Source organism: Pseudomonas sp. R151218B TE3479, from assembly GCF_053629195.1.
In genome coordinates this window covers 4582789-4639453 of the sequence record NZ_JBRJHV010000001.1, presented here as the reverse complement: position 1 = coordinate 4639453, position 56665 = coordinate 4582789, and the positions used below count along the sequence as shown (strand labels likewise).

General features: G+C 62.1%; 53 protein-coding genes (2 of these 53 running past the window's edge). 29 read left to right on the top strand and 24 right to left on the bottom strand.

Annotated elements, in window-relative coordinates; translation table 11 throughout:
* The 4 genes in view from ubiU to AB7M32_RS19880 are tightly spaced (at most 11 nt apart) and all read left to right on the top strand, a layout consistent with a single transcriptional unit that may run on beyond the window.
* Positions 1–6, top strand: partial view of a ubiquinone anaerobic biosynthesis protein UbiU gene (gene ubiU, locus AB7M32_RS19895; protein ID WP_060742089.1) — the final stretch only. It extends 990 nt beyond the left edge of the window; 6 of the gene's 996 nt are visible here — the last part of the coding sequence; its start codon lies beyond the left edge, outside the window; the stop codon is at positions 4–6.
* Between the two features lie 11 nt (positions 7–17).
* Positions 18–908 carry a U32 family peptidase gene (locus AB7M32_RS19890; RefSeq protein WP_454251070.1) on the top strand — a complete coding sequence of 297 codons (891 nt, stop codon included), beginning with the start codon at positions 18–20 and terminating at the stop codon, positions 906–908.
* The gene (gene ubiT, locus AB7M32_RS19885; protein WP_454251069.1) at positions 902–1372 is read left to right on the top strand and encodes a ubiquinone anaerobic biosynthesis accessory factor UbiT; all 471 of its coding nucleotides are present in this window, start codon (positions 902–904) and stop codon (positions 1370–1372) included. The genes AB7M32_RS19890 and ubiT overlap by 7 nt, the downstream gene beginning before the upstream one ends.
* Complete coding sequence (locus AB7M32_RS19880) at positions 1372–1761, top strand: putative zinc-binding protein (RefSeq protein WP_454251068.1); 390 nt, start codon at positions 1372–1374, stop codon at positions 1759–1761. The genes ubiT and AB7M32_RS19880 overlap by 1 nt, the downstream gene beginning before the upstream one ends.
* A 171-nt stretch (positions 1762–1932) precedes the next feature.
* On the opposite strand, the gene AB7M32_RS19875 is transcribed toward AB7M32_RS19880, so the two are convergent.
* The 3 genes from AB7M32_RS19875 to AB7M32_RS19865 form a co-directional block, all read right to left on the bottom strand.
* Entirely contained in the window at positions 1933–2610 is a 678-nt protein-coding gene (locus tag AB7M32_RS19875; RefSeq protein ID WP_454251067.1) for a Crp/Fnr family transcriptional regulator, read from the bottom strand.
* Between the two features lie 218 nt (positions 2611–2828).
* Positions 2829–3476, bottom strand: a complete 648-nt coding sequence (gene narL, locus AB7M32_RS19870) for a two-component system response regulator NarL (protein ID WP_454251066.1) — start codon at positions 3474–3476, stop codon at positions 2829–2831.
* Entirely contained in the window at positions 3473–5272 is a 1800-nt protein-coding gene (locus tag AB7M32_RS19865; protein WP_454251065.1) for a HAMP domain-containing protein, read from the bottom strand. The genes narL and AB7M32_RS19865 overlap by 4 nt, the downstream gene beginning before the upstream one ends.
* Positions 5273–5582: 310 nt before the next feature.
* Here AB7M32_RS19865 and AB7M32_RS19860 point away from each other — a divergent pair, with 310 nt between their 5' ends.
* The 11 genes from AB7M32_RS19860 (at position 5583) to AB7M32_RS19810 (ending at position 20775) form a co-directional block, all read left to right on the top strand.
* Complete coding sequence (locus tag AB7M32_RS19860) at positions 5583–6884, top strand: MFS transporter (RefSeq protein WP_219734580.1); 1302 nt, start codon at positions 5583–5585, stop codon at positions 6882–6884.
* Positions 6862–8259: a NarK family nitrate/nitrite MFS transporter gene (locus AB7M32_RS19855; protein ID WP_072404316.1), complete on the top strand. Its 1398-nt coding sequence runs from the start codon at positions 6862–6864 to the stop codon at positions 8257–8259. Before AB7M32_RS19860 ends, AB7M32_RS19855 begins: the two co-directional genes overlap by 23 nt.
* 65 nt (positions 8260–8324) lie before the next feature.
* A complete protein-coding gene (locus AB7M32_RS19850; protein ID WP_454251064.1) occupies positions 8325–12098 on the top strand; it encodes a nitrate reductase subunit alpha in 3774 nt (1257 codons plus the stop codon).
* Between the two features lies 1 nt (position 12099).
* Positions 12100–13638, top strand: a complete 1539-nt coding sequence (gene narH, locus AB7M32_RS19845; protein ID WP_060742099.1) for a nitrate reductase subunit beta — start codon at positions 12100–12102, stop codon at positions 13636–13638.
* A gap of 2 nt (positions 13639–13640) precedes the next feature.
* Positions 13641–14396 (top strand): nitrate reductase molybdenum cofactor assembly chaperone, encoded by a 756-nt coding sequence (narJ, locus tag AB7M32_RS19840; protein WP_158456000.1) that lies wholly within the window; start codon positions 13641–13643, stop codon positions 14394–14396.
* Entirely contained in the window at positions 14389–15069 is a 681-nt protein-coding gene (gene narI, locus AB7M32_RS19835; RefSeq protein WP_060742101.1) for a respiratory nitrate reductase subunit gamma, read from the top strand. Before narJ ends, narI begins: the two co-directional genes overlap by 8 nt.
* 10 nt (positions 15070–15079) lie before the next feature.
* The gene (locus tag AB7M32_RS19830) at positions 15080–16033 is read left to right on the top strand and encodes a peptidylprolyl isomerase (RefSeq protein WP_454251063.1); all 954 of its coding nucleotides are present in this window, start codon (positions 15080–15082) and stop codon (positions 16031–16033) included.
* 25 nt (positions 16034–16058) lie between these two features.
* A complete protein-coding gene (gene moaA / locus AB7M32_RS19825) occupies positions 16059–17051 on the top strand; it encodes a GTP 3',8-cyclase MoaA (RefSeq protein WP_454251062.1) in 993 nt (330 codons plus the stop codon).
* Positions 17052–17874: 823 nt separating this feature from the next.
* Positions 17875–19890, top strand: a complete 2016-nt coding sequence (locus AB7M32_RS19820) for a ribonucleoside triphosphate reductase (RefSeq protein WP_454251061.1) — start codon at positions 17875–17877, stop codon at positions 19888–19890.
* A 31-nt stretch (positions 19891–19921) separates the two neighbouring features.
* Positions 19922–20083, top strand: coding sequence for an anaerobic ribonucleoside-triphosphate reductase (gene nrdD, locus AB7M32_RS19815; RefSeq protein WP_092174522.1), 162 nt, complete (start codon positions 19922–19924; stop codon positions 20081–20083).
* Positions 20080–20775, top strand: coding sequence for an anaerobic ribonucleoside-triphosphate reductase activating protein (locus AB7M32_RS19810; protein WP_454251060.1), 696 nt, complete (start codon positions 20080–20082; stop codon positions 20773–20775). Before nrdD ends, AB7M32_RS19810 begins: the two co-directional genes overlap by 4 nt.
* 185 nt (positions 20776–20960) lie before the next feature.
* On the opposite strand, the gene AB7M32_RS19805 is transcribed toward AB7M32_RS19810, so the two are convergent.
* The 4 genes from AB7M32_RS19805 to AB7M32_RS19790 are packed head-to-tail and all read right to left on the bottom strand — an operon-like array spanning position 20961 to position 24070.
* Positions 20961–22328, bottom strand: a complete 1368-nt coding sequence (locus AB7M32_RS19805) for a 4Fe-4S binding protein (RefSeq protein ID WP_454251059.1) — start codon at positions 22326–22328, stop codon at positions 20961–20963.
* Positions 22316–23170: an FTR1 family iron permease gene (locus AB7M32_RS19800; RefSeq protein ID WP_454251058.1), complete on the bottom strand. Its 855-nt coding sequence runs from the start codon at positions 23168–23170 to the stop codon at positions 22316–22318. The genes AB7M32_RS19805 and AB7M32_RS19800 overlap by 13 nt, the downstream gene beginning before the upstream one ends.
* 22 nt (positions 23171–23192) lie before the next feature.
* Positions 23193–23537, bottom strand: a complete 345-nt coding sequence (locus AB7M32_RS19795) for a cupredoxin domain-containing protein (RefSeq protein ID WP_454251057.1) — start codon at positions 23535–23537, stop codon at positions 23193–23195.
* 2 nt (positions 23538–23539) lie between these two features.
* The gene (locus AB7M32_RS19790) at positions 23540–24070 is read right to left on the bottom strand and encodes an iron transporter (RefSeq protein ID WP_060742109.1); all 531 of its coding nucleotides are present in this window, start codon (positions 24068–24070) and stop codon (positions 23540–23542) included.
* Positions 24071–24274: 204 nt separating this feature from the next.
* Between AB7M32_RS19790 and AB7M32_RS19785 the strand changes: the two genes are divergently transcribed.
* Positions 24275–24502, top strand: a complete 228-nt coding sequence (locus AB7M32_RS19785; protein ID WP_060742110.1) for a DUF3079 domain-containing protein — start codon at positions 24275–24277, stop codon at positions 24500–24502.
* Positions 24503–24663: 161 nt separating this feature from the next.
* Here AB7M32_RS19785 and AB7M32_RS19780 read toward each other — a convergent pair whose 3' ends face one another.
* The 3 genes from AB7M32_RS19780 to AB7M32_RS19770 form a co-directional block, all read right to left on the bottom strand.
* The gene (locus AB7M32_RS19780; RefSeq protein ID WP_454251056.1) at positions 24664–26403 is read right to left on the bottom strand and encodes a dipeptidase; all 1740 of its coding nucleotides are present in this window, start codon (positions 26401–26403) and stop codon (positions 24664–24666) included.
* A 322-nt stretch (positions 26404–26725) separates the two neighbouring features.
* Entirely contained in the window at positions 26726–28726 is a 2001-nt protein-coding gene (locus AB7M32_RS19775) for a peptidase U32 family protein (protein WP_454251055.1), read from the bottom strand.
* 117 nt (positions 28727–28843) lie between these two features.
* On the bottom strand, positions 28844–30412 hold the full coding sequence (locus tag AB7M32_RS19770) for a sensor domain-containing diguanylate cyclase (protein ID WP_454251054.1): 1569 nt from the start codon (positions 30410–30412) through the stop codon (positions 28844–28846).
* 127 nt (positions 30413–30539) lie between these two features.
* Here AB7M32_RS19770 and AB7M32_RS19765 point away from each other — a divergent pair, with 127 nt between their 5' ends.
* Complete coding sequence (locus tag AB7M32_RS19765) at positions 30540–30998, top strand: metallophosphoesterase family protein (RefSeq protein ID WP_454251053.1); 459 nt, start codon at positions 30540–30542, stop codon at positions 30996–30998.
* A 122-nt stretch (positions 30999–31120) separates the two neighbouring features.
* Here the strand turns inward: AB7M32_RS19765 and AB7M32_RS19760 are convergent, their stop codons facing one another.
* Both AB7M32_RS19760 and AB7M32_RS19755 read right to left on the bottom strand, forming a co-directional pair.
* Positions 31121–32209, bottom strand: coding sequence for an alkene reductase (locus AB7M32_RS19760; protein ID WP_454251052.1), 1089 nt, complete (start codon positions 32207–32209; stop codon positions 31121–31123).
* Positions 32210–32258: 49 nt separating this feature from the next.
* Positions 32259–33098 carry a pirin family protein gene (locus AB7M32_RS19755; RefSeq protein ID WP_454251051.1) on the bottom strand — a complete coding sequence of 280 codons (840 nt, stop codon included), beginning with the start codon at positions 33096–33098 and terminating at the stop codon, positions 32259–32261.
* A 123-nt stretch (positions 33099–33221) separates the two neighbouring features.
* Between AB7M32_RS19755 and AB7M32_RS19750 the strand changes: the two genes are divergently transcribed.
* On the top strand, positions 33222–34136 hold the full coding sequence (locus tag AB7M32_RS19750; protein ID WP_454251050.1) for a LysR family transcriptional regulator: 915 nt from the start codon (positions 33222–33224) through the stop codon (positions 34134–34136).
* A gap of 45 nt (positions 34137–34181) precedes the next feature.
* On the opposite strand, the gene AB7M32_RS19745 is transcribed toward AB7M32_RS19750, so the two are convergent.
* The 4 genes from AB7M32_RS19745 to AB7M32_RS19730 are packed head-to-tail and all read right to left on the bottom strand — an operon-like array spanning position 34182 to position 37358.
* Positions 34182–35396: a pyridoxal phosphate-dependent aminotransferase gene (locus tag AB7M32_RS19745; protein ID WP_454251049.1), complete on the bottom strand. Its 1215-nt coding sequence runs from the start codon at positions 35394–35396 to the stop codon at positions 34182–34184.
* The gene (locus AB7M32_RS19740; RefSeq protein WP_454251048.1) at positions 35393–36031 is read right to left on the bottom strand and encodes an RraA family protein; all 639 of its coding nucleotides are present in this window, start codon (positions 36029–36031) and stop codon (positions 35393–35395) included. Before AB7M32_RS19740 ends, AB7M32_RS19745 begins: the two co-directional genes overlap by 4 nt.
* Positions 36031–36693, bottom strand: coding sequence for an RraA family protein (locus AB7M32_RS19735; protein WP_454251047.1), 663 nt, complete (start codon positions 36691–36693; stop codon positions 36031–36033). The genes AB7M32_RS19740 and AB7M32_RS19735 overlap by 1 nt, the downstream gene beginning before the upstream one ends.
* Positions 36693–37358, bottom strand: coding sequence for an RraA family protein (locus tag AB7M32_RS19730; protein WP_454251046.1), 666 nt, complete (start codon positions 37356–37358; stop codon positions 36693–36695). Before AB7M32_RS19730 ends, AB7M32_RS19735 begins: the two co-directional genes overlap by 1 nt.
* 105 nt (positions 37359–37463) lie before the next feature.
* Between AB7M32_RS19730 and AB7M32_RS19725 the strand changes: the two genes are divergently transcribed.
* The 7 genes from AB7M32_RS19725 to AB7M32_RS19695 all read left to right on the top strand — a co-directional run bounded on the left by AB7M32_RS19725 (position 37464) and on the right by AB7M32_RS19695 (position 44508).
* Positions 37464–38369: a LysR family transcriptional regulator gene (locus AB7M32_RS19725; RefSeq protein ID WP_454251045.1), complete on the top strand. Its 906-nt coding sequence runs from the start codon at positions 37464–37466 to the stop codon at positions 38367–38369.
* A 144-nt stretch (positions 38370–38513) separates the two neighbouring features.
* On the top strand, positions 38514–39317 hold the full coding sequence (locus AB7M32_RS19720; protein WP_454252177.1) for an alpha/beta fold hydrolase: 804 nt from the start codon (positions 38514–38516) through the stop codon (positions 39315–39317).
* A gap of 386 nt (positions 39318–39703) precedes the next feature.
* Entirely contained in the window at positions 39704–41029 is a 1326-nt protein-coding gene (locus tag AB7M32_RS19715; protein WP_454251044.1) for a flavin-containing monooxygenase, read from the top strand.
* Entirely contained in the window at positions 41029–41439 is a 411-nt protein-coding gene (locus AB7M32_RS19710) for a RidA family protein (RefSeq protein ID WP_003201555.1), read from the top strand. Before AB7M32_RS19715 ends, AB7M32_RS19710 begins: the two co-directional genes overlap by 1 nt.
* A 10-nt stretch (positions 41440–41449) precedes the next feature.
* Positions 41450–42124, top strand: coding sequence for a DUF1028 domain-containing protein (locus tag AB7M32_RS19705; RefSeq protein ID WP_454251043.1), 675 nt, complete (start codon positions 41450–41452; stop codon positions 42122–42124).
* On the top strand, positions 42117–43286 hold the full coding sequence (gene argE / locus AB7M32_RS19700) for an acetylornithine deacetylase (RefSeq protein ID WP_454251042.1): 1170 nt from the start codon (positions 42117–42119) through the stop codon (positions 43284–43286). Before AB7M32_RS19705 ends, argE begins: the two co-directional genes overlap by 8 nt.
* A 181-nt stretch (positions 43287–43467) precedes the next feature.
* Positions 43468–44508, top strand: a complete 1041-nt coding sequence (locus AB7M32_RS19695) for an ABC transporter substrate-binding protein (RefSeq protein ID WP_454251041.1) — start codon at positions 43468–43470, stop codon at positions 44506–44508.
* A gap of 172 nt (positions 44509–44680) precedes the next feature.
* On the opposite strand, the gene AB7M32_RS19690 is transcribed toward AB7M32_RS19695, so the two are convergent.
* The 7 genes from AB7M32_RS19690 to AB7M32_RS19660 all read right to left on the bottom strand — a co-directional run bounded on the left by AB7M32_RS19690 (position 44681) and on the right by AB7M32_RS19660 (position 51340).
* Complete coding sequence (locus AB7M32_RS19690; protein ID WP_454251040.1) at positions 44681–45592, bottom strand: LysR family transcriptional regulator; 912 nt, start codon at positions 45590–45592, stop codon at positions 44681–44683.
* A 211-nt stretch (positions 45593–45803) separates the two neighbouring features.
* Positions 45804–47006: an NAD(P)/FAD-dependent oxidoreductase gene (locus AB7M32_RS19685; protein WP_454251039.1), complete on the bottom strand. Its 1203-nt coding sequence runs from the start codon at positions 47004–47006 to the stop codon at positions 45804–45806.
* A 236-nt stretch (positions 47007–47242) separates the two neighbouring features.
* Positions 47243–47617, bottom strand: coding sequence for a response regulator transcription factor (locus AB7M32_RS19680; RefSeq protein ID WP_072404250.1), 375 nt, complete (start codon positions 47615–47617; stop codon positions 47243–47245).
* Between the two features lie 149 nt (positions 47618–47766).
* A complete protein-coding gene (locus AB7M32_RS19675; RefSeq protein ID WP_454251038.1) occupies positions 47767–48585 on the bottom strand; it encodes a helix-turn-helix transcriptional regulator in 819 nt (272 codons plus the stop codon).
* A gap of 5 nt (positions 48586–48590) precedes the next feature.
* Positions 48591–49130 carry a kinase inhibitor gene (locus AB7M32_RS19670; RefSeq protein WP_454251037.1) on the bottom strand — a complete coding sequence of 180 codons (540 nt, stop codon included), beginning with the start codon at positions 49128–49130 and terminating at the stop codon, positions 48591–48593.
* Between the two features lie 102 nt (positions 49131–49232).
* Positions 49233–49892, bottom strand: a complete 660-nt coding sequence (locus AB7M32_RS19665) for a response regulator transcription factor (protein ID WP_072404244.1) — start codon at positions 49890–49892, stop codon at positions 49233–49235.
* Complete coding sequence (locus AB7M32_RS19660) at positions 49889–51340, bottom strand: sensor histidine kinase (protein ID WP_072404242.1); 1452 nt, start codon at positions 51338–51340, stop codon at positions 49889–49891. The genes AB7M32_RS19665 and AB7M32_RS19660 overlap by 4 nt, the downstream gene beginning before the upstream one ends.
* 414 nt (positions 51341–51754) lie before the next feature.
* Between AB7M32_RS19660 and AB7M32_RS19655 the strand changes: the two genes are divergently transcribed.
* On the top strand, positions 51755–52696 hold the full coding sequence (locus tag AB7M32_RS19655) for a LysR family transcriptional regulator (RefSeq protein ID WP_454251036.1): 942 nt from the start codon (positions 51755–51757) through the stop codon (positions 52694–52696).
* A 26-nt stretch (positions 52697–52722) separates the two neighbouring features.
* Here AB7M32_RS19655 and AB7M32_RS19650 read toward each other — a convergent pair whose 3' ends face one another.
* Positions 52723–53742 carry a GlxA family transcriptional regulator gene (locus tag AB7M32_RS19650; protein ID WP_454251035.1) on the bottom strand — a complete coding sequence of 340 codons (1020 nt, stop codon included), beginning with the start codon at positions 53740–53742 and terminating at the stop codon, positions 52723–52725.
* A 197-nt stretch (positions 53743–53939) separates the two neighbouring features.
* Here AB7M32_RS19650 and AB7M32_RS19645 point away from each other — a divergent pair, with 197 nt between their 5' ends.
* The 3 genes from AB7M32_RS19645 to AB7M32_RS19635 all read left to right on the top strand — a co-directional run.
* On the top strand, positions 53940–54947 hold the full coding sequence (locus AB7M32_RS19645) for an ABC transporter substrate-binding protein (RefSeq protein WP_454251034.1): 1008 nt from the start codon (positions 53940–53942) through the stop codon (positions 54945–54947).
* Between the two features lie 111 nt (positions 54948–55058).
* Positions 55059–56051 (top strand): helix-turn-helix domain-containing protein, encoded by a 993-nt coding sequence (locus tag AB7M32_RS19640; RefSeq protein WP_454251033.1) that lies wholly within the window; start codon positions 55059–55061, stop codon positions 56049–56051.
* A 69-nt stretch (positions 56052–56120) separates the two neighbouring features.
* Positions 56121–56665, top strand: partial view of a SphA family protein gene (locus AB7M32_RS19635; protein ID WP_454251032.1) — the 5' portion only. Its footprint extends 388 nt past the window's final position; 545 of the gene's 933 nt are visible here — the first part of the coding sequence; the start codon lies at positions 56121–56123; the stop codon falls past the right edge of the window.

Below are 56665 nucleotides of genomic sequence, written 5' to 3'. Positions count from 1 at the left end.
CAATGAGAGGAGGCCAGATGAAACTCAGCCTGGGACCGGTCCTGTTTTACTGGGACAAAGCGCAACTGGGGAATTTCTATGCCGAGATGTCGGCCTTGCCGCTGGACGTGATTTACCTGGGGGAAACCGTGTGCTCGAAGCGCCGGGCGTTTTCCCTGGATCAATGGCTGGGCCTGGGGCGCGAGCTGCAAACGTGTAGCCAGGCGCAGATTGTGTTGTCGAGCCTGACGTTGATCGAGGCGGCTTCGGAGCTGTCTTCGCTGCGACGCCTGTGTGACAACGGCCAATTGTTGGTGGAAGCCAACGACATGGGTGCGGTGCAGTTCCTGGCCGAACGCAAGCTGCCCTTCGTGGGCGGCCCGGCGCTGAACCTGTACAACGGCCATGCCCTGGGGCAATTGCTCGACAGCGGCATGATCCGCTGGGTGCCACCGGTGGAGTGCTCGGCGGCGCTGATCGGCGACGTGCTGGAGCAGGTGCGGGAGATAGACCGCGAGGTGCCTGAAGTGGAGATTTTTTCCTATGGTCATCTGCCCTTGGCGTACTCGGCGCGCTGCTTTACCGCCCGGGCCGAAAACCGACCCAAGGACGACTGTCAGTTCTGTTGCATCAACTACCCCGATGGCCTGGCGTTGAGCAGTCAGGAAGGCCAACAGTTGTTCACCCTCAACGGCATCCAGACGATGTCCGGCGAGGTGACCAACCTGCTGGCCGATTACCAAGCGCTGCTGGCCTGCGGTGCCGACCTGCTGCGGCTGAGCCCGCGCGCCCAGGGCATGGCCGAGGTGGTCGCGGCCTTCGACAAGGTTCGCCAGGGCGAGGCACCGCCGCTGTTCGTCGAAGGGTGCAACGGTTACTGGCACGGCCATGCCGGCATGTTGAAGGTAGAGGAGGCAGGCCTGTGTTGAGTCCGAAGAAGTGGGTGTTCAAGGGCGCTGACCGCTTGCTGCCCCTGATGGGCAAGGTGCCGTTCGTGGTGCAGCGCTTGGCGTTGCAGCAGGCGCTCAATCGCTGCCTGGCCGAGCCGCTGCGCGATGGCGGGTTCGATGTGCTACGCGGGCGCTGGTTGTGCCTGCGGGTGCCCGACTTGAAGCTGTGCTGGTACCTGACCCTGGCGCGGGATGGATTGCGCATCGCCGAGCGCGCCGAAGCCCAGGTCACCATCAGCGGCAACTGGCGCGAATTTCTGTTGCTGGCCAGCCGTCAGGAGGATCCCGACACGCTGTTCTTCCGGCGGCGGCTGGTGATCGAGGGCGACACCGAACTGGGGTTGGCGCTGAAGAACCTGATCGACAGCCTCGATCCAGACGTATTGCCGCCGTGGTTATGGCGCAATCTGGAACGGGCGGGCAAGGGGTTGGCAGCAGTGTGATGAAAGCCCCAAGCGTATTGCCCCTGGTGTATTCCTGTTCCGGTTGTTCCAACGTGGCGCAACTGGCCAACACCGTCGCCCTGCGCCTGGACCGCGCCGGGTTGGCCGAGATGTCCTGCATTGTTGGCGTGGGCGGGCATGTGGCGGCGTTGGTGAACAAGGCGCGCTCGGGGCGGCCGATCATTGCCCTGGACGGTTGCCCGTTGCAGTGCGTGCAGGCGTGTTTGCAGCAGCATGACCTGGAGGCGGATGTGCATGTGATTTTGAGTCAGTTGGGCTGGCGCAAGCGTTTTGGGGTCGATTGCTCGCAAGAGGAGGGCGATGCATTGTTCGAGCGGTTGATAGCGATGATAGGGGGTGATGAAATCGATAGGCCGAATGGCGAATAAAGGCTCCACACACCCCTGTGGCGAGGGGATTTATCCCCGTTGGGCTGCGAAGCAGCCCCAAAGCCTGAGCTCGCGGTGTGTCAGGCAGTTGAAGGGGGGCGCTGCGCGCCCCAGCGGGGATAAATCCCCTCGCCACAGGGGGATGGGCTGACCGCCATGGAGGATTCGCAGCTATTGCTGGTAAGCCTCCAGCGCCTCTTCGGCCAGGATGCGAATGTTGCGCCGCTCCATGGCGATCAGGCCGCCGTCCACCAGACGATGAAGAATCCGCGAAAAGGTTTCCGGCTGGATCCCCAGCTTGGAGGCCACCAGGCGTTTGGAAACTTGCAACACCAACTGACCGTCGCAAGGATCGCGTTCCTGCAGCAGGAAATTGATGACCCGCCGGCTGGCGCTGGCCAGGGTCAGGTTATCGATGTCCTTGAGGCGCTGGTGCAGGTGGATGCTCATGCTCGCCAGGATCGCCAGGCAGACCTTGGGCTGGTCCTCCAGGACCTTGCGGTAATGGGTGCCTTCGATACTCACCAGCACACTGTCCTTGATCGCCGATGCGCTGACCGGGTAGCAACGGGCCTGGCTGAACAGCAGGGCCTCGGCGAAAGTCTGCCCGGGCTGGATGATTTCCACCAGGTTCTCCTGGCCCTCGCCAGTGACCCGAAACAGCTTGATCTGGCCACTGACCAGCAAGAAAAACCGCTTGGCCGGGTCGCCCTGGTGCATGAGCGTGCTGTTGCAGGCCAGGCGCTTGAGGACGGCCAGGCTGCAAACCTCTTCGAACACCCGCTCGGGCAATTGGCTGAACAGGTGATGACGACGCAACAGTAAAACGATGGAAGGGTGGGTCAGCATGGCGTACCTCCGCGTGCCGTCATGGTAGTGCCCAAGTCGCCGCCGGCCTATGCCTCCGCAGGCCTACCTCGGAAGAGGGAGGACCGCTCGATCAAGACACAAACCCTGTGGGAGCGAGCTTGCTCGCGATGACGGCTGCACAGCCGACATCGCCGCAGGCAGATCCACCGCTTTCGCGAGCAAGCTCGCTCCCACAGGGGAAAATGTGTTGAATTGATCTAACCCGCCCCGCGCAAATGTTCCATCGCCCACACAGCCGCCTCCACCCGCGAACGCAGGCCGAGCTTGTGCAGCAGGTTCTTCACATGGACCTTGACCGTGCCTTCGGTGATGCCCAGCTTGTGGCCGATGACCTTGTTGCTGTAGCCGCCGGCGATGGTCTTGAGCACCTGGCGTTCGCGTTCGGTCAGTTCCACATCGGCCTGGCGCGGCGGCGAGCGCAGGGCCTGGGCCATGACGCGGGTCAGGCCGGGGCTGATCACCAAGGCACCGTTGAGGGCGTCGCGGATGTACTGGATCAGCAGTTCCGGCTCCATATCCTTGAGCAGGTAACCATTGGCGTCCAGGCGCAGGGCATCGCGGATGTCGTCCTCGGCATCGGAGACAGTGAACAACAGCACCTTGCCGGTGTAGTGCATGGCGCGCAGCCGGCGCAGGGTCTCGATGCCGTTCATCTGCGGCATGTTGTTGTCCAGCAACACCAGGTTGGGTTGGAGCGGTTCGATCAGGGTCAGGGCTTCTTCGCCGTGGCTGGCTTCGCCAACGATCTGCAAATCGTCTTCGAGCTCGAGCATCTGGCGGATCCCGCGACGCATCATCGGGTGATCGTCGACCAGTAGCAGGGTGTGACGCAGGGGGGCGTTCATGTTGCGATGCCTTCAGTGGGTTGGCCCAGGAACTCCGGCTGGAAATGCACCTGGATACGGGTGCCCTGGGGTGTACGGGAGTGAATCTGCAGTTGGCCGTGCAGGCTGCGGGCCCGCTCGTTCATGATGTTCAGGCCATGGTGTTCGCGCTGGTCGACCTCGCCACTGAAGCCCCGGCCATCGTCTTCGATCGACAGGTGTACGGTCTCGCCTTCCTGGCGCAGTTCGAGCCAGGCGTTTTGTGCATGGGCATGGCGCAGGCAGTTGGACAGGGCTTCGCGGGTGATCTGCAGGATGTGGATTTGCTCGCTGGCCGACAGCTCGAAGGCCAGGGTGTCGACGAACAGGTGCACCTGGAAGTCCCCGCGGTTGGAGAACTCTTCGGCGGTGTCCTTGAGTTCCTCGACCAGGCCGTCGTCGTGGATTTGCAGGCGGAAGGTGGTGAGCAGTTCACGCAGTTGCCGATAGGCATTGTTCAGTCCCTCGCGCAGCTCGCCGGTGACGGTCTCCAGGGTGTGCACCGGTTCGCCCCGGCGCATCAGGGTCTGCATGCGGCTGACTTGTAGCTTCATGTACGACAAGGCCTGGGCCAGGGAGTCGTGCAGCTCGCGGGCAATGATCGTGCGTTCGTCGAGCAGCAGCAGGCGATGGTCCTGTTCGCGCTGACGCTTGAGGGACAGCGACGTGCCGATCAGGTTGGCCAGGGCCTGGATCAATGCGGTTTCCCAGGGTTGTGCCGCGTGACCGTCGACGAAATGCGCTTTGAGCTCACCCAGTTCGGTGCCCTGGTTACTGATGCTGAAGGCCTGCGGGCGAGCGGCGTTATGCCGGTGGCAACTGGCGCAATCGCTGCTGGCGCAGACCTGGCGGCTGGCGGCGCCATGCAGGGCCAGCAGGTGCCTGGCCGGAGCCTGCAATTGCCCCTGCAGGCACAGCGTCAGGCGCAACCCCGGCAAGCGCTGCTGGAATCGGCGGATAAGCTCATCCAGGCCTTCGGCATTGGCCTGTCGCGTCGCCAGGCTGCGACTGCTCTGGTACAGCAGTTCGAGGGCGGCGTTGGCCTGTTGCAGGTTCAAGGTCTTTTGCTGGACCTGGTTTTCCAGGGTGCGGTGGGATTGCTCGATGGTCTCGGCCATGGTGTTGAAACTGGTCGCCAACTGCCCCAGTTCGTCCTCGGACTGATGGTTGACCCGCACCTGGAATTCGCCACGGCGAAAGCGCTGGGTGGCGTCCACCAGTTCCTGCAAGGGCGTGACCACGCCGTACTGCAATTCATACAGGCCGATCAGCAGGATGATCATGGTGCTGAACAGCGCCATGCCCTGGATCGTCTGTTGCCAGCCTTGTTTGTGTTCGCTCTGGCGTTGCAGCAGGGTGACGAACTGGTCCAGTTGCTCAACGAAAGAAGGAGCGCTGCTTTGGAAAAACGCCGAATCGCCTCGCTCAATGGACGGGCGCAAGGTCTGGCTCCAGCGCTGGATGAGGTCGCGATAGCTCTTGTGCAGGGAGGTTTCCGGCCCATCTTCCAGCACGGCGCGCAGGGCCGGGCTGTCGAGGCGTTGTTGCAGGCTGTCGATGATCGCCGGGATGTCCTCGTTGGCCCCTGCCGCCAGTTTCCAGCTCAGGTGGTAGGTCTCCATGCGCACGGAACCGGCGGTATTGATGGCCGCGGCGTCGCCCTGGCTGAACCAGGCGATCAGCCCGGCGCTCAAGGAACTGGCCAGGGCCAGGATGGCGATCAGGATCACCGCCAGCCCGGCGCGAGCGGGCAGGGAACTGCGCAGCCAACCCATCATCGACGTAGGCCGGGAAGGCAAAACGGTGAACCGCACATAGGGGGGCGCCCTGGACCTGGGGGTGTAGCAGCCGATCCTGGGCGCACTACCTCTAAAGAGTTGCTGGCCGTTCCGTTTCCATAAAAGCCTCGGCCAACTGGATCAAAATATTGATAAACAAAGGGTTTCATCAATATCCAGGTCTACCTCCTTGGAGGTAGACGGGCCAAGCATAGGCCTGTACCGCCCCGAGGCACGTTGACCCAGGTCAAGTTTTCGCGGGGTTCCTGTCACTAGGCTGCGCTCAATCGAACTGACGGAGTGCATCGTGATGCGAGCGCAAGTGCAACAAGGGCTGGTACTAGGGATGAGTACCCTGGCCTTCACCGTGTGCTTCATGGTCTGGATGATGTTTGCCGTGCTCGGCGTTCCGATCAAGGAGCTGCTGGCTCTCAATGAGACCCAGTTCGGCCTGTTGGCGGCCACGCCGGTGCTGACCGGTTCGTTGGTGCGCTTGCCCTTGGGACTTCTGACCGACCGCTTTGGCGGACGGATCGTGTTCTTCCTGCTGATGCTGGCCTGCGTGTTGCCGCTGTACCTGATCACCCTCGCCACGGCCTTCTGGCAATTCCTGGTGCTGGGCCTGTTCGTCGGCCTGGCCGGCGGCTCGTTCTCGGTGGGCATCGCCTACGTCGCCAAGTGGTTCGACAAGCAGAACCAGGGCTTCGCCATGGGCGTCTTCGGTGCCGGCAACGCTGGTGCGGCGGTGACCAAGTTCCTCGCCCCGGCGCTGATCGCGTTTGGCTCCTGGCACCTGGTGCCCAAGGTGTTCAGCGCCATCCTGTTCATCACCGCGCTGCTGTTCTGGTTTCTCACCACCGAGAAAAAGGAACACAGCGGCACCGGCGGCGCCACGTTGCGCGAGCAGTTGAAAACCCTGAAAGAGCCGGCCGTGTGGCGCTACTGCCAGTACTACTCCATCGTGTTCGGCGGCTACGTGGCCCTGGCCTTGTGGATGACCAAATACTACGTGCAGGAATACGGCTTCAGCCTGCAAAGCGCAGCGCTGTTGGCGGCGTGTTTCTCCCTGCCTGGCGGTGTGCTGCGGGCCGTCGGTGGCTGGATGTCCGACCGCTGGGGCGCCCAGAGCGTGACCTGGTGGGTGTTGTGGGTGAGCTGGATCTGCCTGTTCCTGCTGTCCTACCCCCAGACCCAACTGCAAGTGCAAACCGTCAACGGCATCGTCGACTTCCATATCGGCCTCAACGCCACGCTGTTCACCGTGCTGCTGTTCGTGATGGGCATCGCCTTCGCGTTCGGCAAGGCCTCGGTCTTCAAGTACATCGCCAACGACTATCCGAAAAACATGGGCGCGGTGTCCGGCATCGTCGGCCTCGCCGGCGGCCTGGGCGGGTTCGTGCTGCCGATCATGTTCGGCGCCCTGGTGGACCTCACCGGCGTGCGCTCGTCCTGCTTCATGTTGATGTACGGCGTGGTCTGGGTCTCCCTGACCTGGATGTACTTCAGCGAAATGCGCAAGCGCCCGCTGCTGGGTAAACAGTCGCCGGCTAGCCAATCCCCGTTTTCCAGCATTGCCCAAGGAGAAGAACATGTCCGTTCTGCAAACGCCTGAAAAAGGCCCGGTCATTCATGACTGGCGTCCGGAAGACCCTGCTTTCTGGGGCAAGAGCGGCAAACTGACCGCCCGGCGCAACCTGTGGATCTCCATTCCAGCGCTGCTCTTGGCCTTCGCGGTCTGGATGGTCTGGAGCACGGTGATCGTGCGCCTCAACGCCATTGGCTTCAGCTTCACCACTGACCAATTGTTCTGGCTGGCGGCGTTGCCGGGGTTGTCCGGCGCGACCTTGCGCATCTTCTATTCGTTCATGGTGCCGATCTTCGGTGGCCGTCGCTGGACGGCCCTGAGCACCGCGTCGCTGCTGCTGCCGGCGCTATGGATGGGCTTCGCGGTGCAGAATCCGGCCACGCCCTACAGCGTGTTCGTGCTGATCGCGCTGCTCTGCGGTTTTGGCGGCGGCAACTTCGCCTCGAGCATGTCCAACATCAGCTTCTTCTACCCCAAGTCCCAACAGGGCACCGCCCTGGGCCTGAACGCCGGGCTGGGTAACCTGGGCGTGTCGGTGATGCAGTTCAGCGTGCCGCTGGTGATCTCCTTCGGTGTGTTCGGCTTCATGGGCGGCCAGCCTCAGGTGCTGGCCGATGGCAGCTCGCTGTGGCTGCAGAACGCCGGTTTCATCTGGGTGCCGTTCATCCTCGCCGTAACCTTGATTGCCTGGTTCGGCATGAACGATTTGTCCAGCGCCCGCGCATCGTTCAGCGAGCAGGCGGTGATCTTCAAGCGCAAGCACAACTGGCTGATGTGCTGGTTGTACCTGGCGACCTTCGGCTCGTTCATTGGTTTCTCCGCCGCGTTCCCGCTGCTGATCAAGACCTCGTTCCCGGAAGTCATTGCGCTTAAATTCGCCTTCCTCGGCCCGCTGGTCGGTGCGCTTGTGCGGCCGTTGGGTGGTTGGCTGGCGGACAAGCTTGGTGGCGCGAAGGTCACCCTGTGGAACTTCGTGCTGATGATCGTGATGGTGTTCGGCGTCTTGCACTTCCTGCCACAAGGCGGCCAGGGCGGCAGCTTCTACGGCTTCCTGGGCATGTTCATGTTGCTGTTCATCACCACCGGCGTGGGCAACGGTTCCACATTCCGCATGATCCCGGTGATCTTCCGCACCCTGCATGAAAAAGCCGCCCTGGGGAAAAAGCCCGAGGTGCGCGAGCAAGCGCTCAAGAACGCCGGCAAGGAGTCGGCGGCGGTGCTGGGTTTCAGCTCGGCCATGGGCGCCTTCGGTGCGTTCTTCATTCCTAAATCATTCGGCTCTTCGATGGCCCTGACCGGCGGCCCGGAGATGGCCTTCTACATGTTCGTCGGCTTCTACCTGAGCTGCATCGTGGTGACCTGGTGGTGGTACGCCCGCAAAGGCGCGGCGACACCCTGCTAAGACGAATTCAACTATTGCGTGGGCGGGGCGCAGACCCCGCGGAGCAAGCCTGAGAGGAAGACACTGTGAGTCATTTACTGGATCAACTGCGGTTCTTCAACCGCAAGCAAGGCGAGTTTTCAGACGGCCATGGCGAGACCCGCAAGGAGTCCCGCGACTGGGAAAACGTCTACCGTTCGCGCTGGCAGTACGACAAGATCGTACGTTCCACCCATGGGGTGAACTGCACCGGTTCGTGCTCGTGGAAAATCTACGTCAAGAACGGCCTGATTACCTGGGAAACCCAGCAGACCGACTACCCGCGCACCCGCAATGACCTGCCCAACCACGAACCACGGGGCTGCCCGCGTGGCGCGAGCTACAGCTGGTACATCTACAGCGCCAACCGGCTCAAGTACCCGAAGATCCGCAAGCCGTTGCTCAAGCTGTGGCGCGAAGCCCGGCAGACCCTGCCGCCTGTCGAAGCCTGGGCCAGCATCGTCGAGAACAAGGCCAAGGCCGACTCGTACAAGAGCAAGCGCGGCATGGGCGGCTTCATCCGCTCCAACTGGGAAGAAGTCAACGAGATCATTGCCGCCGCCAACGTCTACACCGTCAAGACGCACGGCCCGGACCGGGTGGTGGGTTTCTCGCCGATCCCGGCCATGTCGATGGTCAGTTATGCCGCCGGCTCGCGTTACCTGTCGCTGATCGGTGGTGTGTGCCTGAGCTTCTATGACTGGTACTGCGACTTGCCGCCCGCTTCGCCAATGGTGTGGGGCGAGCAGACCGACGTGCCGGAGTCGGCCGACTGGTACAACTCCAACTACATCATCGCCTGGGGCTCCAACGTCCCGCAAACCCGTACCCCTGATGCCCACTTCTTCACCGAGGTGCGCTACAAGGGCACCAAGACCGTGGCGATCACCCCGGACTACTCGGAAGTCGCCAAGCTCACCGACCTGTGGCTCAACCCCAAGCAGGGCACCGACGCTGCCCTGGCCCAGGCCTTCAACCATGTGATCTTCAAAGAATTTCACCTGGACAAGCCCAGCGTCTATTTCACCGAGTATGCCAAGCGCTACACCGACCTGCCGGTGCTGGTGATGCTCAAGCCGATGCTTGGCGCAGCGCCGGGCGCGGGTTACCAGCCGGACCGTTTCCTGCGGGCCAGTGACTTGACTGACAACCTCGGCCAAGAGAACAACCCGGAATGGAAAACCATCGCCCTGGATGCCTGCGGCGAACTGGTTTCACCCCAAGGCTCCATCGGCTATCGCTGGGGCGAGAAGGGCAAGTGGAACATCCTTCCCCGTGAAGGCGGCGAGGGCCGTGAGATCGACCTCAAGCTGAGCCTGATCGGCGGCGACGTCGCTGAGGTGGCGTTCCCGTACTTCGCCGGCGAAGCCCAGGAGTACTTCCAGCATGTGGCCGGTGACGCAGTGCAGTTCCGGCGGGTGCCGGTGCACAGCGTGGTGCTGGCCGACGGCAGCGTGGCGAAAGTCGCCACCGTGTTCGACCTGTCGGCCGCCAACCTGGCCATCGACCGTGGCCTGGGTGGCGCCAACGTCGCCAAGGACTACGACGATGCCTCGGTGCCCGGTACGCCGGCCTGGCAGGAGCAAATCACCGGTGTGAGCCGCGAGAAGGCGATCCAGATCGCCCGCGAGTTCGCCGACAACGCCGACAAGACCCGTGGACGCTCGATGATCATCGTCGGTGCGGCGATGAACCACTGGTACCACATGGACATGAACTACCGCGGGCTGATCAACATGCTCATGCTCTGCGGTTGCGTCGGCCAGACCGGCGGCGGCTGGGCCCACTATGTGGGCCAGGAAAAACTCCGTCCGCAATGCGGCTGGCTGCCCCTGGCCTTCGGCCTGGACTGGAGCCGCCCGCCACGGCAGATGAACGGCACTAGCTTCTTCTATGGCCACAGCTCGCAATGGCGTCACGAGAAGATGAGCATGCACGACGTGCTCTCGCCCCTGGCCGACAAGTCGCAGTTCCCCGAGCACGCCCTGGACTACAACATCCGCGCCGAACGGGCCGGCTGGTTGCCCAGCGCGCCGCAACTCAACACCAACCCGCTGCACATCTGCCGCGATGCCGCCGCCGCGGGCCTGGAGCCCAAGGACTATGTGGTCAAGTCGCTGCAGGACGGTTCCCTGCGCTTTGCCTGCGAACAGCCTGACAGCCCGGTGAACTTCCCGCGCAACATGTTCATCTGGCGTTCCAACCTGCTGGGCTCCTCGGGCAAGGGCCACGAGTACATGCTCAAGTACCTGCTGGGCACCAAGAACGGCGTGATGAACGAAGACATCGGTCATAGCACCGAGTGCAAGCCCACCGAAGCCGAATGGGTCGACGAGGGCGCCATTGGCAAGCTCGACCTGGTGACCACCCTGGACTTCCGCATGTCCTCGACCTGCGTGTATTCCGACATCGTCTTGCCGACCGCGACCTGGTACGAAAAAGACGACATGAACACCTCGGACATGCACCCGTTCATCCACCCGCTGTCGGCCGCCATCGATCCGGCCTGGGAGTCGCGTTCGGACTGGGAGATCTACAAGGGCATCGCCAAGGCGTTTTCCGCCATGTCGGTCGGCCACCTGGGTGTGGAAAAAGACCTGGTCACCGTACCGTTGATGCATGACAGCGTCGGCGAGCTGGCCCAACCCTTTGGCGGCACCGACTGGAAAAGCGCCGGTGTGGCGCCGGTCCCGGGCAAGAACGCACCGAACCTGCAAGTAGTGGAGCGCGACTACCCGAACATCTACAAGCAGTTCACGTCCCTGGGCCCGATGCTCGAGAAGCTCGGCAATGGTGGCAAGGGCATCAACTGGAACACCGAGACTGAAGTGAAATTCCTCGGCGAACTGAACCACAAGGAAGTCGAGGCCGGCATCAGCCAAGGGCGGCCGAAGATCGACAGCGCCATCGACGCCGCCGAAGTGATCCTGTCCCTGGCGCCGGAAACCAACGGCCATGTCGCGGTGAAAGCCTGGGCGGCGCTGTCGGAATTCACCGGCATCGACCACAGCCACCTGGCCGTCTCCAAGGAACACGAAGCCATTCGTTTCCGCGACATCCAGGCCCAGCCACGCAAGATCATTTCCAGCCCGACCTGGTCTGGCCTGGAAGACGATCACGTGAGCTACAACGCCGGCTACACCAACGTTCACGAGGCGATTCCATGGCGCACCATCACCGGTCGCCAGCAGTTCTACCAGGATCACCCGTGGATGCAGGCGTTCGGCGAGCAACTGATGAGTTACCGGCCGCCGGTCAACACCCGCACCATCGAAGGCGTGAAGGGCAAGCGCAGCAATGGCGAGACCGAGATCGTCCTGAACTGGATCACCCCGCACCAGAAGTGGGGCATCCACAGCACCTACAGCGACAACCTATTGATGCTGACCTTGAGCCGTGGCGGACCGATTGTCTGGCTTTCGGAAATCGACGCCAAGCGCGCCGGTATCGAGGACAACGACTGGATCGAGTGCTTCAACGTCAACGGCGCGCTAACCGCTCGTGCGGTGGTCAGCCAGCGGGTCAAGGAAGGCATGGTGATGATGTACCACGCCCAGGAACGGATCGTGAACGTACCCGGTTCGGAAACCACCAAGACCCGTGGCGGCCACCACAACTCGGTGACCCGCGTGGTGCTCAAGCCCACCCACATGATCGGTGGCTACGCCCAACAGGCCTACGGCTTCAACTATTACGGCACGGTCGGATGCAACCGCGACGAGTTCGTCGTGGTGCGCAAGATGTCCAAGGTCGATTGGCTCGACGGTTCCAGTGGCGATGATCTGCCGCGTCCACTGCCGACTGATATCGAGGAGAACTGAGATGAAGATTCGCTCACAAATCGGCATGGTCCTGAACCTGGACAAATGCATCGGCTGCCACACCTGCTCGATCACCTGCAAGAACGTCTGGACCAGCCGCGAAGGCATGGAATACGCCTGGTTCAACAACGTTGAATCCAAGCCGGGCATCGGCTACCCCAAGGAGTGGGAAAACCAGGACAAGTGGAAGGGCGGCTGGGTCCGTAACGCCGACGGTTCGATCAACCCGCGCATCGGCGGCAAGTTCCGCGTGTTGGCGAACATCTTCGCCAACCCGGACCTGCCCAGCCTGGACGATTACTACGAACCGTTCGACTTCGACTATCAGCACCTGCACACCGCGCCACTGGGCGAGCATCAACCCACCGCCCGCCCGCGTTCGCTGGTGTCTGGCAAGCGCATGCAGAAAATCGAATGGGGCCCGAACTGGGAGGAAATCCTCGGTACCGAGTTCGCCAAGCGGCGCAAGGACAAGAACTTCGACAAGATCCAGGCAGACATCTACGGCGAGTACGAAAACACTTTCATGATGTACCTGCCGCGCCTGTGCGAGCACTGCCTGAACCCGGCGTGCGCCGCATCGTGCCCCAGCGGCGCGATCTACAAGCGCGAAGAGGACGGCATCGTCCTGATCGACCAGGAGAAATGCCGTGGCTGGCGCATGTGCATCAGTGGCTGCCCGTACAAGAAGATCTATTTCAACTGGAAGAGCGGCAAGTCGGAAAAATGCATCTTCTGCTACCCGCGTATCGAAGCCGGGATGCCGACCGTTTGCGCTGAAACCTGCGTCGGCCGCATCCGTTATCTCGGCGTGCTGCTGTATGACGCCGACCGCATCAGCGAAGTGGCGAGCACCGCCGATGAGAAGGACCTGTACGAGAAGCAACTGGAGATTTTCCTCGACCCCAACGACCCGGCAGTGATTCGCCAGGCCCTGGCCGATGGCGTGCCACAGTCGGTGATCGATTCGGCGCAACGTTCGCCGGTCTACAAAATGGCCGTGGATTGGAAACTTGCGCTGCCGCTGCACCCGGAATACCGCACCTTGCCAATGGTCTGGTACGTGCCGCCACTGTCACCGATCCAGAACGCGGCCGCCGCCGGTACCGTGGGCATGAACGGGGTGATCCCGGATGTCGACAGCCTGCGCATTCCGCTGCGTTACCTGGCGAACATGCTCACCGCCGGCGATGAAAAACCGGTCAAGCGCGCCCTCAAGCGTCTGCTGGCGATGCGGGCCTACAAGCGCTCCGAACAGGTCGACGGCGTGCAGGACTTGCAAGTGCTGGCCGACGTCGGCTTGAGCGTGAACCAGGTGGAAGAGATGTACCGCTACCTGGCCATCGCCAACTACGAAGACCGTTTCGTCGTACCGAGCGCCCACCGTGAAGACGCCATGAGCGATGCGTTCGCCGAACGCTCCGGTTGTGGTTTCAGCTTCGGCAGCGGCTGCAGCGGCAGCTCTGACACCAACATGTTCGGCGGCAAGAAGGCCAATCGTCGCGACGTGATCAAAACCGTGCAGTTGTGGGAGGAATGAACATGCGCATTCTCAAGGTGATTTCGTTGCTGCTCGATTATCCGACCGAGACCCTGGTGGCCGGTCGCGACGAGCTGGAGCAGGCCATTGCGCAGGCGCGGGAAATCAGTCCCCAGCAGCGCGCCGGGCTGTTCGAATTGCTGGAAGTGATCTGCGGCAAGGACTTGATGGACGGCCAGGAACACTACGGCGCGCTGTTCGGCCGGGGCCGTTCGCTGTCGCTGCTGTTGTTCGAACATGTCCATGGCGAGTCCCGCGACCGGGGCCAGGCCATGGTGGACATGATGGCGCAGTACGAAGAGGCCGGTTTCGCCATCGGCGTCAAAGAGTTGCCTGACTACATCCCGCTGTACCTGGAGTTTCTTTCTACCCGCGAAGACATCGAGGCCCGCGAGGGCCTGGCGGATGTGGCGCATCTGCTGGCCTTGCTCGCGGCGCGCCTGGACGAGCGTGAAAGCGTCTACGCCAGTTGCTTCCGGGCGTTGTTGCAAATCGCCGGGGCCGAACCCCAGGTGGCGGTGGCCGAGTTGCGTGAGCAAGTGAAGGCCGAGCCTCGGGACGACTCCCTCGAAGCCCTGGACAAGATCTGGGAAGAAGAGCAGGTGGATTTCATGAAGGCCGAACAGCAGGATCGTTGCAGTTCACTGCCCAGCGCGCCAGGCAAGGCGCGGGACGAAAGCGCGGTGCCGTTGCACTGGGTGGATTTTCAGCATGAAGGGCGGGCCGCAGCGCCAGCCGGGGAGGTGGGCAATGTCTAAATGGGATCTGTTGTTGTTCGGGGTCTACCCCTATGTCGCTTTGGCGATTTGCCTGCTCGGCAGCTGGGCACGGTTTGACCTGTCCCAGTACACCTGGAAGGCCGGTTCCAGCCAGATGCTGAACAAGCGTGGCATGCGCGTGGCGAGCAACCTGTTTCACGTTGGCGTGCTGTTCGTGTTGGCCGGGCACTTCGTCGGCCTGCTGACGCCGGCGGCGATCTATCACCATGTGCTGAGCACTGAGAACAAGCAGTTGCTGGCGATGGTTTCCGGTGGGTTCTTCGGCGTGCTGGGCCTGATCGGCCTGGTGATGCTGCTCAACCGCCGCTTGACCGACCCACGGGTGCGCGCCACCTCCAATGTCTCGGACATCCTCGTGCTGGTGGTGTTGCTGGTGCAACTGGTGCTGGGGCTGATGACCATCGTCGCATCCACCGCCCATATGGACGGCTCGGTGATGGTGATGCTGGCCGACTGGGCCCAGAACACTGTGCTGTTGCGGCCGGTGGAAGCCGCTACCGCGATAGCGCCGGTGGGCCTGGTCTACAAGCTCCACGTGGTGCTGGGCTTGACCCTGTTCGTGCTGTTCCCGTTCACCCGTCTGGTTCACATCGTCAGTGCGCCGGTCTGGTACCTGGGGCGTCGTTATCAAATCGTTCGGCAGAAGTTCTGAGGAGAAGATCATGGCGAGTGGATGCGGATGTGGCGGTGGTAGCGGTGGCGGTGGTTGCGGTTCCTCGGCAAAAGTGCCGCCGGTGGTGGATGTGGAGCCCGTAGGGGCGGTGCAGTTCGAGCCGGCCCAGGCCGGGTCGGTGGTGGAAGATCAAGCGCCAGAATTGATCGCCAGCAGTGAGCAGGAGTGGCCGATCATCAGCGTCAACGGGGTGTCGATCACCCCCCAGGCGATGGCCCTGGAGCTGCAATATCACCCGGCCGATAGTCGCGAGAACGCGGTGTACCAGGCCGCTCGGGCCCTGGTGATTCGCCAATTGCTCCAGCAGCGTATCGCCGAGCTGGGTCTGGCGTTGCAGGTCGGTGCCGGTGAAAACGAAGAAGAGGCCGCCACGCGGCTGTTGCTCGAACGCGAGGTGCAGGTGCCGCAGTGTGACGAGGCCACCTGCCTGCGTTACTACGAAAGCAACCGGGCGCGCTTTCACAGCGCGCCGTTGCTGGCGGTGCGGCACATCCTGCTCGAATGCGCGCCGGACGATGCCGAGGCCCGTAGCCTGGCCCATGTCCAGGCCGAGTTGCTGCTGGAGCGGCTGGACCAGTTCCCGGGCAGCTTCGCCGAGTTGGCGCTGAAATATTCGGCGTGTCCATCCAAGGCGCAGGGCGGCTCGCTGGGGCAGATCAGCAAGGGCCAGACCGTGCCTGAACTGGAGCGCCAATTGTTCACCCTGCCGGCGGGCCTTGCGGGCAAGCCGCTGGAAAGTCGCTACGGCTGGCATGTGATCAGCATCGACCAGCGCATCGATGGCCAGCCGTTGCCGTATGAGGCCGTGGCGACAGCGATTCATACGCAGTTGCAGCAGGGCGTTTGGCAAAAGGCGCTGGTGCAATACCTGCAAACCCTGATCGGTGCGGCGGATATTCGCGGCATTCACCTTCAGGGCGCCGACTCGCCGCTGGTGCAGTGAGCACAGATTCAATCGGGAGATCTTCATGAACGCGGTGTTGCAGGACGGATTTGGGCGCCAGATCGATTATTTGCGGATGTCGGTGACCGATCGTTGTGATTTTCGTTGTGTGTATTGCATGGCGAAAAACATGATCTTCCTGCCGCGTCAGCAAGTCTTGACCCTGGAAGAGTTGCAGCGCCTGGCACGGCTGTTCGTCGGCCTGGGGGTGAAGAAAATTCGCCTGACTGGTGGCGAGCCGCTGATCCGCCCGGGCATCGTCGGGTTGTGTCGCGACATCGCGGCACTGCCCGGCTTGCGAGAGCTGGTAATGACCAGCAATGGCTCGCAGTTGGGGCGATTGGCCCAGCCGCTGGTCGAGGCTGGGGTCAAGCGCATGAACATCAGCCTCGACAGCCTCGACGGTGAGCGTTTCCGGGCGATCACCCGTAACGGCAACCTCGATCAGGTGCTGGCAGGGATTGAAGCGGCGAAGGTGGCCGGGTTCAAGCGGATCAAGCTCAACTGTGTGGTGATGAAAGGGCGCAACTTCGATGAGGTCCCGGCGCTTGTGCAGTACGCCATCGAGCAACACATCGATATCAGTTTTATCGAGGAAATGCCGTTGGGGGAGGTGGGGCGTTCCCGGGGGGAATCGTTTTGTTCCAGCGATGAGGTCCGGGCCGAGATCGCTCGCCATCACCGGCTGCTGGACAGTACCGAAAACAGCGGCGGGCCGGCGCGTTATGTGCGTTTGGAACAGCATCCGGATACCCGGATCGGTTTCATTTCCCCCAACACCCACAACTTTTGCGCCAGTTGCAATCGGGTGCGTATGACGGTCGAGGGGCGCCTGTTGTTGTGCCTGGGGCAGGAGGACTCTCTCGATTTGCGTGGTTTGCTGCGGCGTTATCCGCTGGATGACCAGCCGGTTATCCAGGCGGTGCAGCAGGCGTTGCGCGGCAAGCCATTGCGGCATGACTTCAACCCGGGTGGGGAGGTGCAGATTGTGCGATTCATGAATATGAGTGGGGGTTAAGGGGTTACGCGGGCACTGTGGCGAGGGCGCTTGCTCCCGCTGGGCTGCGTAGCCGTCCTGTTCTGGGTGCTGGGGTGCTGGGGTGCTGGTGTGCTGGGGACATATCCGTTTCTGCGGTAACGGCGGCTGGCGGTTCCGCTCTTACAGCGGGTCACTTTTGGAAGAGCGCCAAAAGTAACCAAAAACGCTTTGCCCCACCACTCGGCACCTCGCCTAGGCTCGGTGTGCCCTCTCTCCGGCATTGCTCCGTGGGCCGCCGCGAAGGGCCATCCATGGCCCAGCGCGGCTACCTCGGCATCCATGCCGAGGTGCCCACTACGCAATGCCTGCGTTCGGCCATCGTGGTTAACGGGGCCCCCCAGATCAAAAGCCAGCGCGAGGCGGCCTGCCAGCCGACCTGGCTCTGACGGTCATAGCCCGATCCAACTGTGGGAGCGAGCCTGCTCGCGAAGGCGGCCTTATAGCCGACCTGATTCTCACGGTCATAGCCCGATCCAACTGTGGGAGCGAGCTCGCTCGCGAAGGCGGCCTTATAGCCAACCTGATTCTCACGGTCATACCCCGATCCAACTGTGGGAGCGAGCTTGCTCGCGAAGGCGGCCTTATAGCCGACCTGATTCTCACGGTCATACCCCGATCCAACTGTGGGAGCGGGCTTGCTCGCGAAGGCGGCCTGCCAGGCGCATTGCTCCCCTCCAAGCAGGTTGGTCGTCGCCCCGGTTCTTGATATCGATCAATTGCAACTCGAACATTTAGCCGTACTCTCCACTGCATGTTGTGTTTTTAAATATTAAAAAGCCTATATGTAGTGTCTGGAGCCAAAATGCAGAGCACGTTGATCTCAGTAGGGTGTAACCGCTTGCACAAGCGCGATGGCAGTGTGGTCGCCTTTGATGCGGACAAGATCCGCCAGGCGCTGATCGCCGCCGGCAAGGCCACTGGTGAGTACGCCGAAGCCGAGGCCGAAGGGTTGCTTCAGGCGGTATTGGCGCGGCTGGAAGGGCAGACGCGGTTGAACGTCGAGCAGATCCAGGACCGCGTCGAGCGCGTTCTGATGGACGCCGGGTATTTCCTGTCCATGCGCGCCTACATTGTCTATCGCGAGCAACACGGACGCCTGCGTCGGAATCGCCGTACGCTGGTGGAAGTCGCCACTTCGATGAACGAATACCTGGATCGCGAAGACTGGCGCGTGCAGGCCAACGCCAACCAGGGCTATTCCCTCGGCGGGCTGATCCTCAACGTATCGGGCAAGGTCACCGCCAATTACTGGCTCGACGAAGTCTACAGCCAGGCCATCGGCGAGGCGCATCGCGAGGCGGACCTGCATATCCACGACCTGGACATGCTCGCCGGCTACTGTGCCGGCTGGTCCTTGCGCACCCTCTTGCATGAAGGCCTCAACGGCGTGCCAGGGCGGGTCGAGGCTGGGCCGCCCAAGCACCTGAGCAGCGCCCTGGGACAGATGGTGAATTTCCTCGGTACCCTGCAAAACGAATGGGCCGGCGCCCAGGCGTTCAGCTCGTTCGACACCTATCTGGCGCCCTATGTGCGCAAGGACCGGCTCAGCTACGACCAGGTTCGCCAGTCGTTGCAGGAGTTCATCTACAACCTCAACGTGCCGTCACGCTGGGGCACGCAAACCCCGTTCACCAACCTGACGTTCGACTGGGTCTGCCCCCAGGACCTGCGCGAACAGATCCCGGTCATCGGCGGTGAAGAAATGCCGTTCGCCTACGGTGACCTGCAAGCGGAAATGGAGCTGATCAACCGCGCCTACATCGAGGTGATGCAGGCCGGCGATGCGAAAGGCCGGGTCTTCACCTTCCCGATCCCGACCTACAACATCACCCATGACTTCCCGTGGGACAGCGAGAACGCCGACCGGCTGTTCGAAATGACCGCCCGCTACGGCTTGCCGTATTTCCAGAACTTCCTCAACTCGGACATGCAACCCAACCAAGTGCGGTCGATGTGCTGCCGCCTGCAACTGGACGTGCGCGAGCTGCTCAAGCGCGGCGGCGGCCTGTTCGGCTCGGCGGAACAGACCGGTTCCCTGGGCGTGGTGACGATCAACTGCGCGCGCCTGGGCTACCTGTACAAAGGCAACACCAGCGGGTTACTGCAACGCATCGATACCCTGATGGAACTGGCGAAAGAGAGCCTGGAGGTCAAGCGCAAGGTCATCCAGCATCACATGGATGCCGGTTTGTACCCCTACACCAAGCGCTACCTCGGCACGTTGCGCAACCACTTCTCCACCATCGGCGTGAACGGCCTGCATGAAATGCTGCGCAATTTCACCGATGACCAGCAAGGCCTGCACACCGAGCAGGGCCGGGCATTCGCTCTGAAACTGCTGGACCACGTGCGGGCCACGTTGCTGCGTTTCCAGGAGGAAACCGGCCACCTCTACAACCTCGAAGCCACGCCCGCCGAAGGCACCACGTACCGCTTCGCCAAGGAAGACCTCAAGCGCTACCCGGATATCCTGCAGGCTGGCAGCCCGGTCGCGCCGTACTACACCAACTCGTCGCAACTGCCGGTGGGCTTCACCGACGATCCGTTCGAAGCCCTGGAGCTGCAAGACGAACTGCAATGCAAATACACCGGCGGGACCGTGTTGCACCTGTACATGGCCGAGCAGATTTCCTCGACCCAGGCCTGCAAGCAACTGGTGCGCAAAGCCCTGGGCCGTTTCCGCCTGCCGTACCTGACCATCACGCCGACCTTTTCCATCTGCCCGGTGCACGGCTACCTGGCCGGCGAACACGAGTTTTGCCCCAAATGCGACGAGGCCTTGCTGCTGCAACAGCAGTTGGCAGGCAGCGTTCACTGATCCGATCCATCGACCGCAAGGAGCTTCACCTATGAATGCATCACAAAGCCTTCCACCCGCACAGCGTCAACGTTGCGAAGTCTGGACCCGGGTGATGGGGTATCACCGCCCGGTGGCGGCCTTCAACCCCGGTAAGCAATCCGAGCATCGTGAGCGGGTGCACTTCACCGAACGTGCGGCCGGGCGTCCATGAGTCGAGTGTTACGGGTCGGGGGCATGGTGCCCCTGACCACCCTCGATTATCCGGGCCAACTGGCCTGTGTGCTGTTTTGCCAGGGGTGTGCCTGGCGTTGTCGTTATTGCCATAACCCGCAACTGATCCCGCCACGCGGCAGCGAGGAGGTGGAGTGGTGCCGGGTATTGGCGTTCCTGCAACGCCGTCAGGACCTGCTCGACGCCGTGGTGTTCAGCGGCGGTGAGCCGACCTTGCAGGACGGCCTGGCGCCGGCCATGGAGCAAGTGCGGCAGATGGGTTTTCGCATCGGCCTGCACAGCGCCGGCATCAAGCCGGCGGCCTTCGCCAAAGTGGTCGGGCTTGCCGACTGGGTGGGGTTCGACATCAAGGCCTTGCCTGAAGATGCCCTGGAGGTGACCCGGGTCGAAGGCAGCGGTGCCGCCAATTGGCGCAGCCTCGACCACCTGCTGGACAGCGGCGTCGATTATGAATGTCGCACGACGGTGCACTGGCATCTGTTCGACCCGGAGCGGTTGCTGACCCTGGCCCGACGCCTGAGCGAGCGCGGCGTCACCCGGTTTGCCGTGCAACTGGTGCGCACTGCGCGGATGCTCGACCCCCATCTCTCCAGCGTCTCGGCGCAGGCCTTGCAGCCCGAATTATGGGCCGCCATGCGCGAGCTGTTTCCCTCGTTTGTATTACGCAGTTGAACGCACGCTGGGTTGAGTGATTGCCCGCCACCCCCCCCTGTGGGAGCGGGCTTGCTCGCGAAAGCGGTGGGTCAGCTTGCGATGATGTTGGATGTACCAACGCCTTCGCGAGCAAGCCCGCTCCCACAAGGATTTTGTGTTGAGCCCAGATATTGAGAGCACCCGCTCCCACAGGATTTAGTGTGTCACCACCCCCAAAACTGCAACCACCACCCATAACCCACCAGACCGTTGGCCACTATCAGGCAGGCCATGGCGGGCAGTCGCTGAACGGGCGATGCAGACGTCTGTTCCAGGCGTTTCCAACCCAGCCACAGGCTCCAGGCTATCGCCGTCACCAACAATCCGGCTCGAGCCGGCTGCACCCATTCCAGCAACAGCCCTTCATAGCGCAGCAACTTGACGGTGGTGGCCGACAGGCCTAGGAACAGTCCCGCACCGCCAAGGGGCGTCAGGGTGACGGCTAAGGGCAAATACTCTGCGCAATCGCCCGCAAGTCGTGCCGCCAGGCGCATCAGCAGCATCAGCGAAGTCCCCAGCAACAGGGCGCTCATGCCCAAATAGGCGACGATGCAAAAGCCATCGAGCCAACTGAAGCTGTCGTTGAGTTGCGGATAGTGCGTCAGCAGCCACCAGGGCGCGTTGTCTTGCAGCGGCCAGAACAGGTCGTGTGCCACCAGCCATTGCGCCAGTGCCTGCTTCAGGGTGATGAACCAGGGGCTGACGGTCCATTGAAAGGCCCCCATGGCCAGGCCGATGACGCCGAACAACAGCAAGCGCACATCCCAGGGCGAGAGCGTGGTGGGCGTTGACTGAAGGATTTCCTGGTTGCTGGAGCGGGCGATCAGGCGCACCGCATCGCGCTGGCCGCTGCAGCGACCGCAGGCGTGGCAATCAGCGGCGCCGCGCATTCGGCGGATGTCCAGCAAGGGCGCGCAGTTGGGTGCGGGGCGACGCGGCGCAGGGTTTTCCAGCCAGCGTTGTTCGTCTACTTGAAAGTGCATCGGTGCCAGGCGGGCGAGGAGGGCGAAGACGCCACTGACCGGGCACAGATAACGGCACCACACTCGCTTGCCACGGGCGAACAGCAGGCCAACGATCACTGCCGCAACGGTCGAGCCACCCAGGATCAGCAGCGCCGCCTGGGCGTAGTCGTAGACGCTGATGAGTTGGCCATAAATCGTCGTCAGGCAGAACGCCAGGGTCGGCCAGCCGGCCCAGCGCACGCTTCTCGGCACACCCAGGCCCTTGCCGTAGCGACTGGCCCATTCACTCAAGGCGCCTTCGGGGCACAGCACGCCGCACCAGAGCCGACCGAACAGCACGATCGAGAGCAATACGAACGGCCACCACAGACCCCAGAACAAAAACTGCGCCAGCAGCGTGAGGTTGTCGAACAGGTGCGCCTGACTGCCGGGCAATGGCAACAGGGCGGGTATCACCAGCAGCACCGCGTAGAACAGCACCACCGCCCATTGCACGGCACGAATGGTTGCGCCGTGGCGCCGCATGCCGTCGCCCAGGCGCTGGAGCCAGGGGGTCAGGTGGGGCATGGCAGATTTTCCGCCTTGGGTGTCCGCAACCATCCTGCGACGGCCAGCCAATAGCCAAGCCATACGAGCAAGGTCAGCGCGCTGGGACTGGCGCGATACCCGGCGAAGTCGGCGAGGAATCCGCCCAGGCCATGGCCGTCGTCCAGTATCGCGCGACTGTTCCACAGTGCATCGCCAATGCCACGGTACATCGGCTCGGGCCAATCCATCGCGAGCAATTGCCCGCCGATCCGCTCGATGCCGCTGACCAGCAACGCCGCACCCAACAGCAGCAGGATCGCTTCGCTGATGGCGAAGAAACGCGGCCAGGAGATGAACCGACGACTGCCGTGGAGCAAGGAAACGGTCAACAGCGCCAGCACCAGGCCAGCGATTGCACCCACGGCGAACAGGCCCAGTGACGGCCCTTGCAAGCGGGCGCCGGCGCCGTACAGGAAGACCACGGTTTCACTGCCTTCGCGGCTGACCGCCAGTAACGCCAGCACCATCAGGCCCAGGCCACCCTGGCGGTTCAGGCGCTGGTCGGCTTGGCGCGACAGGTCCTGCTTCAGTGTCCCCGCGTTGCGATGCATCCAGCCGACCATTTGCACGATCAACAGACTCGCGATCAACGCCAGCGAAGCCTGGAACCATTCATTGGCGCTGCCGCTCATGGCTTCGCCGGCCAGCAGGATCAAACCGGCCAATACGCCCGACAACAGCAAGCCGAGCAGTGCGCCGCTCCATAGGTACCGCAACAGATGGCTGGCCTGTTGTTGCCGGCTGACCCAGGCCTGGAGGATACCGATCACCAACAACGCCTCGACGCTTTCGCGCCAGACAATAAACATCGATTGAGTCATGCAAATGCCTCCTGCAGGCCGATCATTGGGCGAGAATCCCGCCCTCGGGCAGTTGCGGGTTGAATTCATCGAAAAACGGATAGTGCCCGGGGCGCAGCGGATGGATGACCACGAAGGTCGTGACGCCGGGCGAGAGCACTTTTTCGACGCGCAATGGCGTGCTTTCGAATTCCGCCGGGCCCTGGCCGACATTTTTCAGCACGATCTTGAAGCGTTGCCCGGCCGGCACTTCCAGCTGCAGCGGCGTGAAATGCCCGTCGCGCATGCTCAACTCATAGGTGGGCAGTTCGGCCTGGGCGATTGACGGCAGCAGCAGACCGGCCAGCATCAGCCAGGCCAGGCATGACGGCCAGGATCGGCGGCGCATGTTCAGTACCCGCCTTTTTTACCGATCCCGGCGTAGACGAATTCGTAATGCAGCTCGCAGCGTTCGAACCACGGCGCCACGCCGGTTTCCTTGTCGGTATGACGACCGAGGGACCCGTGGCCACCCGGTGGCAGGACGGTGAAGGTCAATTGGTATTTGCCAGGGCCGAGCAACTTGACGTTGTCGCCGTAGTGCGGCCCGTCATTGGCGACCATGGCGTGGAAGTCGCCCTTGAGCTCGGTGTCGTTGCCTTGTTTTTTCAGCTGGAACGACACGTTGAGATAGGGTACGAAACTGCCTTCCTGAAAGCCTTGCTGGTTGTCCGCCGTGGCGCGGATGTCGGCTTCCAGGTGCACATCCGAATCTGCGGTGGCGCGCATCATGCCGGCGGGGGCCATTTCGATCGGTTGCAGGTACACCGCACCGACTTCCAGCCCCGGGCACAGTTGCGGTTCGCCGATGGGGTATTCCTTGGCCTGGGCCAGCGGTGCGAGTAACAGCAGGGCGAGGGACAACGGAGCAACGGGGCGCATGATGACTTCCTGGTTGGCTAAATGATGGCGCCGAGTCTAGGAAGCTTCGCTGCGAATAATAATGATTCTTGTCAATTTTCAGCGCGAAATTTTGCTCGGGGAGCATCTGTTCGCTCCCGCGCGGTTGTTCTTGATCGGGATCAAGGGTGGCGGTGTCCCGACGGGGTAGGGTACGGGCACACCCATCTGTTATGCGGGGTCGCCATGGCAAAGCCTTTTCCCATCAGTCCCAAACATCCCGAGCGCATTTGCTGGGGCTGTGATCGTTACTGTCCGACCACTGCGTTGGCCTGTGGGAATGGTGCCGATCGAACCATGCACCCGGCCGAGATGATCGGAGATGACTGGTACTTGCATGGTGATTGGGGGCTGGAGCTGGTCGACATTACCGCCAAGGTCATCGATCCCAGCGCCACTCACATGAAGGAATGAAGCAACCCTGTGGCGAGGGAGCTTGCTCCCGCTCGGGTGCGCAGCGCCCGCAAAATCTTGGGGCCGCTGCGCGACCCAGCGGGAGCAAGCTCCCTCGCCACAGGAACCAAGCAAGCCTCAGGGGCAAGCAAGCTTCAAAGTGAACGGTGTGGCTCGGACAATCACAACTTCGGCAACTGCCCGATCCGCCCCATCATCTCGGTCACGATCTGCAAGTCCAACAGGAACTGCTCCACCGTCTTGAACTCGTTGTCGTTGTGGCCGGTGTACTTGACGTCGGGCATCGCCAGGCCGAATTGCACGCCGTTGGGCAAGTCATGGACCGAGGTGGCGCCGGCGGAGGTGCCGTATTTGTGTTCCATGCCCAGGTTTTCACTGGCCACGGCCAACAGCGCCTTGACCCATTCACCCTCGGGGTTGCGGTACATCGGCTCGTCGATGGAGTAATCGAAGGCCACGGCGACCTTGGATTTCTTGCTCCAGGCGGCCAATTTATCGGCAATGTCAGTCTTGATCGCTTCGGTGGGCTTGCCGACCGGTACCCGCAGGTTGACCGCAAGCTTGAAGGTCTTCTCATCCATCCCGACGAACGTCAGGGACGCGGTCAGCGGGCCCATGAAGGCATCGGAAAAACCAATGCCCAGTTTGCTGCCCAGATAGTCCAGGCCCCAGTTGTCGGCGGCGTAGCGGGCGGCGTCGGTGATGTGGTTGTGTTTGAGCGCGACCTTACCGTCCAGGCCATTGATGAAGTCCAGCATCCGCGCGACCGGGTTGATGCCTGACTCGGGCTCGGAGGAGTGGGCGGATACGCCGGTGAAGGTCAGTTGCACGTCCTTGCCGACGACCTGGGTGCCCACTTCGAAATTGCCACCGTTGCGCTTGGCATAGTCGGTAGCGGCCTTGAGCAGGTCGGCGGCCAGTTTGGCAGGCTTGTCGCCGGTAAAGGTGGCCACGGAGGTCGACGGAATCTGATTGGTCGCCAGGCCGCCGGTCAATGCGGTGATTTGCGCACCCTTGCCCTGTGCGGTACGCCGAGCGAAGTTCGCCATGACGGTGCCGTAGCCTTTCTCGGCTATCACCACCGGGTAGCCGCCATCCAGCGCCAGGTTGTAGTTGGGCGTCGGGTTGCGTTCGAAATAATAGGGAATGGCGTCGCCGGTGGTTTCCTCGGTGGTGTCGACCAGCAGCTTGAAGTTGCGCGCCAGTGGCAGTTTTTCTTCCTTGATGATCTTCATGGCGTAGAGCGCCACGACGATGCCGTTCTTGTCGTCCTCGGTGCCCCGGCCATACATGCGGTCGCCCACCAGGGTGACCTTGAACGGGTCGAGGCGGGTGCCGTCTTTCAACACCCAGTTTTGCGGCGTGACCGGCACCACGTCGGCATGGGCATGGATACCGACGACTTCGTCACCGCTGCCTTCGAGGGAAATCTCATAGACGCGGTTGTCGATGTTGCGGAAGTTCAGCTTGAACGCCTCGGCCAGGCTTTTGATCTTGTCGGCGATCTTGAGGAATTCCGGATTCTCGTGCTGGGCTACACCGTCCTTGCGAAAGGTCGGGATGGCGACCAGTTCCTTCAGCGTCTCGGTGGCGGCTGTGCCGTATTTCACTCGGGCGTAGAGGCCCAGCAGGCGATGGATTTCGTTCTGTTGTTCAGCCGACAGGGTTTTGTTGTCCTGGAAGGCGCTGATGGCCGGGCCGAGGTTCGCGGTTTTGGCGAGGTCGCTTTTGGCTACTTCTGCGAGGAACTGCCGGAAATCGGTGACGGAGGTGTCGGAGAAGGTTTTGACGAGGGTCGCGCTTTGTTGTGCAGTGATATTGGCGTTGGCCGACATTGCGAATGACGACAGGCTGGACAGTATGAGGGTGGCAACGGCAAGACGCTTGAACGGGAAGTTCATGGTGGCAGGCATTCCTTTGCAGGGGAGAAGTGTCGTTTGAAGAAACAATCACTTACAACCTAACACCATGAACCCGCGGCGGGGGAGCCCTTGAACAGAATTTGTCGCCCGGAAAAGCGAAAACGGCGCAGAAATGAAAAGTCCATACCAACCACCCGGCACTCAGTGTGGGAGCGAGCTTGCTCGCGATAGCGATGGGTCAGCTTGCATCCCTGCTGATCCTGTTGACGTCATCGCGAGCAAGCTCGCTCCCACAGGGTATCTGTGTGGGACACACATGTTGGGAACACCCACGCCCACAGGGGAAGCGGGTGGGTATCGTTTAATGCGGTGCGCGTGGAATGGTCTTGAGCAGGTCTTCAGGGCTGATATGACCCACCACGGGTTGCGCCGAGCTGCCGGGCAATGGCAGGTCAAGGATGTGCCCCTTGATCTTGCCGACCACATGCATCTCGCAGGGTTTGCAGTCGAATTTCAACGTCAGCACTTCATCGCCATGTATCAGTTGCATCGGCGCGACCTTGGTGCGCACGCCGGTGACACCCTTGGCCTGCTTGGGGCAGAGGTTGAACGAGAAGCGCAGGCAGTGCTTGGTGATCATCACCGGCACTTCACCGGTTTCCTCGTGGGCCTCGAACGCCGCATCGATCAGCTTGACCCCGTGGCGATGATAGAAGTCCCGGGCTTTCTGGTTGTAGACGTTGGCCAGGAACGACAGGTGCGACTCCGGGTACACCGGCGGCGGGCTGGTCTCGGCCTTGCGGCCACCCCGTGGATGAGCCGCCACACGAGCAGCGGTCAGGGCCTCGATGGCTTCGCGGCGCAAGGCCTTGAGCTGCGAGTTGGGAATGAAGAACGCCTGGGGCGCATCCAGCTCGATGGCGGTGGCGTGGTATTCGGTGGTGCCCAGTTGGCCAAGCAGGTCGTGCAGTTGCTCCAGGGCCTGTTCCGGCTTGTTGGCCAGGCCGAACGGCCCGTCCAGGGCGACGTTGGCGCTGATGCCTTCCTCACTGGTGGCGGTCAGTTCCAGGCGCTCTTCGCGCAGGTGTGCGACCCAGGCCAGGCCGACCCGGCGCTCGGAGGAGGTCTTGAGCAACGCTTGCTGCCAGTTGTGATCCAGGTTGCGGCTCAACGGGTGGTTGGGACGCAACTGGTACATGCCGGCCGGCATTTCGTTGGGCTCGACGCGGTAGCGGTAGCGCTTCTGGCCGTCCTCTTCGAATTCACCCTTGGGCTCGGCGATGTTGGCGCGGAAACCGACGACTTCGCGCTTGACCAGCACGTTGAGGCCGTCGCCGTTGGACAGCGGATCGAAGGTCACCACTTGCAGGTCGCGCTTGCCGACCTTTTCCACCACGCCCACCGGCACGCCGGTAAAGGTTGGCGAATCGAAGGCGCCGATGTCTATCTTGCGCTCGCTGACGAAATAGTCGGTGCTGCCACGGTGGAAGGTCTTGTCCGGATCGGGCACGAAGAAGTGCGCAGTGCGGCCGCTGGACGCGCGGGCCAGGTCCGGACGGTCTTCGAGGACATCGTCCAGGCGCTGGCGGTAATAGGCGGTGATGTTCTTCACATAGCCCATGTCCTTGTAGCGCCCTTCGATCTTGAACGAACGTACGCCGGCTTCGACCAGGGCACGGATGTTGGCGCTCTGGTTGTTGTCTTTCATCGACAGCAGGTGTTTTTCATAGGCGACCACCCGACCCTGGTCATCCTTGAGGGTGTAGGGCAGGCGACAGGCCTGGGAGCAGTCGCCACGGTTGGCGCTGCGGCCGTTCTGGGCGTGGGAGATGTTGCACTGGCCGGAAAACGCCACGCACAGCGCACCGTGGATGAAGAACTCGATGGCCGCATCGGTCTCGTCGGCGATGGCACGGATTTCCTGCAGGTTCAGCTCACGGGCCAGGACCAGTTGCGAGAAGCCGGCCTGGTCGAGAAACTTTGCCCGGGCCAGGGTGCGGATGTCGGTCTGGGTGCTGGCGTGCAGCTCGATGGGCGGGATATCCAGCTCCATCACCCCTAGGTCCTGGACGATCAACGCGTCGACGCCAGCATCGTACAACTGGTGGATCAGCTGGCGGGCCGGCTCCAGTTCATTGTCGTGCAGGATGGTGTTGATGGTCGTGAACACACGGGCGTGGTAGCGATGGGCGAACTCCACCAGCCGGGCAATATCGCCCACCTCGTTGCAGGCGTTGTGACGCGCGCCGAAACTCGGGCCACCGATGTACACGGCGTCGGCGCCATGCAGGATGGCCTCGCGGGCGATGCTCACGTCGCGGGCGGGGCTGAGCAATTCCAGATGATGTTTGGGCAAGGACATTTGTTTTTAGTCAGGCTGGTCACGGTCGAAGCGCGCATTGTAGCCGCCAGGCGCCTCGTCGGCACCTGTGGACTTGGTTTTGCACGATCCTGACCGATGCGCGGCACTCCCGCGGGTTCACCCCGGCGTCGATTCGGCGCTGCACCACCGGTTGCGCCCGGTGTTCTTGGCCAGGTACAAGAAGGCATCGGCGGCCCTGATCAGCATGGCCGGGGTGACGTCCTCGCCGCTGGGCTGGCAGGTGGTGACGCCCGCGCTGATGGTCACAATGCCCAAGGGATGGTCGCCATGTTCAATGTTCAAGGCCCTGACCGCTTCGAGGATTTGCTGCACGACCTTGGTGGCGCCGGCGCTGTCGGTGTTTGGCAGCAGCACGGTGAACTCTTCACCGCCGTAGCGGACCGCCAGGTCGCCCGGCCTTTTGATGGTCTGCCCGAGCGCGGCTGCAATCGCCCGCAGACAATCGTCCCCGGCGGCATGGCCATATCTGTCGTTGAAACGCTTGAAGTAATCGACGTCGAGCATGATCAGGGCCAGAGACGAACCCTGGCGCCTGGCCAGGCGGATCTCATCGGCCAGGGCGATGTCCAGCCGCCTGCGGTTGCCCAGTCCGGTCAGGCTGTCGGTCAGCGCCATGTCGCGCATGGCCTGGTGGGCGCTGCGAATCTGCTTCTCCATGGCCATGCGGTAGCGCAGCTGGCTCAACACGATGAGCCCGAAGCCCACCAGGATCGCGATCAGGAAAATCAGCACCAAACCGGTCTTGAACAGGTCGCGGCGCCAGGGCGCGATGATCGATTCGCGGGACAGGCCGGCTTCCACCACCAGCGGGTAAGTGGTCAGGGCCCGGTAGCCGTACAGGCGCTCGGTATCGTCGACGACAGCCTTGGCCTCGGCAACCCCTTGGTTGGAGGTGGGTAAATGTTCCCTGAAAATCACGCTGTTGACGAGGCTCTTGCCAATCACCGACGCGACGAAGGGACGTCGGACCAGGATCGTTCCGCTGCGCTTGGCCAGGACCAGCGCGCCTTTGCCATCGATTTTGAAGTCGCCGTAGTAGTCGACGAAATAGCTGACCTTCACGGTCCCCAGCAATACGCCGGCAAACGAGCCGTCGGGGTTGTTCAGGCGGCGGGAAATGGGAATGATCAGGTCGTTGGTGGAACGGCTCTTGACGACGTCACCGATGCGCACGCCTTGATCCTCGTGGGTGCGGTGGTATTGGAAGTAGTCGCGGTCGGCGTTGTTCGCCATTTCCGGGATCACTTCCTTGTCCGTCACCAGCCACTGGCCGTCCGGGCCATAGATAAACAACCCGTGCAGTTGCGGCATGATGGCGGCCTGCTGCACCAATAGCTTGTGGATGCGTGGGATGTCCATGTTCTGCAGGCCATCGCCTTCCACCCGTTCGGCGAGGGCGGCGGTGACCACATCCACTTGTCGAATGGTATCTTCAGCGTGTTGGGCCGTCGCCCGCGCCAGGTTCGTCACCGAATCCCGGGCAGACGCAAAAGCGGCGCGGTAGTCGCGCCAGGTCCGCCAGCCTTCGACGGCCAGGAAGGCGATGACGACCACGAGCATGAAACTCACGGTCAGCCGGAATGCCGCTCCTGCCCGCACAGCTTGCTGGGAGAAGGCTTCATCGGGGCTATCGATCTTGGGCTCTGGCTGCTTGCGTCCGAGCATTGACGTATCCTTTCCACGGCGGGTCCGCACCTTTCACGGCGCAGCCTATCCTATTCGAATTCAGCATGTTAGCTAACTGCGACGAGGCAGGTATTAGCGGCGACACACGATTGGGGAGAAAGGTTTCATGAAAGTCGGCGTCATTTCCGATACCCACGGCTTGCTGCGCCCCGAAGCGCTTGCCGCGCTGCAAGGCTGTGAGCGGATCATTCATGCCGGTGATATCGGTAGCCCGGAAATCCTCGACGTCCTGGCATCCATCGGCGAGCTGCACGTGGTGCGCGGCAACAACGATCTGGAGGCCGAGTGGGCAGGGCACCTTGCCGATTGCCTGCAATTCGACCTGGGGGGATGGCCGGTACTGCTGGTCCATGACATCGCGGATGTGCCGTCGCCACTCGACCCGGGCGTGAGGCTGGTGATCACCGGCCATTCCCATAAACCGCTGGTCGAGTGGCGTGGCGAACGGCTCTACCTCAATCCTGGTAGCGCCGGCCGGCGACGGTTCAAGTTGCCGGTGACGCTGGCGCTGGTTGAGGTGGAGGCCGGCGCGATCGAGCCGCGGATCGTTCAATTAGTGGAATGACCGCTATCGCGAGCAAGTTCGCTCCCACAGGGGAATCGGTGTCGAGCACACATTTCGGGCCCGCTGAAGATCCAGTGTGGGAGCGAGCTTGCTCGCGATGAGGGCGGTACATCCCTCGGTGCTTACCGCGCCACTTGAGCCTCGACCAGGGTTGGATAATCCGTATAGCCGCGTTCTTCGCCCTGATAGAACGTAGCCGCGTCAGGCGCGTTCAATGCCAGGCCTTGTTTGAAACGCTCCACCAGATCCGGGTTGGCCAGGAACGGCGTCCCGAACGCGACCAGGTCCGCGTCGCCGCGGCTGATGGCCGTGGCCGCACGTTCGGCGCTGTAACCGCCGTTGGCGATGTAAGGCCCACCGAAACGGCGTTTGAGTTCCAGGAAGTCGAACGTGCCTTCACCCAGCTCTACGATGTGCAGGTAGGCTAGGCCATAACGGCTGAGCATCCTGGCGGCGTAGTCGAAAGTCGCCTGGGGGTTGCTGTCGCTCATCGAGAAATAGCTGAAGATCGGCGACAGGCGAACACCCACACGGCTGGCACCAAAGACTTCAATCACCGACTCGACCACTTCCTTGAGGAAACGGGCACGATTCTCGACCGAGCCGCCGTAGGCATCGGTGCGTTGGTTGGTGCCGTCACGCAGGAACTGGTCGATCAGGTAGCCATTGGCGCCATGGATCTCCACGCCGTCGAAGCCGGCCAGCTTCGCGTTGACAGCGGCCTGGCGGAAATCAGCCACCACGCCGGGGATTTCATCGAGCTCCAGCGCCCGTGGCAGTTCATAAGGCTTGAGGCCTTCAGGGGTGTAGATCTCGCCGTCGGCCTTGATTGCCGAAGGGGCTACGGGCTGGGCGCCATTGACTTGCACCAACGGGTGGGAGAGCCGGCCCACGTGCCACAGCTGCAGGAACATCTGTCCGCCTTTGGCGTGAACCGCGTCGGTCACGTGTTTCCAGCCGGCGATTTGTTCGGGGGTAAAAATCCCCGGTGTTCTCAGATAACCCTTGCCCTGGGCGGACACCTGGGAGCCTTCGCTGATGATCAGGCCGGCGCTGGCGCGTTGGCTGTAGTACTCGGCCATCAGCGCCGTGGCCGCATCGCCTGCTCCTGCGCGACTGCGGGTCATCGGCGCCATGATCATGCGGTTTTTCAGGGACAGCTTGCCAAGTTGGGCACGGGACAGCAGAAGATCGAGACCGATGTCAGTCATGATGCACCTCTAAGGAATGGGGATGGACAGGTATTGAGTCGAGGGTCGGTCAGGCCAACCGACCCTCTTGCTGCAAAAGGGCGCCGATGCGCTGGATTTCTTGCTCGCCTTTTTCCAGGGCGGCCTCGCTGGTGTGCACGGAGTAATAACCCATCACCAGGTCGTGGGGATGCTTGACCGCCGAACCGAGCACGAAGGAGGTCGCGCCCTGGGCAACGATGTCGATGGCTGCCCCGGATTCTTCGAACACCACCATTTCCCCGGCATTGACGTTGCCGCCAGCGTCGAGGCTGCCGTCGTTGACCGCCAGCCAGGCAACGGTGTGCCCAGCCGGTGGCGTATAGCGCCAGCGTTCCTGGTCTTTCAATTGCACAGCCAAGTAGTTCATGCCCGCCGGGGCTGCAACGCTGCTGCGAGCCGCGCCATGTTGGCCGAGCAACACCAGCGCCGGACCCTCCCGGCGGATAGCGGAGGGCGCCAGGTAGACACTGTGGGCCGGGGCATTCTCTTCATCGGCCGGCAGCGCGACCCAAAGCTGGAAGCCTTTGATCGGCGAGCCCCCCACTGGCCTGCCGTCATGCCATACACCATTGCCTGCGTGCATCCATTCCATGCCGCCGGAGGGCAACACGCCCGATTGACCGGTGGTGTCTTCGTAAGTCACCTGGCCGTCGATCATGTAGGTCAGCGTTGCGATCCCGGAGTGGGGGTGCATGCCGAAACCTTTTGGCATGACGTTGTCCGTGAAAGCGAAGAGGTCGAGAAACACAAAGGGCTTGCAGAGTTGGCCGAGGTCGCCCGGGCTCATGAGGCGCGTGATCGGCCCGTGGCGGTTGCCCCGGGTGCGGTGGACGATGGTACGCGGTGGCGCTGCGACGATGCTGTTCATGGATGACCTCGGATTCTTGAGCGTTGGTGGCCTCGATGCGAGAAGGATAAGTGCCTGGCAATAGATTGATTAGTCGATACAATCGGATTGAACTCATCCAAAAAATGAAGGAATCGCGACCTGATGCTCGATCTGAATGATGTCGCACTGTTTGTCCAGGTGGTGCGCAGCGGCAGCTTTGCCGAAGCAGCCAGGCGGCTGGGCATGCCTTCCAATACCGTGAGCCGGCGGGTCCAGCAGTTGGAGGCGCAATTGGGGAAGCGACTGTTGCAACGCTCCACTCGCAAACTCACGCTGACTCAGGTGGGGCAGGGGTTCTATGAACGCTGCGTCAGCGCCGTGGATGGGCTGACCGAGGCGGGGCAGGAACTGATGAAGGGCAGCGATGAACCCAGTGGCCTGGTGCGTATCGCGGCGATGGCGGATTTCTTCGATTTTTTCCCGATGCAATGGGTGGCCGACTTTCTCGTCGCGCATCCTCGGGTGCAGCTAGATTTCGTGCTCAGCGATGCCAATGTCGACCTGATTGCCGACCGCATCGACGTGGCCTTTCGCGGCGGTCCGCTACAGGACTCCGGGTATGTCGGGCGCCAACTCATCAAGAACGAAGGTGATGGGATGGTCGCCAGTCCCGCCTACATCGCCAAGCGCGGTGCGCCGACTTCGCTGCAGGAGTTGGCTCACCACGACAGCGTGACCTTTGCCCATCCCAGCGGCTTGAGTCACTGGCGGCTCATTGGTCCGGACGGCACCGAGGAAGAGGTGCAGGTTCCCAGCCGCTTCAACGCCAACACCGCTCAAGCGTTGCGCAAGGCTGCCGTGGCGGGCCTGGGCATCGCCGTGCTGCCCTCGGCGCTGAGCAGCGTGGACCTGGAAGCTGGAAGGCTGGTACGTGTGTTGCCGCAATACCAGCGTATTGGCTTCGGCCTCAATGTGCTCTATCCGAGCCGGCGTCAATTGCCGCTGGCGGTCTCCGCGTTCATTGGGCTGGTGATGGAAAAGCTGGAGCTCAAGGCGTTTCCGGCGCGGTTGAACTGAGCTGGCGATTACGATCCGAGTCTGTGCCCACCGTTTGATCCTGGTTCAGCGAAGTGCATCGCAGAATCCGCGAATCGCTTCGCAGGCCTGGCGCAAGGACGCATCATCCAGAGCGTAGGCAATGCGAATGTAAGGGCCAAGACCGAACGCGCTGCCGTGTACCACTGCCACGTCTGTTTCATCGAGCAGCGCGTGAGCGACATCTTCATCGGTGTGCAGCACCCGTCCTCCGGATGAGGTCCGGCCGATCAAGCCGGCACAGGAGGCGAACGCATAGAAGGCTCCACCCGGGCTTGTGCAGGCAAGACCCGGCGTGGCATTCAGCAGCGCCACCATCAAGTCGCGACGACGCTGAAACACGGCACGGCTTGCGCGAATGAAGTCCTTGGGGCCGTCCAATGCAGCCAAGGCTGCTTGTTGGGAGATTGAGCTGGCGCCCGAGGTCTGCTGCCCTTGGAGTTTTTCCATGGCCTCCAGCAGCCAGCGTGGCCCGGTGGCAAAACCGATGCGCCAGCCCGTCATGGCATAGGCCTTGGAAACCCCGTTCATGGTCAGGGTGCGCGAAGCCAGTCGTGGTTCGACTTGGGCAAGGGTATGGAACACCTGATCATCGAAGATCAAATGCTCGTAGATGTCGTCCGCCAGGATCAGCACGTGAGGATGAGCCAGCAACACGTCGGCCAGGGCCTGCAGTTCTTCCCGGCTATACACCGCACCGGTCGGGTTGGACGGCGAGTTGAGGATCAACCAGCGGGTCTGCGGGGTGATCGCCGCATCCAGCGCGGCGGGCGTCAACTTGAAGCCGCTGTCGGCATCGCAGGTGACAATCCGGGACTCGCCGCCACAGAGCTGGACCATCTCCGGATAACTGACCCAATAGGGCGCCGGCACGATGACCTGGTCCCCCTCGTCAAGGGTCGCGGCCAGGGCGTTGTAGATGACCTGCTTGCCACCGTTGCAGACCAGGGTGTCCTGCCAGGTGACGTCAAGGCCGTTTTCCCGGCGGAATTTGGCCGCCACCGCTTCGCGCAGCGAACGCACGCCGGCGACCTGGGTGTAGCGGGTATGACCCTGTTCGATGGCCTCGATCGCCGCCTCGCGAATGTGCTTGGGCGTATCGAAATCAGGCTCGCCGGCGCACAGCGAAATGATATTCGCCCCCTGTGCGCGACGTTCGGCCACCCGGTCCATGATCCGATAGGTCGCCGAGGGTTGCGCACGCGCCAGGCGCCGATTCAGTCGTTGGATGTCGACGCTCATGCGCGGGTTCTCCACTCGGTCAGGTTCATCAGTTCCAAGGTCGAGCGGCCTTCGGTCAATGCTTGCATCATCTGTGCTTCCTTGTTGGCGCGGGCTTCGCCTTCGGCCAGGGTTCGTGCGACATCCGCCTTGGGAATGATGATCACACCGTCTTCGTCAGCCACCACCAGGTCGCCTTGGGCAACATGGGCACCGTTGAAGTTGAACGGCTGGCCCACCGACGGCGCGCTGGCCTTGACCGTGCCTTTGACCGAAATGCCTCGGGCAAACACCGGGAACCGGCGTCTTTTCAGCGCCGCGATATCCCGCACGCCACCATCGATGACCAGGCCGACCACGCCCGCTGTTTCAGCCGCCACGGTGAGCACTTCGCCCCAGTAGCCGGCGATGAAACTACCGGTGCCCACGACCAGCACGCTACCACGGGGTGCGCGTTCCATGGCCAGGTGCAGGGCCAGGTTGTCACCCGGCGAGCATTCCAGTGGGTAAGCGGGCGCGGCGATGAAGGCACCGTCCCAGACCGGGCGGATCGCGCTGTCGACCGCGCAAGGCTGGTGGCAGGCTTCATACAGGGTCGAACTGCCCAAAACCTTGGCCCGGGCGTGAAAATCCTTGGGGAACAGGAGCGTGGTCATCAGACTTTCCTCTGCAGGCTGTGGTAGCCCAGTGCGGCGCGGGCTTGCTTCAAGGTCTTGCCTTGGGCGACCAGGGCACGGATGTCGGCCTCGACCGATTCGATCTGCCGGGCGCAGGCCGCCACTTCCGCGGCCCGGTCACGGGGGACGATCACCACGCCGTTGGCGTCGGCGACCACGATGTCACGGGCACAGACCCGGGCGGTGCCGATGGACACCGGCTGGTTCACCGACTGCACCTGCACGCGGTCCTTGCCGGTGCGCATGAAGCGGCCTTTGCTGAAGATCGGATAGCCGTCGCCCAGGGCCTTGTTCACGTCACGGCAGACACCGTCGATGACGGTGGCGGCGATCTGCCGCGAGCCTGCGTACTGGGTCATGATGTCGCCCCACACGGTGCAGTCGGTGCGGCCGCCATTGTCGATGACCACTACGTCGCCAGCAGCCACGTCTTCGATGAAGTCGCCCACCGTGCCCGGCGGAGTGCTGGCCGAGACGTATTGCACAGTAAATGCCGGCCCGACGATGACTTGGTTGTAGTTGTCCAAAGGGGCTACGCCGAGGCATTGGCCGGGCAGGCCGAGTTTGTCCAGTGCGTCGGAGATACCTGGGGTGTCCAGGCCTTCGAACAAGGCGACCAGGCTTCTATCTTCAAGGTTCATCAGGAGTGCTCCACGTGGATGGCTTCGAACTGGGTGTCATGCATCACTTCGGCGACCGAGCGACCGCTGCGCACCGCCTCGACCATGCCGTCCTGGCGGCGGGCGATGCGCTCGCCCAGGTCGAGCACCTTGTCGATGTGGGTCTGGGGAATGAAGACGGTCCCGCACTTGTCGGCAATGACAAAGTCGTCTTCGCTGACATCGACGCCAGCGACGGGGATGGTCACTGCCGCGTCGATTTGAATGACGCGGTTGCGGGCACTGACCATGGTCACGCCGCGGCCAAACACCGGATAGCCAATGGCTTCGCTGCCGTCGATGTCGCGGCTGAAGCCGTCGATCACCGTGCCGCGCACCTGCTTGCCGACCGCGGCGTTGGCGAGAATGTCGCCCCAGCAAGAGACGCCTTCGATTCCACCTGCGATCACCAAGACGCGATCATCGCTGTCGATCTGCTCCACCACCGGGGTGATCAGGTGGACCGTGGGGACGTTGTCGGATTTAGCGGCCAGCAGCACGGTACTGGCGCGGCCGACGATCTTCGGGCAATTCCATAATGGCCGTAGCCCAACGGTGGCTCCCGGCAACCCGAGGAAATCCAGAGCGTCGGACACCGTGTTGGTGTCCAGCGCCGCCAAGCGATCCAGCAAACTCATAGCATTCATGGGCAAACCCCTAAGGTGGCGGAGGGGCCCAGTGTCGAGGAGGATGTTTCATAGGTATATTACTGATCACGTAACCCACAGATACGCTGAACCTATGGATCGCCCATGATCAACTTCCGTTTGATTCGTCATCTCTGGCTGTTCCTGGCGGTTGCCGAGGAACAGAATTTCGGTCGCGCGGCCAAGCGCCTGGGCATGTCCCAGCCACCGCTGAGCGAGCAGATCCAGGTGCTTGAGCAGGCGCTCAAGGTCAAGTTGTTCGAGCGTTCGCGACGTGGGGCGCAACTGACCCCCGTGGGGGCGGCGATCCTGCCGGCGGTGCGTAAATTCGCCGATCAACTGGAGCGCCTGGAACTGGCCGTGGAAGAAGCCGTGGCGGGGCAGTCGGGAATGCTGACCATCGGTGCGATCTCCACCGCCATGTTCGATGTGTTGCCAGGGTTGATCGAACAACTGAAGGCCGAGCATCCGCACCTCACCGTGTCTGTCCGCGAGATCGACAGTGTCGAAGCCGTGCCGGCATTGGAAGCTGGAGACATCGACCTGGCCTTCGCCCGGCTGGACGGGGACCTGGGGCATTCGATCAGGTCACTGCCGTTGAGGGAAGATCGCCTGGTGGTGGCCTTGCCCAGCAATCATCCCCTGGCTTCGCGGACAAGGATCAGCCTGTCGAGCCTGTCCACCGAGCCCTTGGTGATGTTTTCCCGCAAGGTCAGCCCGGTGTACTTCGATAACCTGATCGCGACCTGTCGGGCCAGCGGCTTTTCGCCTCGGGTACTGCATGAAGTGCGCTCCGTTGCGTCGCAAATTGCCTTCGTCAGCTATGGCCAGGGCATCGCGCTGGTGCCGGCGTCGTTGAAGAAAATGGCGCCGCAGAACGTGGTGTTCCGACCACTCAGCCAGAAGCTCAACGTCGTGACCACCGCCGTGGCCTGGAATGCCGGACGGCTCAATCCGCTGGTGGAGGAAGTGGTGGCACGTTTCCAGGGGCGAGGACGAACAGAGGGTTGATTGATAGGTTTGGCATATCAAGGCAATCCCGAATCAGGAATTTACACAACCCTGGATTGCCCCGACATTGCGAGCCTGATTGCCGGCAATGCGTCCTGGCACACTCTGTTCACTCAAGGAATGACTCACGTGTCCCCAGTCGAAATGTTCTCTGAACTGAAACTCCCCCTGACCGTGGAAGGTGTTGCACTGAACCTCGCCACTCTGCGGCGTGAGGGCGAGCGTGCCCCTATCCTGTTCCTGCATGGATTTGGTTCGACCAAGGAAGATTATGCCGACATCGTGCTGCACCCGGCATTCGATGGTCATCCGTTTGTCGCCTATGACGCACCGGGTTGCGGCGAAACCCAGTGCGCCGACCTTTCCCGGATCAGCATTGCGTTCCTGCTGGAAACGGCCCTGCAGGTACTGGCGCATTTCGACATCGAACGTTTTCATCTGGTGGGCCATTCCATGGGCGGGTTGACCGCACTGATGCTGGCCCATCACTTCCCTGGCCGGGTGCTCAGCTTTGTCGATATCGAAGGCAACGTGGCCCCGGAAGACTGTTTCCTCAGTCGACAGATCATGGACTATCCGAGCAGTGATCCCGAGGCGTTTTTCACCGCCTTCATCGAGCGTGCCCGCCACGCGCCGGCCTACGCCAGTGGTCTTTATTCGGCGAGTCTCAGGCATAAGGTCCGCGCCGGCGCCGTGCCGGGGATTTTCCACTCCATGGTCGAGCTCTCCGACAATGCCGACCTGATGGGCAAGTTTATCGGCTTGCCGTGCCCGAGGATGTTCATGTTCGGCGAGCAGAATGCCTCGTTGTCCTACCTGTCGCACCTCCAGGCCGGAGGTGTCCGGCTGGCGCCGATCGCCGATTGCGGGCATTTCCCGATGTACTCCAACCCCGTGGCGATGTGGCAACAGATCGCCGATTTCCAGGCCGGTGTCGTAGCGGGATAAGCCCGTTGTGCCGCACCCCAATACCGTGGCGAGGGGCTTGCTCCCGCTAACAGCCTAAAAGCTGAACGCCATCAGCCTGACAGACCTTGGTGGTCGGTTTGGGGCCGCTGCGCAGCCCAGCGGGGGCATGCTCCCTCGCCACAGGTTCCGCATGTCTCAGGTGCAAACAAGACTTGCCTTGTTCCCTTGGGCATCACCCCCGGTCAGTAGCCCATTTTTTTCCTTCCCAGCAACGATAAAAACCCTCGTTTCGCAAATCCCCGCCTGCCAACACAATCGCCTCGACACCTCATCTCGATAACCCCAACCGATGAACAACAAGAAAACAGAACCCGAGGCGGCGCCGTGCCCGCCTGAATCGAACCTATTGTCGGAAGTGCACAGACATGCCTGTTGAAACCCTACGCATCGATACGCTTGTTATAGGCGCCGGCCAGGCCGGCGTGGCCATGAGTGAGCACTTGAGCCGACAAGGCGTGCCTCATCTTGTCGTGGAGCGCAGCCGCATTGCCGAGGCCTGGCGCACGGCGCGTTGGGATTCGCTGGTGGCCAACGGACCGGCCTGGCACGACCGCTTTCCGGGGTTGGAATTCGAAGGGCTCGACCCGGATGCCTTCGCGACGAAGGACCAGGTGGCCGATTACTTCGAAGCCTATGCCCGCCAGTTCAACGCACCGATCCGTACGGGCGTGGAGGTCCGGGGCGTCGAGCGCAATATCGGGCGTCCGGGCTTCACCGTGGAAACCTCCGAAGGCCTGATCGAAGCGGTCCACGTGGTCGTCGCCACCGGGCCCTTCCAGCGGCCGGTGATTCCACCGATTGCGCCGGACATGGCGACGGTCACCCAGCTTCACTCGGCTCAGTATCGCAACCCCGGGCAATTGCCCGAGGGGGCTGTGTTGGTGGTGGGCGCCGGGTCGTCGGGGGTGCAGATCGCCGATGAACTGCAGCGCGCCGGCAAGCAGGTCTATCTCTCGGTGGGGGCCCACGATCGTCCGCCCCGGGCCTATCGTAACCGCGATTTCTGCTGGTGGCTCGGCGTGCTGGGCGAGTGGGATGCGGAGGCGGTCCAGCCGGGCAAGGAGCACGTCACCATCGCGGTGAGTGGTGCCCGTGGTGGCCATACCGTGGATTTTCGCCGGCTGGCCCACGAGGGCATCACCTTGGTGGGGCTGACGAAATCGTTCAATGGCAGCGTGGTGACCTTTGAACCGAATCTGGCCGAAAACATCGCCCGCGGCGACGAAAACTACCTGGCGCTGCTGGATGCCGCCGACGCCTACATCGCCCGCAACGGCCTGGACTTGCCGCTTGAGCCTGAAGCTCGTCATCGGCTGCCTGATCCGCAATGCCTGACCCAGCCGATCCTGGAGCTGGACCTGGTTGCCGCCGGCGTGACCAGTGTCATCTGGGCCACCGGCTACTCGGTGGACTACAGCTGGCTGAAGGTCGACGCGCTCAACGCCAACGGCAAGCCTCGTCACCAACGTGGGGTTTCCAGCGAGCCGGGCCTGTATTTCGTCGGCCTGCCCTGGCTGTCACGACGCGGCTCGGCGTTCATCTGGGGCGTGTGGCATGACGCCCGGCATATTGCCGACCACATCGTGAAGCAACGCATTTACCTCGCCTATCAAGATGCTGCCCAGCGCCAGGCCCCGGCACTCGACAGCGATTCACACCGTTCGAAAACCAGTCTCACGGGAGTTCGTTGATGCCTACTCACACGCGTATTCGCATGTTCAATACCAAGGACACCTACCCGAACCAGACGCTGGACAACGACCTGTGCCAGGCCGTACGTGCCGGCAACACCGTCTACGTGCGCGGTCAGGTCGGCACCGACTTCAACGGTCAACTGGTGGGGCTGGGTGATCCTCGCGCCCAGGCCGAGCAGGCCATGCGCAACGTCAAGCAATTGCTGGAAGAGGCCGGCAGCGACCTGAGCCACATCGTCAAGACCACGACGTACCTGATCGACCCGCGCTATCGCGAGCCGGTGTACCAGGAGGTCGGCAAGTGGCTCAAGGGCGTGTTTCCGATCTCCACCGGCTTGGTGGTCAGTGCCCTGGGCCAGCCGCAGTGGCTGATGGAAATCGACGTGATCGCGGTGATCCCTGAATAAGGAACGGAACATGACCTTTTCCATCGTTGGACGCTGTGCCGAAACCGGCCAGTTGGGCATCGCCATCAGTTCCTCGAGCATTGCCGTCGGTGCACGTTGCCCCTGGTTGCGCGCGGGCGTCGGTGCCGTGTCGAGCCAGAACATTACCCTGCCGGCCCTGGGCCCGCAGGTTCTCGATGAACTGGCGGGCGGCCTGGCGGCGCAAGCGGCGCTGGAGCGGATTCTGGCGCGCAACGGCTACAGCCAATATCGGCAAGTGGCGGTGATCGATGCCGAGGGCCGCACGGCGATTTTCAGCGGCGAGCATACCCTGGGCACCCACAACGCAGTGGCCGGTGAGCAATGCGTGGCGGCTGGCAATCTGTTGGCCAACGCTGGGGTGATCGAGGCCATCGTCACGGCCTTCGAGCAGGGCGGTGGTTGTCTTGCGTCACGCTTGATGAGCGCGTTGCGGGCCGGGCAGGCGGCGGGCGGGGAGGCCGGGGCGGTGCATTCGGCGGCGCTTTCAGTGGTCGATGACCTGACCTGGCCCATCGTCGATCTGCGGGTGGATTGGGCCGAGGAAAATCCCATCGGCGAGCTGGAAAAACTCTGGCTCGCCTATCAGCCGCAATTGCAGGATTACCTGACCCGCGCGCTCAACCCGACGCTGGCGCCGAGTTATGGAGTGCCGGGTGATGAGTGAGCTGCGCAGTCGCGCGCTGCTTGCCGAACTGGTGAGCTTTGCCACGGTCAGCCGCGATTCGAACCTGGCCTTGATCGAGTTCGTGCGCGACTACTTGCAAGGGCTGGGCGTGAACAGCGAGCTGATCTATAACGCCGAGCGAACCAAGGCCAACCTGCTGGCGAGCATTGGCCCGGCGCTGCCCGGTGGCGTGGTGTTGTCCGGTCACACCGATGTGGTGCCGGTGGACGGGCAAGCCTGGACGGTCGAGCCGTTCTGCCTGACCGAGATGGACGGCAAATGGTTCGGGCGCGGCACGGCGGACATGAAGGGATACCTGGCCTCGGTGCTCGCGGCGGTGCCGGTGTTCTTGTCCAGCCCGCTTCGGCGACCGGTGCACCTGGCGTTTTCCTATGACGAAGAAGTGGGTTGCCTGGGCGTTCACAGCTTGCTGGAGGTGTTGGTTCGGCGGATTGCGCAACCGGCCCTGTGCCTGATTGGCGAACCCACCCAACTCCGACCGGTGCTGGGGCACAAAGGCAAGCTGGCGATGCGTTGTCATGTCCGAGGGGCGGCTTGCCATTCGGCCTATGCCCCTTACGGGGTCAACGCCATCGAACAGGCGGCGCGCCTGATCGGGCGGTTGGGCGAGATCGGTGCGCAACTGGCCGAACCCTCGCGGCACGACCCGCGCTTCGACCCGGCGTTTTCCACAGTGCAGGTCGGGGTGGTCCACGGCGGCACGGCGCTGAACATCGTCCCGGCGGACTGTCGTTTCGATTTCGAGGTACGCGCCTTGCCGGATTTCGATCCCCTCGTGGTGGCTGAGCAATTGCAAGGTTATGCCGAGCAGACCCTGCTGCCGGCCATGCAGGCGGTGGCGGGGGATACGGCGATCCGCTTCGAACCGTTGTCGGCCTACCCGGGCCTGGCCACTTCGCCTGACAGCGCGGCCGCCCGACTGGTTGCGCAGCTGTGTGGCAGCGACGCTTTCAGCACCGTCGCCTTTGGCACCGAAGGCGGCCTGTTCCATCAGGCCGGGGTGCCGACGGTGGTCTGTGGGCCCGGCAGCATGGACCAGGGGCACAAGCCCGACGAATACGTGAGCGTTGAACAAATGGCCGCCTGCGACCGCTTGATGGATCGGCTGGCGAGCTATCTCTGTGAACCCAATGATTGCTGACCGCAAGGTGCCTGAGGAGGACGATTTCAATGGAAGGAGATTCCTCGCGGTCAGCCAGGCGACACCCATGAACAGGCCGACAAGAGCCTTTGCTGTAGACCTTGCCGCCCGTATTTACGGTCACTTTTGAGTCCCGTCACCGGCTCGTGCGGGCGAGCCGGTATTTTCGAGGAACCGCTTCATGTCCAGATCCTTGCGTTGCAATATTGCGTGTGCCCTGGCGTTGTTGAGTACCAGTGTCCTGGCCGCGCCACAGAGCCTGACCGTGATTTCCTTCGGCGGCGCCACCAAGCAGGCCCAGGACAAGGCCTACTTCCAACCTTTCAATGTCAGCGGCGCGGGAAACATCGTGGCCGGCGAATACAACGGTGAATTGTCGAAGATCAAGGCCATGGTCGCCGCCGGCCACACCAGTTGGGACGTGGTCGAAGTGGAGAGCCCCGAGCTGTTGCGTGGTTGTGAGGAGGGGCTGTTCGAGAAGCTTGACCTGGGGCGCCTGGGCGACCCGGCGAACTATGTGCCGGGAGCGCTCAATGAATGTGGGGTCGCCACCTACGTCTGGTCGATGGTCCTGGCTTATGACCAGAGCAAGCTCGCCAAGGCACCCAAGTCCTGGGCGGATTTCTGGAACGTGGCCGAGTACCCGGGCAAGCGTGGCCTGCGCAAGGGCGCCAAGTACACCTTGGAAATCGCCTTGCTGGCCGACGGGGTCAAGGCACAGGACGTGTACAAGGTGCTGAACACCCCGGAAGGCGTGTCCCGGGCATTCGCCAAGCTCGACCAGATCAAGCCGAACATCCAATGGTGGGAAGCCGGCGCGCAACCGGCGCAGTGGTTGGTGGCGGGGGACGTGGCGATGAGTGCGGCCTACAACGGGCGCATCGCGTCGGCGCAAAAGGAAGGCATGAAGCTGAGTATCGTCTGGTCGCAGAGCCTCTACGACCCGGAGTACTGGGCCGTGGTCAAGGGCACGCCGAACAAGGCCCTGGCCGAGCAGTTCATTGCCTTTGCCAGCCAGCCGCAGACCCAGAAGGTGTTTTCCGAAAACATCCCTTATGGGCCGGTGCACCGCAAGACACTGGCGCTGTTGCCGACTGCGGTACAGGAACAGTTACCCACCGCCGAGGCCAACCTGGCTGAAGCCCAAGCCGTGGACGCGGAGTTCTGGGTCGACCATGGCGAGGAACTGGAACAACGCTTCAACGCCTGGGCGGCTCGCTAGACATAACACCTGTGGCGAGGGGATTTATCCCCGCTGGGCTGCGCAGCAGCCCCAATGCAGCCAACTCCATATCACCTGATATCTTGGATGTCAGGTTTTGGGGGCGCTACGCACCCCAGCGGGGATAAATCCCCTCGCCACAAAAGCAGGGTTGCGCTTTGTATCCCTTGGTTCAAGGCAGCCATTGCCTGAACTGTTCCTTGCAGTAGTCGACAAACAACTGCGCCGGCTTGGTAAGGTGCGCACGCTTGAGCCAGCCTGCCACCAACGCCGACCCCGTCACGTCCTCGGCGATGTCGACGCACACCAAGTGTTGCCCATCGTAGGTGCAGGTGGACTGCGGCCGGGTCACCAGCACGGCAAACCCGAATGCCTGGCCGACCATGCCCCGCACCATTTCGATGGACGGCGAGCTGAAGACAATATTGGGCGTCAGGCCCAGCTCCTCGAAGATGCTCACGAAATAGGTACGGCTGGGCTGCACATCCAGCAGGATCATCGGTTCGAGGGCCAGGTCGCGCAGCGACACCTGGGCCTGATCGGCGAAGCGATGGCCCACCGGCAACAACGCGTAGGGGCGTTGCGGCGCCGTCAGTGCTTCGGTCTCGATGGTACTGTCGAGGTCGTGTTCATAGAAAATCGCCAGGTCGAAACGCCCCCCCGTGAGGCCTTGCACCAGCTCCTGTTGCTCGCCATCCTGCACGCGGATTTCCACCCCCGGGAAGCGCTGGCGAAAACCCGCGATCAACCGCGGCAGGTAGAGCGGGGCGACGGTTTCGAAGCAACCGATGTCGATCTGCCCGCTGACCACATCGTTATCGGCCAGCGCGTTCTGCTCGAATTCCCGGGCCATGCGCAACAGCTCCTGGGCCTTGCGATAGAAGCGCGCACCGCCGGGCGTCAGCGATACTCCCTGGGCGTGATGACGAATGAGCAATTGCACACCGAAACTGTCTTCCAAGCCCTTGATGGCGGAGGCGATCGACGGCTGGGCGATGTACAGCTTGCGAGAGGCTTCGGCGACGCTGCCACATTCGACGGTGGTGACGAAGTACTTCAGCTGACGCAAGGAATAGGACGCCACGGCACACCTCGATCCGGATGATTTCTGCCTACCTTACCTTGTGCACGGAAGGCGGTGGGCGGGCATTGATACGGATTTTGCTGGGCAGTGACGATATTCAGGCTGGCTTGGGGACGAGCACCGGAAAAAAACGCCTGCCCAAGGATCGTTGGCAGGCGTCTGGGAAAGACCGGCGCACAAAGGAGGGACTGGCCGGGGGCGGAAACGGGTTTCAGGCCACCGGAATCAACGGGTCGGCGGCAGCCAGGGCGGTTGCGCGATCAGCCGCGGGCGGGTAGATCCACACCGTGTTGATCTGGGTCTTGAGGTCTTTGGCTTCTTGCCCGACCAACTTGAGCTGGCGATCCCAGCCTTCGGTATACACCGCGCCCCAGGCACCCAGGTCCAGGCAGGTCACATACTTGGGTTGGCTGTAGGCCATCGGCGCGACGCCCAGCAAATCGGCCGCGACGTTGTTGCCGGCATAGCGGCCCAGGGCGATGGCGTGCTGGCAGGACATCGCCGCATAGTTGCCCAGCGTGTCGGTGGCAGCGTAGGCCACGTCACCGCTGGCGAATATGTCGTTCTGGCCCAGGACTTTCAGGTTGGCATCGACGTGCAGGCGACCCTGGCGATCGCGGGTGCCGGGTACCTGTTCGGTCAATGGACTGGCGCGGAACCCCACGGTCCAGATCACGGTATGGGACTCGATACGCTGGCCGCTCGACAGGGTGACACCCCTGGCGTCCACCGATTCGACCGAGGCGTTGAGAATCCACTCGATACCCAGGTGTTCGGACGCTTCGACAATGGATGGGCTTATGCCGTCGCCCAACGCTGCACCAATCTGCGGCCCGCGATCCACGACGATGACCCGGATGTCCGCGTCCTCGCCGAGGACGGCGCGCAGGCGTGCGGGCATTTCGGTGGCGGTTTCGATCCCGGTAAAGCCGCCACCGGCCACCACCACGGTGTTGCGGGCCGGGCTGTCCGGCAGACTTTTCAGCGACTTGATATGGGCTTCGAGACGGGTGGCCTGTTCGATTTCATCAACGTCGAAGGCATGCTCGATCATGCCCTCCAGGTCGGGGCGAACCAACTGGCTGCCTGCCGCGAGCACCAGACGGTCATAGCCCAGGGTGCCCTGGGTACCGAACACATCCACGTAGCCAACCCGTTTGTTCTCGACATCGATGCTGATCGCCGAGCCCTGGACGAATTTCACACCCACAGCGTCGAACAGGCTGCCCAGCGGTGCCGCCATGGTGTGGACGTCCGGCTCGTAGAAACGGGGACGAATGCGCAGCTCGGCCTGGGGGGCCAGGACGCTGATCTCCACGTCATGACGGTCGTGTTGGTCCAGCAGCCGGGCCGCGCTCAATGCGCTCCAGACCCCGCCGAAACCTGCGCCAACAACCAGAATACGTTGTTTCATGATGAGCTCCCGAAGACAAAATCGATACGTTGAATGGTTTAACTGTTTCAGCGTGACCGTGTCGCGAAGTACTCCAAAATCGCCTGGCTGCAATGAGTTGCCATCGAGCACATTCAGTTTCGGTTCGCTGTAGGGAAGCTTATTTGCAGGACCTGTGTTTAACACTTCTACATAAGGTCATCGCGCCTATGCCTGGGTAGGGGGGTTCTATACGAAGGTATAGGGGCGCGACGCAGTCAAGCAGGCCGGGACAGTACCGCTTCGATGCAGGCGATCAATTCGGCGCAGTCGAAGGGTTTCGGGAAAAACGCCACCGGCTCTGGCGTACCGGCGCTGATACGGGGAGGCACGCCAGGGTATCCGGTGATGAAGATGATCGGGGGATGAATGCCCAGGGCCGATAATCGATCGTACATCTGAATGCCCGTCATACCAGGCATTTGAATATCCGATATCAGGCATGCAGTGTTTTCAAGTTCGCAGGAAGATAAAAAATCCAAGGCGCTGGCATATGTTTTAACCCGATATCCGTGAGAACGTAACAAACCATCCAATGCAATTCGAACTGACTCATCGTCATCAATGATTGAAATGATTGCAGTGTTGGACATGTCGATACCTGGAGTTTGATATCAGGTAGCCATAAAGGCGCCCGTGTCACTGCAAGATACGCCGTCCAATGGCCCCGCCTAGTATACGTGTGTATGAACTTTCCACCGTGTCGCGGGGCAACAACAGGGAGGGAACCTCACCGGAATGCTTAAATCGCTGCCCGCAATTCACGTGGCGACAGGCCATAGTGTGAGCGAAAGCGCACCGCAAAACGTGAGGCCGAGGCGTAACCGCAGGCACCGGCGATTTCACCGATGGGACGAGACGTTGTTTGCAACCATTGCAACGCTGTCGCCAGTCGAACGCCTTCCAGGATGCTCCGGAAACTGTCCCCCTCATTCGCCAGTTGGCGGCGCAACGTCGACTCACCCAGGTTAAGTTGCTGTGCAACGCTCGCAACCGTCCAGTCTTTCTCCGGGCTGCCCATCACCATTTGCTGCACACGCTCGCAAATTGGATCGTCGCGACCCATCAGCAGAGGTCCGATCTGGCCCGCAAGGCACAGGCTCAGAAGAACCGCTTCCCCATATAGCGTGCGTAATGCGTCCGGCGCGTTCGCATTGATAGCGGCCAATAGCTGATCCCATGCCTGAGTTGTGTGTCTGTCCAGAGGGACGCAGAGATCGGTCTTCAGTGAACCGCGACGGCTCATGATCTGTTGGCTATATCGGCTGCTGAAGTTACGCAGTGTCGAGAGGGGAAAGGTGACCGCATCGGCGATGTAGTGACCGTGAGGGCCGGGGAAGTTCGAGATACCAAGCTCGCGTCCGGCCGGCATCAGAATCAGATGGTGCGGCCTCGCGCGCATCTCCCGGTCATCCCATTGCAACAGTTTTTCTCCCTGTCGCACTCGACACAGGGTGGTCGCGAACACCGGTACCCTTGATAAGGTAAGGGGTTGTCGCGCCCGTATGACACACGCATCGATAATGTTTTCCCGGTGCTGTATGCCGTCACAAGGGCGCATCGTTTTTAACGTCCGTAAGTTGAAGTGATGGTCGCTTTGGCCAGGACGTTGGCATTGAGCATGTACCCCACCAAGGCGCCACTGGCCTCACCGTCGAGGGGTAGCTTATCGACTTTCAATGCCCATACGGTGAATTGATAGCGATGGGGTTTATCCCCTACAGGTGGACAAGCTCCGCCAAATCCTGGTTGGCCATAATCGGTTCGCCCTTGTACTGCACCGGCAGGCAGGTTCGTTCCCACTCCTCTTGGCAAGGTATTGGTAGAAGTGGGCAGGTTAACCACCGTCCAATGCCACCAACCGCTACCCGTCGGCGCATCGGGATCGTAGACCGTGATCGCGTAGCTTTTAGTCCCTGCGGGGGCGTTTGTCCAGGAAAGCTCAGGAGACGTGTTGCCGCCTTCACAACCGAAGCCTTGGAACACTTCGCGACTGGTCAGCGGACGGTTGTCAGCTATATCCCTGCTGGTCAGTGAGAAGTCGGCAGCGTATCCACTGAGTGCTACGGCCATGGTAAGTGCAGGCAGGATTGACCTGATTTTCATCGTGATTCCATCCGGGACTTAAAGTGAAGCCCGAGTCTAGGTTGAACAAAGAGTGGTTACTGTGCCGAAACGCTCGGCCAAAGTGCCGAAATGCTCGATTGACTATCGGCCTGTGTTAGCCAGGCGCCATTCCAGCACCTGGGCCATGCGCACCAGATCGGCAAACGAGTGCGCGCACATCTTGCGCATGGCCTGGCCACGGTGGATCTTGACCGTGATTTCACTCAAGCCCAGTTCCCCGGCGATCTGCTTGTTCATCAGGCCTGACACCGCCAGTGCCATGACCTGCTGCTCCCGAGGCGTCAAGGTGGCGTAGCGGGCAAGCACTTGCTGATGGCCGCGTTCGGCGTCGCGCCGCTGGCGGTCCTGGTGATGGGCGGCGGTCACGGCGTCGATAAGGTCTTGTTCGCGGAACGGTTTGGCGAGGAAATCCACCGCCCCGGCCTTCATCGCCCGCACGGTCATGGCGATGTCACCGTGACCGGTCATGAACACAATCGGCAGTTGAGCGTTGGCCGCGACCAGCTCCCGTTGGCAATCCAGGCCACTGGTGCCTTGCAGCCGCACATCCAGGACCAGGCAACTGGGCTGATCGGGCCTGGGATGGTTCATGAACTGCGCGACCGAACCGAACAGATAAACCTGCAAGCCTATGGAGCGCAGCAGGCTGCCGAGGGATTGGCACAGCGGTGCGTCGTCATCAACGATATAGACGATGGGGGCGTTGTCGATGATCGGGCTTGAGGACTGTCTGGAGCTCATTGCGCGCTCCCCGACAGAGCGGTGCCCGTGAGTCGCGGCAGCGCGAACCTGAACGAGGTGCCTTGGCCGGCCTCGCTGGTGGCCCAGATCCTGCCATCATGGAAGTCGATGATGGACCGGCAGATGGAAAGGCCCATGCCCAGGCCGTTTTCCTTGGTGGTAAAAAACGCATTGAACAAGGACGGCAGGACCTCGGGGGCAATGCCGGTTCCGTGGTCAGTCACCTCCAGCAGCACTTCGTCACTCTCCGTCCAGGTGCGTATGCGCAGGGTTCGTGCGTGTACCTTGACCCCGTCCATGGCGTGGCAGGCATTGATGATCAGGTTGATGATCACTTGCTGCAGTTGCACCCGGTCTGCGCTGACCTGGTCGTCGGTCGCTGCCAGGTCCACTTTGGCCCGGACTTTATGATGAGCCAGTTGCTGCTGGACCAGGTTCAAGGTCTCGCGGACGATGTCGTCCAGTCGCTCGGGCTGACGCAACGGGTCGCACTTGCGCGACAGCGCCCTGATACCGTTGATGACCTCGCTGGCGCGACAGCCGTTGGCGACGATTCGGTCGAGGCAATCCAAGGCTTCCCCTAGATCGGGTTCCGGGCGCTTGAGCCACCGGCGACAGGCCTCGCCGCTGCTGGTGATGGCCGTCAGTGGCTGATTGACCTCGTGGGCAATGGACGCGGCCATTTCCCCCAGTGAGGTCAAGCGAGTGACGTGGGCCAGTTGGCTTTGGGTGCGAAACAACGCTTCTTCGGCCTGCTTGCTGGCAGTCACGTCCATGAGCGCGCCGAGATACTGGAAACGGCCATGCTGGACGAGCAGGGGGCTGGCGATCATGTGGATGTGCTTGATGCGCCCATCAGGCATCAGCAGCCGCAGCTTGACCTCGATCTGCGGTTCACCAGCGGCGGCCTGCTGAAAAACCCCCCGTGCCAACTCGAGGTCTTCAGGATGGGTTCGTTCCAGCATCATCGACACCGTTGGCGTCTTGCTGGGCGGGTACTCGAAAATCCGTGCCGATTCCTCCGACCAGGACAACGCTTGTCGATCACCACGAAAGCCCATGCTGCCGGTCTGGCTCAGGCGCTGGGCGCCGGTCAGGTAAGCCTCGTTGTGCCGCAGACTGTCGGAAGCCTGCTTGCTGCGCAGGGCCAGGAAAGCAATGGCGGACAGCGCGGTCAGGCAGCGGAAGAAGCCGGTGGTCGATTCCCAGCGGTGATAGCCGCCGTTGAACAGGAACATCGCGGTGAGCAAGCCCATGCACATCAGCGCGACGGTGATCACCAGATTGATGGAGAACAGGTTGGCCGCCATCAACAACAAGGTGATGTACAGCAGGGTCGGCGCCAGGTCGGAATGGGTTTCGGAGTTGATGATGACAATCCCGCAGGCCACCACCAGGCCCACCGCCCAGCCGAGGGCGTTGACCAGTGGGTGGGTGCTGATTCCCATCGACGGCCTAGGCCCGCTCTGGCTTGGGCTGTATCGAAGGCTGTCATAGACGTTCTTGAGCATCGCGGAGGGTAGGGGCACGCTGGCAGACCTTTTGTTTTTACATGGTCTCGCTCTGGATGTCGGGGCGACAGAGCATCGGTTTCTATCTTAGAAGCGCCGCTTTGCCTGAGGTAGGACATAAAACCCTGAAATCCCGCCAAGCTGTGCCAACACCTCTTTGTGGGCCTGGATATATACCGAAGTATCGATGACGTTGCCCAAAGGGTGAGTCGAGTGTCCCCACGTACAACAGACTTGGCGTGCCTCGAGGATTACGCTTTCAACACCTCGTCGCCGCAGGCCTTGATGGAGGGCGCAGGCGACGATCTTGTCCACTCCTGACTCAATGGCCTGGCGCCTGGGGCGACGACTATGATGAACAGAAATGACCTGCGTCGTGCTGACATCAATCTGCTGGTGGTCTTCGAAACCATGATGCACGAGCGAAACGTGACCCGTGTCAGCGAAAAGCTGTTTCTCGGCCAGCCAACGATCAGCAGTGCCCTGGCGCGCTTGCGGTTGATGTTCGATGATCCCTTGTTCATCCGTTCGGGACGGTTGATGGAACCGACCTCCCGGGCGCGGGAAATCTTCTCCAACCTGTCACCGGCCCTGGATGGTATCGCCGCCGCCTTGGGCCGCTGCCAGGCGTTCGAACCGGCCACCAGCGAGGCGACCTTCCACATCGGCCTTTGCGATGACGTCGAGTACGCTCTGTTGCCGGAGCTGTTGCGTCGCCTGCGGGTCGAGGCACCGGGCACCACATTGGTGGTGCGCCGGACCGATCAATGGCTGGTCTCCCAACTGTTGGTCAGTGGCGAGATTTCCCTGGGCATCAGCCCGACGCTGGAACTGCCGGCCAATGCCAGGCGCAAGACACTGCGGCCGATCCGACCGATGTTGTTGCGCGCCGATTCGCAGCCCGGCGAGCTGACCCTGGATGAATTCTGCCGTCGGCCCCATGCCGTCGTATCGTCCATGGGCAATGTCATCGATGATTCGGACCGCGCGTTATGCCTGATGGGCCGACAGCGCCGGGTGGTGTTGACCGTGCCGCAGTTCAGCGCCTTGCCCGTGCTGCTGGCCCAGAGCGACATGATTGCCATCGTGCCGGATTACGTTGCCCAGGCGATGGCGGTGGCGACCGGCATGCGGGTGCAAGCGGCCCCGATCTGCTTGCCCCAACATGAGCTTTCCATGGTCTGGCGCGGCGCTACGCACAATGATCCGGGGGAGCGTTGGTTGCGTTCCCGTTGCAGCGCGCTCCTGGCTGAGCAGGCCGGCCCGCAGGAGCAGTCCAGGCGAGTGGCCTGACGGACAGTGGCGCAAGGGTTTCGCCCTCAGCGAGAAAACCGGCTGCGATACTCCCGGGGGGATATCGAGAGATGGCGCTGAAACGTGTGGCGCATTCGTTCCTCGTCACCGAAACCGCAGGATCGGGCGATCTGGTCGATGTTGCGCGGGGAGTCTTCGAGCATTCGACGCGCGGCTTCAAGGCGGAACATCTCGATGGCTTTGGCCGGGGTTCGGCCGGTCTGGCGTTTGTAGACCCGGGCAAAATTGCGCGGGCTCATCCTGGCCTGCCGGGCCAGCCGCTCGACGGTGAGGTTGTTGTCGTCCAGGTGCTCGGAAATCCACACGTGCAGTTCGTCGAACCCGGCGCTCTCTTGCATCTGCAATTGCAGCAGTTGGCTGAACTGCGCCTGCCCGCCGGGGCGCTTGAGAAACACCACCAGCTCACGGGCCACCTGCAGGGCCACATCGCGACCACAGTCGGCTTCGACCAATGCCAGGGCCATGTCGATGCCGGCGCTGACACCAGCCGAAGTCCACACATTGCCCTGCTGGATGAAGATCGCATCGAGGTCCACCTCAACCGACGGGAAACCGCTCTTGAGCATCTCGCACATGGCCCAATGGGTGGCGGCCCGACGTCCGTCCAGCAAGCCGGCCTGGGCCATGAGGAAGGTGCCGCTGCACACCGATGCCGTGCGCCTGGCCTGGACCGAGGCCTTGCGCAGCCAGTGCACCAGGTCGACACAGTCGATCATCGCCTGCCGAATGTCCGGTGCGCCGGGCACGATCAGCGTGTCGATGAGCGTCCCGTCGAGCTCATGCAGGGCACGGGTGTCCACGACCAGGCCTTCGGCGCTTTGCATCAGCCCGCCGGCCAGGCTCGCGGTGTGCATGGCGTAGCCGGGCAGGCGGCGCTCGGTCATGGCTTTGGTGGCGGCCCAGAACACGGTCTGGGCCCCGGTCAGGTCCAGCAAACCCATCTGCGGGTAGGCCAGGAATACCAGGGTGCGCGGTTGGGAAACGGATTCGGTGGCGATGCCGATATCCAGGGACACTTCGTTCATGTTTGCTTCGCGCCGGGTGTTCGTCAGGGGAGGTCTGCAAGGTTAACAAGTGATCGTGCCCGTGGGTGCGGCTTCATGGGCTCGGATACCGAATATTTAGGTGCTATTGATATGCTATTAAGGTATTTAAATTAATATTTTTATAGCTTTAAAGTCGTGATCTTCAGTCTTTCACCTACTGTGAGGTTCACCAGACCATGGCTTTCAAGCGTCCTGCGCTCACCTTGTTGGTTTCCCTGGCGGCCACTGCGCTGCTCAATCCCTTGGCCCACGCCGAGGGCAAGATCAGCATCGCCCAGCAATTCGGTATCGGCTACTTGATCCTGGATGTGGTGCGTGACCAGCAGCTCATCGAGAAGCATGGCAAGGCCCAGGGCCTGGATATCAAAGTGGACTGGAACAGCATTTCCGGCGCGACGGCGATGAACGAGGCTTTGCTGACCGGCGCCCTGGATGTAGTGTCGGCAGGCGTTCCGCCGATGCTGACGATCTGGGATCGGACCCGCGGCAAGCAGAACGTCAAGGCCATCGCCTCGCTGGGGTCGATGCCCAACTACCTGCTGACCAACAACCCGAACGTGAAGAGCCTCAAGGACTTCAGCGACAAGGACCGGATCGCCGTCCCGGCGGCGGGTGTCGGATTCCAGTCGCGCACGTTGCAGATCGAAACCGCCAAGGTGTTCGGCAACGATCACTTCAAGAAATTCGACGACATCTCGGTCAGCCTCCCGCACCCGGATGCGACGGCGGCGCTGATTGCCGGCCAGTCGGAGATCAATTCGCACTTCTCCAGCCCACCGTTCCAGTACCAGGCACTGCAAAGCCCCAATGTGCACAAGGTGCTCAGTTCCTATGATGTGCTGGGCGGGCCGGCGACGTTCAACGTGCTCTACACCACGGAAAAATTCCACGACGAAAATCCCAAGACCTACAAGGCGTTCTACGAGGCCTTGGTGGAGGCGCAAGGCATCATCAAGGCCGACAAGCCGGCCGCTGCGCAGACCTACCTCCGCGTAGAACAGTCCAAGTTGCCGCTGGCGCTGGTGGAAAAAATCGTCACCGACCCCGAAATCGACTTCACCGTCGTTCCGCAACGCACCTACATCTATGCCGAAAAACTGCATGAACTGGGCGTGTTGAAAAACAAGGCCGACAGCTGGAAGGACTATTTCTTCGAAGAGGCCCATGCCGACGCCGGCAGCTGAATCCGGGCCGGCTATCCGTTTTCGGCACAATTGCACGACTGGTCCACGGGGCGGAATGGAACTTGCCTGAGCTTTGACCCATAAGCCCTGGAATCATCAAAGGTCGGGTCAATGAACAATGACAACATGGCGCAGCCAGTGGTCTCGTCGGATGGGTTGCCGATGCTGCCGATCAATCGGTTCCGTACCACGGACATCGACGAACACGCCCGCAACATGGGGGGCTGGCAGGTCTGCTATGACCAGTTGACCCCCGGTCGCTTCGACGGTGAGTTGATCGAGTTCCGCTCGGACTGGATGCAACTGGTGCGCGACCGCTCTAATCAGGCCCTGACCAAGCGGGGCATGGCCTGGGAAGGCGCCATCACCTTCAGCGTACCGCTGAGTGCGGATGGACCGGTCTTTTGCTCCGGGCACCCGATTGTCGAACCCAGCCTATTGGTCGCCCATGGGCATAACCTGCCTGAGTTGCGCACACCCCAGCATCTGGATCTGCTCGGTGTCGCCATCGACGAGCAGGCGTTGGAGCATGTGCTGGAGCGGCAAGGCAGTCGCTTTCGAATTACCGATCTTCCCAAGTGTTACCGTCTTGGCAATTCGACGCTGCCCGTCGAGCTTGCGGCGTTGTTCGATGAACTTGAAGGGGGCGAGCAGGGGCGTGACTCGTTGCTGGGGTACGAGTCGATTCGCCGGGGCCTGCGTGACACGGTGATGTTGCACATACTGGAACTGGTGGCGCCGGACGAAGCACCGCCGCTCAGTCCCACGGCGCGCAAACGCATGGTCGACCGCGCCCGGGAGTACGCCCTGGCCCATGTCGATGAGCCGCTGTCGATCCTCGACCTGTGCAATCACATCGGTGCCAGCCGACGCAAACTGCAGTATTGCTTCCAAGAGACCCTGGGCATCAACCCGGTGGCTTATCTGCGGGCGTTGCGCCTCAATGCAGTGCGCCGTGAGCTGCGCAATGGCGATCAGGTGCTGGGTGTGCAGGAGGTGGCGGCACGCTGGGGGTTCTGGCATTTGAGCCGGTTTTCCAGTGATTACCGGACCCTGTTCGGCGAACCCCCGTCACACACCTTGCGTCGCACGCATCTGTGCTGAAAACGGATAACGGCTGACCGGCCGGCTCCCTAGGATGACCCCAACACCACATGGTCGGAGGGGCATTCGATGTACCAAAACAAAAAAACAAACGTCTGGCACTGTACGTGGTTAACCCTGGGGTTGATCGGTGCCTGCACCGCTGCCCATGGCACCGAAAACGGCGCGCCGACCACGGCGGTCGGGGTCTATGATTTCGGCGCCGGCATGATGCCGCCGGCCACGCCCTTTGGCACCGTCGGTCTGCGCACCGCGTTCTATTCGGCCAACGTGCAGAAAGATCGCCACGGCAAGTCAGTGGACAACAATTTCTCCCTGGATGTCTTGTCCATCGGCGTCGCCTACATGCGCATGACCGATTACACCGTGTTGGGCGCCAAGTATGGCTTTGGCGCCGTCGTGCCGTTTTTCCAGATGGACGCTTCGCTACAGGTGCAGACCCCTGTCGGCCCGCTGGACCTGGAAGCCGATCCGTTTCGCATGGCCGACATGCAGGTATTGCCGGTGATCCTGCAGTGGACCCTTTCGCCGAACCTGTTCGTCAATGCCCAGCTCCAGATCCAGGCCCCCACCGGCGACTACGACCAGGATCGCTTGATCTCGCCGGGTCTCAA

Bases quoted from the DNA above. Each gene is read 5' to 3' on its own strand.
- AB7M32_RS19890 (WP_454251070.1), top strand. From the start codon at position 18: ATGAAACTCAGCCTGGGACCGGTCCTGTTTTACTGGGACAAAGCGCAA.
- AB7M32_RS19880 (WP_454251068.1), top strand. From the start codon at position 1,372: ATGAAAGCCCCAAGCGTATTGCCCCTGGTGTATTCCTGTTCCGGTTGT.
- AB7M32_RS19875 (WP_454251067.1), bottom strand. From the start codon at position 2,610: ATGCTGACCCACCCTTCCATCGTTTTACTGTTGCGTCGTCATCACCTG.
- narL (WP_454251066.1), bottom strand. From the start codon at position 3,476: ATGAACGCCCCCCTGCGTCACACCCTGCTACTGGTCGACGATCACCCG.
- AB7M32_RS19865 (WP_454251065.1), bottom strand. From the start codon at position 5,272: ATGATGGGTTGGCTGCGCAGTTCCCTGCCCGCTCGCGCCGGGCTGGCG.
- AB7M32_RS19860 (WP_219734580.1), top strand. From the start codon at position 5,583: ATGCGAGCGCAAGTGCAACAAGGGCTGGTACTAGGGATGAGTACCCTG.
- AB7M32_RS19855 (WP_072404316.1), top strand. From the start codon at position 6,862: ATGTCCGTTCTGCAAACGCCTGAAAAAGGCCCGGTCATTCATGACTGG.
- narH (WP_060742099.1), top strand. From the start codon at position 12,100: ATGAAGATTCGCTCACAAATCGGCATGGTCCTGAACCTGGACAAATGC.
- narJ (WP_158456000.1), top strand. From the start codon at position 13,641: ATGCGCATTCTCAAGGTGATTTCGTTGCTGCTCGATTATCCGACCGAG.
- narI (WP_060742101.1), top strand. From the start codon at position 14,389: ATGTCTAAATGGGATCTGTTGTTGTTCGGGGTCTACCCCTATGTCGCT.
- AB7M32_RS19830 (WP_454251063.1), top strand. From the start codon at position 15,080: ATGGCGAGTGGATGCGGATGTGGCGGTGGTAGCGGTGGCGGTGGTTGC.
- moaA (WP_454251062.1), top strand. From the start codon at position 16,059: ATGAACGCGGTGTTGCAGGACGGATTTGGGCGCCAGATCGATTATTTG.
- AB7M32_RS19820 (WP_454251061.1), top strand. From the start codon at position 17,875: ATGCAGAGCACGTTGATCTCAGTAGGGTGTAACCGCTTGCACAAGCGC.
- nrdD (WP_092174522.1), top strand. From the start codon at position 19,922: ATGAATGCATCACAAAGCCTTCCACCCGCACAGCGTCAACGTTGCGAA.
- AB7M32_RS19810 (WP_454251060.1), top strand. From the start codon at position 20,080: ATGAGTCGAGTGTTACGGGTCGGGGGCATGGTGCCCCTGACCACCCTC.
- AB7M32_RS19805 (WP_454251059.1), bottom strand. From the start codon at position 22,328: ATGCCCCACCTGACCCCCTGGCTCCAGCGCCTGGGCGACGGCATGCGG.
- AB7M32_RS19800 (WP_454251058.1), bottom strand. From the start codon at position 23,170: ATGACTCAATCGATGTTTATTGTCTGGCGCGAAAGCGTCGAGGCGTTG.
- AB7M32_RS19795 (WP_454251057.1), bottom strand. From the start codon at position 23,537: ATGCGCCGCCGATCCTGGCCGTCATGCCTGGCCTGGCTGATGCTGGCC.
- AB7M32_RS19790 (WP_060742109.1), bottom strand. From the start codon at position 24,070: ATGCGCCCCGTTGCTCCGTTGTCCCTCGCCCTGCTGTTACTCGCACCG.
- AB7M32_RS19785 (WP_060742110.1), top strand. From the start codon at position 24,275: ATGGCAAAGCCTTTTCCCATCAGTCCCAAACATCCCGAGCGCATTTGC.
- AB7M32_RS19780 (WP_454251056.1), bottom strand. From the start codon at position 26,403: ATGAACTTCCCGTTCAAGCGTCTTGCCGTTGCCACCCTCATACTGTCC.
- AB7M32_RS19775 (WP_454251055.1), bottom strand. From the start codon at position 28,726: ATGTCCTTGCCCAAACATCATCTGGAATTGCTCAGCCCCGCCCGCGAC.
- AB7M32_RS19770 (WP_454251054.1), bottom strand. From the start codon at position 30,412: ATGCTCGGACGCAAGCAGCCAGAGCCCAAGATCGATAGCCCCGATGAA.
- AB7M32_RS19765 (WP_454251053.1), top strand. From the start codon at position 30,540: ATGAAAGTCGGCGTCATTTCCGATACCCACGGCTTGCTGCGCCCCGAA.
- AB7M32_RS19760 (WP_454251052.1), bottom strand. From the start codon at position 32,209: ATGACTGACATCGGTCTCGATCTTCTGCTGTCCCGTGCCCAACTTGGC.
- AB7M32_RS19755 (WP_454251051.1), bottom strand. From the start codon at position 33,098: ATGAACAGCATCGTCGCAGCGCCACCGCGTACCATCGTCCACCGCACC.
- AB7M32_RS19750 (WP_454251050.1), top strand. From the start codon at position 33,222: ATGCTCGATCTGAATGATGTCGCACTGTTTGTCCAGGTGGTGCGCAGC.
- AB7M32_RS19745 (WP_454251049.1), bottom strand. From the start codon at position 35,396: ATGAGCGTCGACATCCAACGACTGAATCGGCGCCTGGCGCGTGCGCAA.
- AB7M32_RS19740 (WP_454251048.1), bottom strand. From the start codon at position 36,031: ATGACCACGCTCCTGTTCCCCAAGGATTTTCACGCCCGGGCCAAGGTT.
- AB7M32_RS19735 (WP_454251047.1), bottom strand. From the start codon at position 36,693: ATGAACCTTGAAGATAGAAGCCTGGTCGCCTTGTTCGAAGGCCTGGAC.
- AB7M32_RS19730 (WP_454251046.1), bottom strand. From the start codon at position 37,358: ATGAATGCTATGAGTTTGCTGGATCGCTTGGCGGCGCTGGACACCAAC.
- AB7M32_RS19725 (WP_454251045.1), top strand. From the start codon at position 37,464: ATGATCAACTTCCGTTTGATTCGTCATCTCTGGCTGTTCCTGGCGGTT.
- AB7M32_RS19720 (WP_454252177.1), top strand. From the start codon at position 38,514: ATGTTCTCTGAACTGAAACTCCCCCTGACCGTGGAAGGTGTTGCACTG.
- AB7M32_RS19715 (WP_454251044.1), top strand. From the start codon at position 39,704: ATGCCTGTTGAAACCCTACGCATCGATACGCTTGTTATAGGCGCCGGC.
- AB7M32_RS19710 (WP_003201555.1), top strand. From the start codon at position 41,029: ATGCCTACTCACACGCGTATTCGCATGTTCAATACCAAGGACACCTAC.
- AB7M32_RS19705 (WP_454251043.1), top strand. From the start codon at position 41,450: ATGACCTTTTCCATCGTTGGACGCTGTGCCGAAACCGGCCAGTTGGGC.
- argE (WP_454251042.1), top strand. From the start codon at position 42,117: ATGAGTGAGCTGCGCAGTCGCGCGCTGCTTGCCGAACTGGTGAGCTTT.
- AB7M32_RS19695 (WP_454251041.1), top strand. From the start codon at position 43,468: ATGTCCAGATCCTTGCGTTGCAATATTGCGTGTGCCCTGGCGTTGTTG.
- AB7M32_RS19685 (WP_454251039.1), bottom strand. From the start codon at position 47,006: ATGAAACAACGTATTCTGGTTGTTGGCGCAGGTTTCGGCGGGGTCTGG.
- AB7M32_RS19680 (WP_072404250.1), bottom strand. From the start codon at position 47,617: ATGTCCAACACTGCAATCATTTCAATCATTGATGACGATGAGTCAGTT.
- AB7M32_RS19675 (WP_454251038.1), bottom strand. From the start codon at position 48,585: ATGCGCCCTTGTGACGGCATACAGCACCGGGAAAACATTATCGATGCG.
- AB7M32_RS19670 (WP_454251037.1), bottom strand. From the start codon at position 49,130: ATGAAAATCAGGTCAATCCTGCCTGCACTTACCATGGCCGTAGCACTC.
- AB7M32_RS19665 (WP_072404244.1), bottom strand. From the start codon at position 49,892: ATGAGCTCCAGACAGTCCTCAAGCCCGATCATCGACAACGCCCCCATC.
- AB7M32_RS19660 (WP_072404242.1), bottom strand. From the start codon at position 51,340: ATGGGAATCAGCACCCACCCACTGGTCAACGCCCTCGGCTGGGCGGTG.
- AB7M32_RS19655 (WP_454251036.1), top strand. From the start codon at position 51,755: ATGATGAACAGAAATGACCTGCGTCGTGCTGACATCAATCTGCTGGTG.
- AB7M32_RS19650 (WP_454251035.1), bottom strand. From the start codon at position 53,742: ATGAACGAAGTGTCCCTGGATATCGGCATCGCCACCGAATCCGTTTCC.
- AB7M32_RS19645 (WP_454251034.1), top strand. From the start codon at position 53,940: ATGGCTTTCAAGCGTCCTGCGCTCACCTTGTTGGTTTCCCTGGCGGCC.
- AB7M32_RS19640 (WP_454251033.1), top strand. From the start codon at position 55,059: ATGAACAATGACAACATGGCGCAGCCAGTGGTCTCGTCGGATGGGTTG.